This is a genomic window from Azotobacter chroococcum (genome assembly GCF_004339665.1).
In the GTDB taxonomy this organism is placed as follows: domain Bacteria; phylum Pseudomonadota; class Gammaproteobacteria; order Pseudomonadales; family Pseudomonadaceae; genus Azotobacter; species Azotobacter chroococcum.
In genome coordinates this window covers 170,581-226,943 of the sequence record NZ_SMMU01000004.1, presented here as the reverse complement: position 1 = coordinate 226,943, position 56,363 = coordinate 170,581, and the positions used below count along the sequence as shown (strand labels likewise).

The window sequence follows — 56,363 nt, the reverse complement described above, 5'->3', positions numbered from 1 at the left end:
TGCCCGACGGCGCTGCCGCCTTCCGCGCCGGCCAGCTCGACGCCTGGGCGATCTACGGCTACTCGGTGCCGCTGGCGCAGACCTCGGCCGGCGCCCGGGTGCTGAAGCGCGCCAACGGCTACCTGTCGGGCAACTACCTGTTCTTCGCCGCCCCCGAGGCCATCGCCGATGCGCCGCGCCACGCGGCGATCGCCGACTTCTTCGTGCGCCTGCAGAAGGCCTTCGCCTGGCGCCAGGCCAATCCCGAGCGCTACGCCGCGGTGCTCGCCGCGGAGATCGGCGTGCCGGTCGAGGCGGTGCTCGCCCTGCTGCGCAACGAGAGCCAAGTGCGCCGCCTGGTGCCGGTGGACGACGCGGCGATCCACAGCCAGCAGGACGTGGCCGACACCTTCTTCAAGGCCGGGGTGATCGAGCGGCCGGTGGACGTGCGGCCGCTGTGGGATGGAAGCTTCGCGGCCGCGCTAGCGGATTGAGCCGGCGCCCGGCCCCGCCGCGCGCCGGCGGCGGGGTCAGGCCAGGGGAATCGACAGGCAGCCGAGCAGGGTCCTGAGCACCGGCACCGGCTCGCCGTAGCGCTCGGCGATGGCGATCGGCGCGGCGAGCAGCGCCTCGGTTTCCAGGCGGCGTCCGGCCAGGCGGTCCTGCAGCATCGAGGTGCGCGTGCCGCCCACCTCCTCGGCACGCCGCACCCGCAACTCGGGGGTCATGCTCAGCGGATGGCCGTCGCGCTCGGCCAGCCGGAAGATCTCCGCCATGCCGGCGAGCAGCACCGCGCGGGTGCGCGGCGTGCGCGCCAGCTCGCCGACCGTCGCCCCGGTGATCGCGCTCAGCGGGTTGAGGGTGGCGTTGCTCATCAGCTTGGTCCACACCTCGCGGCGGATCTCCGCCGAACTCTCGGCGGGAATCCCGGCGGCCTGCCAGAGAGCCACCAGCGCCAGCAGCGGCGCATCCGGCTCGCCCTGCACCCGCGCGCAGATGTAGCGGTCGCTGCCGGTGCGCCGCACGCGGATGCGGCCGGGCGCGGTGCGCTCCACCGCATGCTGGACGACCAGCGCCACGCTGCGCGCCAGCAGCGGCGCGCCGGCGATCTCGCCGTCGCGGTGCGACCACCACCAGGGAATGCCGTTCTGCAGGAAGACGTATTCGGTGGCGGCGTCGCCGAGGGCCGTCAGACGCGGCAGCAGCTCGCCCAGATCGTGCGACTTCACCGCGACGATGACCTGGGCGAAAGGCCCCTGCAGCGCATCGAGCGGCGCATAGCGCACCGTCGGCGCCTGCCAGAACTCGTCGCCCTCGGCCGCGATCCCGTCGGCCTGGGCGCCGGCGCCCGGGCGCAGCGCCACCGTCACGGCGTGCCCGGCCAGGCTCAGAAGGCCGGCGAGGTACAGGCCCAGACTGCCGCCACCGATGACGGCGATGGGTTTTCCTATCGACATGCAATGCTCTCCTTGGAAGGGGCCGGCGGCGCGCGGGCGGCAGCCGCCGGTCGCGAAATTCAGAACGGCGCGAAGGCCTCGACCGGCAGGCGCAGGGGAATCCGCTCGCGCACCTGCGGCAGCAGCTCGCGGCCGAACTCGATGGCGTCGGCGAGCGGGTCGAAGCCACGCACCCGAAAGCTCTCGACGCCGAGGCGATGGTAGGCGGCGAAGGCTTCGGCGACCTGCTCCGGGGTGCCGACCAGGGTCGCGGAATCGCCGTCCAGGCCGCACCACAGGCAGTCGTCGAACACCTGGCCGCGCGAGGCGAAGGGCAGCAGCCGCCCGGCCCGCTCCCAGGCGGCGGCCTCGCTGGCGCCGAGCACCACGCGCAGCGACAGACCGAAGCGCACCGCCCCGGCGCGCCCCTCGCGGGCGGCGGCGGCGCGCACCATGCCGATGCGCACGGCGACGCTGGCGAGCGGCTCGCCGGCCATCGCATAGACGTCGGCATGCCGGCCGGCCAGCTTGGCCGCGGCCGGCGAGGCGCCGCCGCAATGGATCGGCAGGCGCGCCTGCAGCGGACGCAGTGCAGCCTGGTGGCCCTGCACCCGGTAGTGGCGGCCCTCGAAGTCGAAGGGCCGGGTGCTGTTCCAGGCCTGGCGCAGCAGGCCCAGGTATTCGTCGCCGCGCGCCGGCCAGTCGCTGCGCTCGAGGAAATCGCCGTCGCGCTGCGGCACCCCGTCCTCGACAAGCAGCAGCGCCGCGCGGCCGTCGCTGAAGTGGTCGAGGGTGGCGAACTGGCGCGCCGCTTCGGTCGGCGCCAGCAGGCCCGGCCGGTGCGCCACCAGCAGGCCGAGCCGGCGGGTCTGCTGGGCGACGTGGGCGGCCACCTGCAGGCCGTCCGCAGCGGCGTCGTGCCAGCCGATCAGCGCCGCATCGAAGCCGCCGTGCTCCAGGGCGCGGGCGCAGGCGCCCAGATAGGCCTTGTCCAGCGGTACGGCGCCGGGCGGCAGGGGTTCGCGGATCTCCCGCGCGGGAAGGACGCCGATGAGTTCGACGCGGCTGGCGCTGAGCATGCTGCGGCTCCGGATGGGCGGATGGAATGCTGGAGGGGGAGCCTACCGAGCCGGGCTTTTAATATCCAAAAACCATTTTTCATATGGTTATAAAGAGCTGACAGTTCTAAAAACCTGTTCGCCGTCTTTTGGCCAGGCCATCCGTTTCGCTCACCGCTCTTCCAGCGTCGCCGGCACGGCTCTCCAGCCCGGCCAAAGAGCGCTCCACGAGCCGGCGCGGTATTTCTACGCTGAGTGAAGGACGCCGCCCGCGAGGCCAGGCGGGCCTGCGGGCAGCGGCGTCGCGGCCGCCGGCATCATGTCCTTCAGCCCCCTCTACCGACAGGCAGGCGTCCAGATGAGCCCCATTTACGAGCCCCACCACACGCCCCCCATCCCCGTCGGCCGGTTCGCCCTGCGCATGCTTGCGCACGCCTGCGTGGCGCTGGTGGTGATCGCGATCTCGCTGCTTCTCGGCATGCTCGGCTACCGGCACTTCGAGCAGATGTCATGGATCGATGCGTTCGTGAACGCGGCGATGCTGCTCGGCGGGATGGGGCCGGTCAAGACTGTCGGCCTGAGCCCGCCGGGGAAGCTCTTCGCGGGAATTTACGCGCTGTATGCCGGGCTGGTGTTCATCGCGGTGATGAGCATCATGCTGGCGCCGGTGGTGCACCGGGTGCTTCACCGCTTTCACTGGGAAGGGGAAGAACCGAAGTGACGCGGCGCAGGCGCACCCTCAGTGCGGCGTACGGAAGAACGCCTTGGCCTCGCGGAAGCAGGCCTCCGCCAGCGGCGAGCGCGGGGCGGCGCGGCGGATGATCAGGCCCAGCGGGGCGAGGGTGCGGGCGTCCTCGATGGGGATCAGTTGCAGGTGTTCGGACTCCCGCTCGAAGCCGCCCTCGAGCGGGACGATGCCGCAGCACAGCCCGGCGCCGACGGCGCGCACCAGCAGGTAGACGGCATCGGTCTCCAGGCGCAGGTTGGGGGTCAGGCCGTGGCGGCGAAAGCCGTGGTCGATCGACTGGCGAAAGTGCATGCCGGTCGACAAGAGGCCCAGCGGCAGCTCGGCCAGTTCCGCCCAGCCCAGCACCGGCGCGGCGAAGCTGAAACGCCGCGGGTCGTGCAGCAGGCCCATGTGCACCTCGGTCAGCGGATAGGCGTCGAACAGCACCCGGTCGAGGCGTTCGAGGTAGGAAATCCCCAGGTCGAGCTGGTTGCGTCCGAGCCGTTCGAAGATCTGCTCGCTGCTCAGCACCGAGACCACGAAGCGCAGGCTCGGGTGCAGCTCGGCGAACAGGCCGACCAGGTTCATCGGGTCGAAGCCGGCCAGCGGCACCACCCCCAGGCGCAGGGTGCCGACCAGCTGGCCGCGGCAGGCGGCGGCCTCGGCGTGCAGGCCCTCCTCCGCCGCCAGCAGCGTGCGCGCCCAGGCCAGCACACGCAGGCCGGCCTCGGTGAAGCCCTCGAAGCGGTGGCTGCGGCGGATCAGTTCCAGTCCCAGCTCCGCCTCGAGGTCGCGGATGCGCATCGACAGGGTCGGCTGGGTCACGTGGCAGCGCGCGGCAGCCTGGCCGAAGTGCCGGGTCTGTTCGAGGGCAACGAGGAATTTCAGCTGCTTGATGTCCACGCGACGGCCTTTGCTGGGAAACTAGGCGCCAGCTTGCCGGCAATCGCCGCGCCAGGAAAGCATGACGGACCAGGCTTGCACGATTCCTGCAAGCGACACGCCAGTCGCGTGCCGGTTATCCCTTCCCGCCGCCTTGGGAAATAATGGATGACAGGCCCCTCCATCCGTCGAGCGCATCGCCATGCAACTGCCCTCCTTCCTCCGCCGCCCGCGCTGGCGCAGCCTGGCGCTGCTCGCCCTGCTGCTGGCGCCGCTGCTCTGGCCGCTGCAGCAGCTGGCCGAGCGCTATTACCTCGGCGAGCTGCTGCAGCAGAACCGCCAGACCCTCGACCTCTACGTCGCCAACCTGCTCGGCACCCTGCGCCGCTACGAGGTGCTGCCGCAGATCCTCGGCGACCTGCCGGCGCTGCACAACGTGCTGCGCGATCCCCAGCAGCCCGGGGCCGCGGACGAGGCCAACCGGCTGCTCAAGAAGATCCTCGAGCGCACCGGCGCCGATTCGCTGTACCTGATGGACGCCAGCGGCCGCACCCTGGCCACCTCCAACTGGGACCAGCCGGACAGCTTCATCGGCCGCAACTTCGCCTTCCGCCCCTATTTCAGCGAGGCCATGGCCGGCCGCCAGGGGCAGTTCTTCGGCCTCGGCACCACTTCCGGCAAGCGCGGCTACTACTTCGCCGCGGCGGTGCGCGACGGCGGCGAACCCCTCGGCGTGCTGGTGATCAAGGTCGACCTGGACCGTACCGAACAGCTCTGGGGCAATACCCCCGAACGCCTGCTGACCACCGACAAGCACGGCGTGGTGATCCTCACCTCGCACGCCGACTGGCGCTTCCGCGCCACCCGGCCGCTGGAGGCCGGCGAGCTGGCCGAGATCGCCGCCAACCTGCCCTACCCGACCCGCGCCCCGCAGCCGCTGCAACTGAACCCCGGGGACTGGCTGGTCCAGCAGCAGCACATCGAGGAGACCGGCTGGACGGTGCAGATCCTCGCCCCGCGCACGCTGCTCGAACGCCCGGTGCGCGCCGTGCTGGTCAGCGGCGGTGCCGGGCTGCTGGTGCTGATGCTGCTGCTCGGCCTGCTGCTGCAGCGCCGCCGCCACTATCTGGAGCGCATCGCCCTGGACAGCCGCACCCGCCAGGAGCTGGAACGCCGCGTGCAGGAGCGCACCCAGGATCTGGAAGACCTCAACCAGCGCCTCAAGCAGGAGGTGCTGGAGCGCGAGCAGGCCCAGCAGGAGCTGGTCCGCGCCCAGGACGACCTGGTCCAGGCCGGCAAGCTCTCGGCCCTCGGCACCATGAGCGCGAGCATCAGCCACGAACTCAGCCAGCCGCTGGCGGCGATCCGCAGCTATGCCGACAATGCCGGCGTGCTGCTCGACCATGAGCGCTATCCCGAAGCCCGCGACAACCTGCAGCAGATCAGCCAGCTGACCAAGCGCATGGCGCTGATCATCGCCCACCTCAAGGCCTTCGCCCGCCGCGACCGCCAGGCGCCGGAAAGCGTCGCCCTGCAGCCGGCGCTGGAGGACGCCCTGGCCCTGCTGGCCAACCGCCGGCGCAGCCTGGAGGTGGAGCTGGTCCGCGACCTGCCGGACGCCACCCTCTGGGTGCAGGCCGGCGAGACGCGCCTGCGCCAGGTGCTCGGCAACCTGCTGGCCAACGCCCTCGACTCGCTGGCCGACCGGGCGCCGCCGCGGCGCCTGTGGCTGAGTACCCAGAACCTCGATGACGGACGGATCAGCCTGAGCCTGCGCGACAATGGCCCGGGCTTTTCCGCCGAGGCCCTGGAGCGCGCCCGCGAACCCTTCTACACCACCAAGACCACCGCCCGCGGCCTGGGCCTGGGCCTCGCCATCTGCGACAGCCTGGTCAACGCCCTGGGTGGCGAGCTGCTGCTGGCCAACCAGCCGGGCGGCGGCGCGCTGGTCACCCTCAACCTGCAGCCGGCCACCAGCGCGGTCGGCGCCCAGACCGTGGAGGACTATCCATGACCGTCGATGCCACGACCCAGGTGCTGCTGATCGACGACGACCCGCACCTGCGCCAGGCGCTCAGCCAGACCCTCGACCTGGCCGGCCTCAAGGTCTGCGCCCTGGCCGACGCCCGCGGCCTCGCCGAGCGCCTCGACCGCGACTGGCCGGGCGTGGTGGTCAGCGACATCCGCATGCCCGGCATCGACGGCCTGGAGCTGCTCGGCCAGCTCAAGGCGCTCGACGCCGAGCTGCCGGTGCTCTTGATCACCGGCCACGGCGACGTGCCGCTGGCGGTGCAGGCGATGCGCGCCGGCGCCTACGACTTCCTGGAAAAGCCCTTCGCCAGCGAGGACCTGCTCGACAGCGTGCGCCGCGCCCTCGACCTGCGCCGCCTGGTGCTGGACAACCGCAGCCTGCGCCTGGCGCTGGCCGACCGCCAGGAACTGTCCGCCCGCCTGCTCGGCCAGTCGCCGGCCATCGCCCGCCTGCGCGAGCAGATCGGCGCGCTGGCGGCGACCAGCGCCGACGTGCTGATCCTCGGCGAGACCGGCAGCGGCAAGGAGGTGGTGGCGCGCGCCCTGCACGACCTGTCGAACCGCCGCGCCGGCCCCTTCGTGGCGATCAACGCCGGCGCCCTGGCCGAGTCGGTGGTGGAGAGCGAGCTGTTCGGCCATGAGGCCGGCGCCTTCACCGGCGCGCAGAAGCGCCGCATCGGCAAGTTCGAGTTCGCCAACGGCGGCACCCTGTTCCTCGACGAGATCGAGAGCATGAGCCTCGACGTGCAGGTCAAGCTGCTGCGCCTGTTGCAGGAGCGGACGGTCGAGCGGGTCGGCTCGAACCAGCTGATCCCGCTGGACATCCGCGTCGTCGCGGCGACCAAGGAGGACCTGCGCCAGGCCGCCGACCAGGGCCGCTTCCGCGCCGACCTCTACTACCGGCTGAACGTCGCGCCGCTGCGCATCCCGCCGCTGCGCGAGCGCGGCGAGGACATCCTGCTGCTGTTCCAGCACTACGCCGACGCCGCCGCCACCCGCCACGGCCTGCCGCCGCGCAGCCTGCAGCCGGAGCAGCGCGCCCAGCTGATGCTGCACCCCTGGCCGGGCAACGTGCGCGAGCTGCAGAACGCCGCCGAGCGCTTCGCCCTCGGCCTGGAACTCGGCCTCGGCCCGGCGCCGGGCGGCCAGATGCCGCCCGCGCTGCCCGGCGGCGGCTCGCTCACCGAGCAGGTGGAAGCCTTCGAGCGCGCGCTGATCGCCACCGAGCTGAGCCGCCCGCACGGCTCGCTGCGCAGCCTGGCTGAGGCCCTCGGCGTGCCGCGCAAGACCCTCCACGACAAGCTGCGCAAGCACGGCCTGAACTTCGCCGACGGCGGAAACCCGCCGGACGATGCCGCCTGAGCGGCGGCCCGCCGCCGCCGGCCGCGGCCGGCTTCGCCCTTGAAGCATGTCTCAACTGGCAGACAGGCGGCAGTCCGGGGGTTTGCCGGGCAGCGGGTCGCCCGCCACAATGCGTTGCCTTTTTCCTGAACCAGAGGTTCGCAACATGCGTAAAACGCTTTCCATCCTGACCCTGAGTCTGCTGTGCGCCCACGGCGCCCTGGCCGGCGAAGGAACCACCCAGACCGCCATCGGCGGCGGCGTCGGCGGCGCCCTGGGCAACGTGCTCGGTCAGAGCATCGGCGGCAGCACCGGGGCGGCGGTCGGTGCCGGCCTGGGTGGCGCGGCCGGTGGCGCCGTCGCCGCCAAGAGCGGCAAGAAGACCAAGGCGGCCCTGGGCGGCGGTCTCGGCGCCGCGGGCGGCTCGCTGCTCGGCAACAAGCTCGGCGGCAGCACCGGCGCCGCCATCGGCGCCGGCCTGGGCGGCGCGGCCGGCGGCGCCATCGCCAACGGCATCGGTGACAAGAAGCACAAGCACCACCACGACTGATCGTCCCCGCACGTCCGACAAGGCCCGCGGTGTGCGGGCCTTGTCGGTGGCGAAAATCCGCCGCGCACCAGCCCCGCAAATGGCGAATATCCGCCACTCGCTTCGAGCAAATCCCCCCTTCATCCCCCGCCGAAACGGCGCCGCGCGGCAGGCGATCGCCTGCGGCCAGGCTTCGGCACGACAGTTGCCGAGGCTCTGTCCTGGCGAGCGTACAGGCCGGCCAGTCGGCAAATGCCGCCTAGACTTGTCCGGAACGCATCGCCGAAGCCCCGCCCCAGGGGCCGCCAACAACAACAAACAAGAAAGGTAACGCCCATGCTCCGCTTCACTGCCAAGGCACTCGTCTGCGCCCTCTCCATCGGCCTCGCCGGCCTGACCCAGGCCGCCGATCCCGTGATCATCAAGTTCTCCCATGTGGTGGCGGAACACACCCCCAAGGGCCAGGGCGCCCTGCTGTTCAAGAAGCTCGCCGAGGAGCGCCTGCCCGGCAAGGTGCGGGTCGAGGTCTACCCGAACTCCTCGCTGTTCGGCGACGGCAAGGAAATGGAAGCGCTGCTGCTCGGCGACGTGCAGATCATCGCCCCCTCGCTGGCCAAGTTCGAGCACTATGCCAAGCCGATCCAGATCTTCGACCTGCCGTTCCTGTTCGACGACATGGCCGCGGTCGACCGCTTCCAGGCCAGCCCGGCCGGCCAGGGCCTGCTCGGCTCGATGGAGAGCAAGGGCATCACCGGCCTCGGCTACTGGCACAACGGCCTCAAGCAGCTGTCGGCGAACAAGCCGCTGTACGAGCCGAAGGACGCCCGCGGCCTGAAGTTCCGCGTGCAGGCCTCGCAGGTGCTCGAGGAGCAGTTCAAGGCGGTGCGCGCCAACCCGCGCAAGATGAGCTTCGCCGAGGTCTACCAGGGCCTGCAGACCGGCGTGGTCAACGGCGCCGAGAACCCCTACTCGAACATCTACAGCCAGAAGATGCACGAGGTGCAGAAGTACATCACCGAGTCCAACCACGGCCTGCTCGACTACATGGTGATCACCAACACCAAGTTCTGGAACGGCCTGCCTGACGACGTGCGCGGCGAGCTGCGCAAGATCATGGACGAGGTCAGCGCCGAGGTGAACAAGCAGGCGGACGCTCTCAACCAGGGCGACAAGGAGCGCATCCTCGCCGCCGGCACCACCGAGATCATCCAGCTGACCCCCGAGCAGCGCGCCAAGTGGCGCGAGGCCATGCAGCCGGTATGGAAGAAGTTCGAAGGCGAGATCGGCGCCGACCTGATCAAGGCCGCCCAGGCCGCCAACCAGCCCTGACCTGCCGCGGACAGCCCCGCCGGGCGGGCCGGCCGTAGCGCCGCGACCCGCCACGGGGCCTGCCTCTTCGCCCTACCGGAGACACCTGCCATGCATGCCCTGCGTCAGGTCTGGGACCACTTCGAGGAAGGATTCATCGCCTTCCTGCTGGCGGCCATGACCCTGGTGACGTTCGTCTACGTCATGCTCAACAACCTCTACGCCTTCTTCTATGCCCTGGGCGACCGCTTCGCGTTCGCCAGCGACTTCTTCTACGCCCTCGGCGACCCGATCCTCGAGTGGGCCCAGGCGATGACCTGGAGCAACGCCCTGACCAAGGCGCTGTTCGCCTGGCTGATCTTCTTCGGCCTGTCCTACGGCGTGCGCACCGCCGGCCACATCGGCGTCGACGCGCTGGTCAAGCTGGCCAGCAAGCCGGTGCAGCGCATCATCGGCCTGATCGGCTGCGTCGCCTGCCTGGCCTATGCCGGCCTGCTCGGCGTGGCCAGCTTCGAGTGGGTCAAGACCCTGTTCGACGCCGCCATCGGCGCCGAGGACCTCGGCCACTTCGGCGTCCAGCAGTGGCACATCGGCCTGATCGTGCCGCTCGGCTTCGCGCTGGTGTTCGTCCGCTTCGCCGAGATCTTCGTGCGCATCCTGCGCAATGAGCAGACCGGCCTGGGCCTGGCCGACGAAGCCGCCGAGGTGGCCAAGCTGACCGACCACGAGGAACTGCGCAAATGACCATCCTGTTCCTGTTCCTCGCCCTATTCGTGCTGATGTTCATCGGCGTGCCGATCGCCATCGCCCTGGGCCTGTCCGGCTCGCTGACCATCATGCTGTTCAGCCCGGACTCGGTACGCTCGCTGGCGATCAAGCTGTTCGAGACCTCCGAGCACTACACCCTGCTGGCGATTCCCTTCTTCCTGCTCGCCGGCGCCTTCATGACCACCGGCGGCGTGGCGCGCCGGCTGATCGACTTCGCCAACGCTTGCGTCGGGCACATCCGCGGCGGCCTGGCGATCGGCGCGGTGCTCGCCTGCATGCTGTTCGCCGCGCTGTCCGGCTCCTCGCCGGCCACGGTGGCGGCGGTCGGCTCGATCGCCATCGCCGGCATGGTCCGCTCGGGCTATCCGCAGGCGTTCGGCGCCGGGATCGTCTGCAACGCCGGCACCCTGGGCATCCTGATCCCGCCCTCGGTGGTGATGGTGGTCTACGCCGCCGCCACCGAAAGCTCGGTGGGCAAGCTGTTCATGGCCGGCGTGCTGCCGGGCATCCTGCTCGGCGTGGTGCTGATGGTGGCGATCTATATCGTCGCGGCGAAGAAGCACCTGCCGGCGCTGCCGCGGGCGACCTTCGCCGAATGGCTCTCAGCCGCGCGCAAGGCGATCTGGGGCCTGCTGCTGATGTTCATCATCCTCGGCGGCATCTACTCGGGGATGTTCACCCCCACCGAGGCGGCGGCGGTGGCGGCGGTCTACGCCGGCTTCGTCGCGCTGTTCGTCTACAAGGACATGCGCCTGCGCGAGGCGCCCAAGGTGCTGCTGGAGTCGGGCAAGCTGTCGATCATGCTGATGTTCATCATCGCCAACGCCATGCTCTTCGCCCATGTGCTGACCACCGAGCAGATCCCGCAGACCATCACCGCCTGGGTGATGGACATGGGCCTGTCGCCCTGGGCCTTCCTGCTGGTGGTGAATCTGGTGCTGCTGGTGGCCGGGGCCTTCATGGAACCCTCGGCGATCATCCTGATCCTCGCGCCGATCCTCTTTCCCATCGCCGTGCAGCTGGGCATCGACCCGATCCACCTGGGCATCGTCATGGTGGTGAACATGGAGATCGGCCTGATCACCCCGCCGGTGGGGCTGAACCTGTTCGTCACCTCGGCGGTGACCGGCATGAGCGTCGGCCAGGTGATCCACGCCGCGATGCCCTGGCTGCTGCTGCTGCTCGGCTTCCTGCTGGTCATCACCTACGTTCCGGCGATCTCCCTGGCCCTGCCCAACTGGCTGGGGATGAGCTGAAGCGCTGCACAACCGAACCCTTGCCTTTGCCCGGCCCTGCGCCGGGCTTTTTTTCGACCTCGCCGCGCCGGGCAGCAAAAGGTTCGTCGCCCCTGCCCGGCGAAGGCGGCCTAGATGCTCAGGGAGAGACAGCCGGGCTCCCGAATCGAGGGCCGGCGCTATGCATGAAAGATGTTCTCCAGCGCCCGGCGCATCACCGCGGCGTCGACATCGATGCCCGTCCAGTACTTGATGCCGATGACGCCCTGATTGACCAGCATGCCCAGCCCGTCGAGCACGCGGCAGCCGCGCGCCTCGGCGCTGCGGATCAGGTGGGTTCGCGGCGGGTTGTGGATGCCGTCCGCAACCACCATGCCGGGATGCAGCGAATCCAGATCGAGATCGAGACGCTGGTCGACGTTCGGATACAGGCCGATGGAGGTGGCGTTGATCACGATGTCGGTGTCGCGCGGCACCGCCACCGTGCCGCTCCACAGGCGCAGCTCGGCGCAGGTCGGGGTCTTGCCGTTGAGCAGATCGACCAGCGTCTGGCCGGTGTCGCGACTGCGGTTGACCACGGTGATGTGGCTGGCGCCGGCCAGGGCGAGTTCCACACTAACCGCGCGCGCCGCGCCTCCCGCGCCGAAAATCATGACGGATTTGCCACGCGGATCGACGACCTCGCGCATGGCCTGGACAAAGCCCTTGCCGTCGGTGTTTTCGCCGATGAAGGCCTCGCCACGCCTGACAATGGTATTGACCGCGCCGATGATTTCGGCCGACGGGCCGAGCCCGTCGAGATGCCCGATGACCGCGACCTTGTGCGGAATCGAGCAGTTGAAGCCGGCCCAGCCCATGGCCTTGGCGCCCCGCACGGCATCGCCGAGGAACTGCGGCGCCACCTCGCAGTTGATGTAGCGCCAGTCGAGTCCGTGATGGCGATAGGCGGCCTCGACCATCGCCACCGTCGGATTCTCGGCGGCCGGCATCGCGAACGATCCGGTCAGCGTGCTCAGGAAGTTTGGCTCCATGGTGTACTCCCACAACGGTCTATCGATTGATGGATTGATTCGGCCACGGCCGACTAATTCACGATGAATGAATTATTAATCCAAGGCAAGCCTTCGACGCGCACGCCAGGGCGTGCGAACAGCGCGGTAGGGGACTGGAATGGGCTACCGGGGGCGGGACGCTTCGGGCGTCAGCCGGCCCCGGCGGAGGCGAAGGCCTGCAGGTCGAGCAGGAAACGGGCCGACAGCGGCAGGCTCGCCGCGCCGAGCGAGCGGGCATGGGCACCGATCGTGCCCGCCTCGATCAGCGGCAGGCGGATGCCGCTGGCCGGGATTTCCGCCAGATGGGCCTGCACCCTCTCCACCAGCAAGGTCCGGATGCGGACGGGCATCCAGCCATCGACGAGGCAGGCCTCGAAGTCGTAGACCGCTGCCGCCGCCGCGGACGCGGCGGCGATCGCGCGCGCCGCCTCGTCGGCCCAGGCCTCGACCAGGGCCTGCGGGAAATGCCATTCCGAGGGTGTGTCCCACAGCCGGTCGGCCACCTCGTCCGCGGCGCCCAGCGTCCGCTCCAGCACCGACAGCGAGGCGATGTCGAGCAGCACGGCCTGTCCGCCCCGCCCGTCCGGCACCAGCATGGAGCCGATCGCCCCGGCATTGCCGGTTCGCCCGGGCACCAGACTGCCGTTCAGGACGATCCCGCCACCGATGAAATACCCGACATAGAAATACAGGAAGTCCCGCGGCGTGCGCCCGTGCCCGAAGAGCAGCTCCGCGCCGCAGGCGGCCGTGGCGTCGTTCTGCACGTAGACCGGAAAGCCGGTCGCCGCGCCGATCTCGGCGCCGATATTGCGCTCGCGCCAGCCGATCAGCGCTTCCTCCGGAACGCCCAGGGTGCGCCACCAGTCCCAGATCTGGAACGGCATGGCGATCCCCAGTCCGGCGATCCGGGCGCGCTCTTCGGCGCCGATCTGGCTGAGAATGTCGGCGACCGCGGAGTTCGCGAAACGCACCACCGCGTCGGGCGTCGGGTAGTGATGGCGTTCGGTCACCCGCGAGCGGATGCCGCCGAGGAAGTCCACCAGCACCAGGTCGAGGCTGCGATGGCCGACCTTCAGGCCGAGGCTGAACGCCCCCTCCCGCGCCAGCCCGAGCGGCACCGACGGCTGGCCGATCCGGCCGCGCAGCGGCTGGCCGCGACAGATCAGCCCATCGTCCTCCAGCGCGCGCATGATCACGGAAACCGTCTGCGCCGAGAGCCCGGTCAGCCGGGTGAGCTCGGCCTTGGTCATCTCGCCACGGCTGCGCAGCAGCGACAGCACCAGGCGTTCGTTGTGCGCCCGCACGCCGCGCAGATTCGAGCCGCGCAGGCCGCCCACGCCATCATGCCCCACCCCTTCGGGAACGATCGTCATGCCGTTCAATCTGCGCGCCTCCTCCAGCTTCGCGGAAAGTGCCGACTCGACCTCGATGCTTCCCGGCCAAGCGCCTGACTGCGCAAAACAGCAGCAATCCCGTGGTAGTTCAAAACGCCCCCTCCAGATTCATGCGCCCCATGGCGAGGTCGCGGCGCCCGCGAAGACGACCGCCTGATTGGCCGTTCCCCTGACGAAATGGGCGTATTTCACCAGATCGGGAAGCCTTTTTCAGGAAATCTTCAGAAACCCAGCCCATGGCCCACTGATCCAGAACTCTCGGCAAATATGAAAAAATCATTGACATGAATCGTTTCAGCAAGCATTTTTCCCAGCAATCCGATAGCCATCCACCGGATATTTCCTGTCCAGGGAAGGGGCGGACAACGGCACTTCAACACAATAATTCACAAGAATTGAATTTCTGGAGACGCAGACATGCCGACACGTCGAGAATTCGTACACCGGGACAAGCTCCTGCCCTTCATCCTGCTGGTCTGCTGCTTCGCCGCCTGGGGCGTGGTCGGGACCATGACCGACCCGCTCGTGCAGGTCTTCAGCACGGTCTTCAGCATGAGTACCCTGCAGGCCTCGCTGGTCCAGTTCGCCTACTACGGGGCGTATTTCCTGCTGGCCCTGCCGGCCGCCTTCATCAACCAACGCTACTCCTACAAGACCGGCGTGCTGGTCGGCCTGGGCCTGGCCATCTGCGGAGCGCTGCTCTTCTACCCCGCCAGCCTGGCGATGACCTACGGCCTGTTCCTGCTGGCGCTGTTCACCTTGGCCGGCGGGCTGGCGATCCTGGAAACCTCGGCGAACCCCTTCGTCATCTCGATGGGGCCCGAAGGCAACGCGACCCGCCGGCTGAACCTCGCGCAGGCCTTCAACCCGGTCGGGACCAACATCGGCGTCCTGCTCGCGGCCACCCTGATCCTGCCGAACCTGCACTCCGCCAGCTCCGCCGAGCGGGCGGCAATGAGCCAGGCGGACCTGCTCGCCATCCGCTCCAGCGAACTGCAGGCGGTCATGCTGCCCTACGTCGGCTTCGCCTTCGTCCTGCTGGCGATCTGGATCGGCATCGCCCTGACCCGCATGCCGGCCCAGGAGAAAGCGAAGGAAGCGGTAGAACCGCTCAACGGCGGGTTCGCCGCCACCTTCCGGCGGCTGATGCGCAACGCGCATTACCGCTGGGGCGTCGTGGCGCTGTTCTTCTACATCGCGGCGCAGACCTGCACCTGGACCTTCACCATCCAGTACGCGCAGCAGGCCACCGGCGCCAGCCACACCGAGGCCGGCTACTACCTGCAATACAGCATGATCGTCTTCCTCGTCGCGCGCTTCGTGGCGACCTGGGCGATGGGCTATGTCCGCCCCTCCATGCTGCTGGCGCTGCTCGGGGCCGCGGCCACGGGTCTGAGCTTCTATGCCGCCCTCAACCCCGACCTTTCCGGCGTCTGGGCGCTGGTGGCGGTTTCCGCCTGCCTCTCGCTGATGTTCCCGACCATCTACGGCATCGCGCTGATGGGACTGGGCGAGGATGCGAAGTTCGCCGCGGGCGGGCTGGTCATGACGCTGCTGGGCGGCGCGCTGATGCCGATGGTCCAGGGCGCGGCGATCGACGCCTTCGGTGCGGCGACCTCCTTCATGGTGACGGGAGCCTGCTTCCTGCCGGTCGTGGCCTACGGCCTGTTCCACCTGAGCACCTCGTCGGCCGGCCTGTTCGACTTCCGCTCCACCGCCCGCAAGGTGACCAAAACCGCCTGAATACGGCACCCGGAAACGAACAGCGGCGCCCTGGGCGCCGCTGTTCGTTTCGGAGCCGCGAACCGGCCGGCTGCGCCTCTGCCGACGCAACAGGTACAGGTTGCCGACGCGCCTGTAGTGCCGGAAGGCGCAATCGTCCCGGGCGCTAACGACGGCCGACTCAGGAAACGAAGATCTTGCCTGGATTCATCAACCCCTTGGGATCGAGAAGCTGCTTGATGGATTTCATCAGGCTCAGCTCCAGCGCATCCTTGTAGAGCGCTGCAGCATGATGCTTGGATTGTCCCAGTCCATGTTCGGCACTGATGCTGCCATTGAAGGCCGCCACCACTTCATAGACGGCGTGCATGATGGCTTCGGCGCAGGCCTTGAACGAGGCATCCTCGGCACCGACCGGCTTGCTGATGTTGTAATGCAGGTTGCCGTCGCCGACATGGCCGTAACAGACGATGCGGACACCGGGAAACCCCTCCTGCAGGGCCGCATCGGCCCGTTCGATGAAGGCGGGGATGCTGCTGACCGGAACGCTGATGTCGTGCTTGAGGCTCGGCCCCTCATGGTTCTGCGCCTCGGAAATGCCCTCGCGCAGATGCCACAGCGCGGCTACCCGGGCCTCGCTGGTGGCGATCGCCGCATCCAGCACCAGCCCCTGCTCGAAAGCCTCGCCGAGCGCGGTTTCCAGGATATCGCCCAGGGCGGCATCGGGCAGGGTGTCGCCGAGCTCGATCAAGACGTACCAGGGATGGGTCTGCGCGAAAGGGTCCGTACAGCCGGCGACGTGCCGCAGCACGAACTCGACGCTTTGCCGGGACATCATCTCGAAGCCGGTCAAGCGGTCGCCGCCCAGGTCGCGCATGATGCCGATCAGCGCCAGTGCGGCCTCCGTAGACGGCAGCGCGACCCAGGCGGTGGCCTGGCTGCGCAACGCCGGGAACAGCTTGAGCACGGCCGCGGTGATGACGCCGAGCGTGCCCTCGGAGCCGATGAACAGGTGCTTGAGGTCGTAACCGGTATTGTCCTTGCGCAGGCTGCGCAAGCCGTTCCAGACGGTGCCGTCCGGCAGGACCACTTCCAGCCCCAGAACCAGGTCGCGCATGTTGCCGTAGCGCAGGACCGCCGTGCCGCCGGCATTGGTCGCAAGATTCCCTCCTACCGTGCAGCTGCCTTCGGCGCCCAGCGACAGGGGGAACAGGCGCCCGGCCTCGGCAGCGGCCTCCTGCAGCCGCTGCAGGACGACGCCCGCCTCGACGGTGACGGTCGCGTTGGCCGGATCCACTTCACGGATGCGGGCCATGCGGGTCAGCGACAGCACCACCTGCCTGCCGGAATCGTCCGGCATGGAACCGCCGCACAGACCGGTATTGCCGCCTTGCGGGACCAGGGAAACCTCCGCCGCATGGCACAGCCGGACGACCGCAGCGACCTCCTCGGTCGTGGCGGGCCGCACGACCAGGGCAGCCTTGCCGCGAAAGGCATTGCGCCAGTCGGTCAGATAACTGCGCATCTGTTCGCCGTCTTCGAGCAGCCCCCCTGCGCCGACTATGTCTCTTATTTTTTCAATGAAATCAGGCGGTAGATTCTTGTCCATGTTGTTCTCTCGAGCGGATGGAAAAACGGGTGGTCACCGGCGAGCCGCCGGTCATTTCCTTCCTGGTGCATCCCTCGAGGCGGCAAGGCCTTCGCCCTCTTCCGCTCCCGCGGAGCACCATAAAAAAGGCGCACTCGTGGTGCGCCCTACTGCAAGAACCAGAAAATGTGCGAGGGTCGCGCCGCGCCGCTTGTGGCAGCGCCGCGCCTTATGGCGCCGCCGCCCAAAGCGGCGCCATAACCGGCAGGGAGAGGCGTCAGACCGGGGTCAGCAGCTCTCCCTTGTCGATGAACGCCTGCAGGTTGGCGATGACCAGCTCCTCCATCTGCAGGCGGGTTTCCTCGGTGCCGCTGCCGACGTGCGGCAGCAGCACCACGTTGGGCATGTCCAGCAGCGCCGCCGGCACCTGCGGCTCGCGCTCGAAGACGTCGAGGGCGGCGGCGCCGAGCCGGCCTTCGGCGAGCGCGGCGACCAGCGCCGCCTCGTCGACCACCGAGCCGCGCGCCACGTTGACCAAGAGGCCCTTCGGACCCAGCGCCGCGAGCACTTCGGCATTCACCAGATGATGGGTCGAAGGTCCCCCCGGGCAGGTCAGCACCAGGAAGTCGGCCCACTGCGCCAGCTCCACCAGGGAAGCCGCGTAGCCGTAGGGGCAGCCGGCCAGCGGCCGGCGGTTGTGGTAGCGCACCTGCATGTCGAAGCCGCTGGAGCGCCGCGCCAGCGCCTGGCCGATGCGGCCCAGGCCGACGATGCCCAGGCGCTTGCCGCTGACCCGGGTGGCCAGCGGGAAGTTGCCGACCCGCCAGTTGCCGGCGCGAACGAAGCGGTCGGCCTCGGCGATCCGCCGCGCGCCGTCGATCAGAAGACCCATGGCCAGGTCGGCGACGCACTCGTTGAGCACGTCCGGCGTGTTGCTGAGCGGGATGCCGCGCCGGCGCACCGGCTCCAGCGGGATCGCGTCGTAGCCGACGCCGAAGCTGCAGATGGCGCGCAGGTTGGGCAACGCCGCGAGCATCGCCGCCGTGCAGCCGAAGCGCGCCGAGGTGACCAGCACCTCGAACTCGGCGCCGCGCTCGGCGAGGAAGGCCGGGCCGTTGGTCTGCTTCCAGTACGGCTCGGCGCCGTATTCCTCGGCCATGCGCCGGTTGAAGCGCTCGCTCAGGGCGCCGACCTGCAGCACTTTCAGTCCCTTCATCGAAAATTCCTCAGCTGGGTTCGGGAGACGGGCCTCAGGTTACCGGCGCCGGATTGAACAGCACCAGATCGTTGTGCAGGCGATGGCGCTCGGCCCAGGTCCGCTGGCGGCCGCTGGCCACGTCGAGGTAGAGCTGGAAGATCTCCCAGCCCAGCTCCTCCAGCGACAGCCGTCCCGAGGTCACCTGCCCGGCGTCCACGTCGATCAGGTCCGGCCAGCGCTCGGCCAGCTCGGTGCGGGTGGCCACCTTGATCACCGGCACCATCGCCAGGCCGTAGGGGGTACCGCGGCCGGTGGTGAAGATGTGCAGGTTCATCCCGGCGGCCAGCTGCAGGGTGCCGCAGATGAAGTCGCTGGCCGGAGTGGCGCAGAACTGCAGGCCCCTGCCCCTGACCTTCTCGCCCGGCGCGACCACGCCGACGATGGGGCTGGAGCCGGACTTGGCGATCGAGCCCATGGCCTTCTCGACGATGTTGTTCAGCCCGCCCTTCTTGTTGCCGGGGGTGGTGTTGGCGCTGCGGTCGGCCATCCCCCGCTCCAGGTAGCGGTCGTACCAGTCCATCTCGCGGATCAGCGCATCGGCCACTTCCGGGGTCGCGGCGCGCGGGGTGAGCAGGTGGATGCCGTCGCGCACCTCGGTGTTCTCCGAGAACATCACGGTGGCGCCGGCGCGCACCAGGAGGTCCGCAGCGACGCCCAGCGCCGGGTTGGCGGTGATCCCGGAGAAGGCGTCGCTGCCGCCGCACTGCATGCCGACCACCAGCTCGGAGGCCGAACAGGTCTCGCGGCGCCGCGCGTCGAGCACCTTGAGACGCGCCTCGATCAGGCCGAGGATCTGCTCGACCATCCCGGCGAAGCCGTTGCCCGACTCCTGCAGGCGGTACAGCCACTGCTGCTCGCTCATCCCGCTGGTCAGCGCATCGCCCGGCATCAGCTGGACCGGCTGCAGCTTTTCGCAGCCCAGGCCGATGACCAGCGCCTGGCCGCCGAGGTTGGGGTTGCGGGCAAGGTTGAACAGGGTGCGGATCGGGATCACCGCGTCCGGCGCGTTGATCGCCACACCACAGCCGTAGCTGTGGGTCAGGGCGATCACGTCGTCGACGTTGGGGTATTTCGGCAGCAGCTCCTTGCGCGCCCGCTCGACGCAGTGCTCGAGCACCCCGGCCACGCACTGCACGGTGGTGCTGACGCCGAGCAGGTTGCGCGTGCCGACGCTGCCGTCGGGGTTGCGGAAGCCCTCGAAGGTGTAGCCCTCCAGAGGCTCGACCGGCGCGGCGGCCTGGGTCGCCCGCGGCAGGTTGTCGAGCGCCGGCGGCTCCGGCATGCGCAGGTGCGTCTCGGTCACCCAGCTGCCGCGGGGAATCGGCTGCAGGGCGTAGCCGATGACCTGGCCGTAGCGCACCACCTCGGCCCCTTCGGCGAGGTCCGCCAGCGCCACCTTGTGGCTCTGCGGGATGTGCTCGATGGCCGTGAGACCGTCGGTGAAGCGGCTGCCGGCTGCCACGCCCTGGTCGTTGACCACCACGCCGACGTTGTCGTCCGCATGCAGGCGGATGTAGCGCGGCGAATCCTGATGTTCGATCAACATGACACTACCCTCGTACGGATTTCAGGCGGACGCCGCGCTGCCCTGGGGACCGAGCGGACTGGCCGGGGCCTCTTCGTTGCGGGCGGAGCCGCCCTGGGTCGGACCGTCCTTGAGTTCGACGCGCTGGATGCGGCCGACGATCACCAGGTAGCTGAACACCGCCACCAGCGCGTTGGCGCCGACGTACACCAGCGCCCACTTGAACGAGCCGGTGGCGCTGATGATGTAGCCGATGACGATCGGCGTGGTGATCGAGGCGATGTTGCCGAAGGTGTTGAACAGGCCGCCCGACAGGCCGGCGATCTGCTTCGGCGAGGTGTCCGCCACCACCGCCCAGCCCAGCGCGCCGAGGCCTTTGCCGAAGAAGGCCAGGGTCATGAAGCCGACCACCATCCACTCCGCCTGGACATAGTTGCAGAACACCATGCTGGTGGAGAGCAGCAGGCCGGTGACGATCGGCAGCTTGCGCGCCAGGGTCAGCGAATGGCCGCGGCGCAGCAGCCAGTCGGAGAGCACCCCGCCGAGCAGACCGCCGATGAAGCCGAAAATGGCCGGCAGCGAGGCGATGAAACCGGCCTTCAGGATCGACATGCCACGCTCCTGCACCAGGTACACCGGGAACCAGGTGAGGAAGAAATAGGTGATGCCGGTGATGCAGTACTGGCCGAGGTAGACGCCGACCAGCATGCGGTTGGTCAGCAACTGGCGGATGTAGTCCCAGCGCATCCCCTGCCCGCCCGACTTGCGGGCATTGTCCATGTCGACCAGGCCGCCGTTCTGTTCGATGTGCTCCAGCTCGGCGCGGTTGATGCGCGGGTGTTCCTTGGGGTTGTAGATGGTCTTCAGCCAGATCCCGGAGAAGACGATGCCAAGCACGCCCATCATGACGAACACGTGCTCCCAGCCGAACTTGTGGACGATCCAGCCCATTAGCGGAGCGAACAGTGCGGTGGCGAAATACTGTGCGGAGTTGAACACCGCCGAGGCCGTGCCGCGCTCGGCGGTGGGGAACCAGGCGGCGACGATGCGCGCGTTGCCGGGGAACGACGGCGCCTCGGCGAAGCCGACCAGAAAGCGCAGCATGAACATGGTGGTCACCGCCCAGGCCACCGGCATGCCGCCGACGAAGCCCTGCAGCAGGGTGAACAGCGACCAGGTGAAGATGCTCACCGCATAGACGCGCTTGGAGCCGAAGCGGTCGAGCAGCCAGCCGCCGGGGATCTGCCCCAGAACGTAGGCCCAGCCGAAGGCGGAGAAGATGTAGCCGAGGGTCACGGCGTCGAAGCCGAGATCCTTCTGCATGCTGGATCCGGCGATGGAAATGGTGGCGCGGTCGGCATAGTTGATCGTCGTCACCAGGAACAGCATCAGCAGGATCAGGTAACGCACGCGGGTTTGCTTGATGGCTTGCATGGCGTTGGGTTCCACGAATTGTTTGTTGTTGTGTGGACGGCCGGGCGAAGCGGCACCCCCGGAGACGAAGCCGCTCCGGGGGCGCGCTGGGCTTACTGCGGGCCGAGCTTCCTGATCAGCGCGGCGAGGCGCTCGTACTCGTCGGGCAGCAGGTCGGTCAGCGGCGCGCGCACCGGGCCTGCGTCGTGGCCGACGATCTTCGCCCCGGCCTTGACCATGCTCACCGCGTAACCGGCGCGGCGGTTGCGGATCTCCAGCAGCGGCAGGAAGAAGTCGTCGATGATCTTGCCGACGGTGACGTGATCGTCGGCGGCGATCGCCTTGTAGAACTCCATCGCAGTGCGCGGGATGAAGTTGAACACCGCCGAGGAGTAGACCGGCACGCCGAGGGCCTTGTAGGCCGCGGCGAAGACTTCGGCGGTCGGCAGGCCGCCCAGATAGGTGAAGCGCTCGCCCAGGCGGCGGCGCACCGAGACCATCAGCTCGATGTCGCCCAGGCCGTCCTTGTAGCCGATCAGGTTCGGGCAGCGCTCGGCGAGCTGCTCCAGCAGGCTCGGGGTCAGCCGGCAGACGTTGCGGTTGTAGACCACCACGCCGATCTTCACCGACTTGCAGATCGCCTCGACGTGGGCGGCGACGCCCTCCTGGCTGGCTTCGGTCAGATAGTGCGGGAGGATCAGCAGGCCCTTGGCGCCCAGGCGCTCGGCCTCCTGAGCCATGTGGATGGCCTGGCGGGTCGGGCCGCCGACGCCGGCGAGGATCGGCACGCTGCCGGCGCAGGTGTCGACCGCGGTCTTGATGATCTGCGGGTACTCATGGATGTCCAGCGAGAAGAACTCGCCGGTGCCGCCGGCGGCGAACAGCGCACTGGCGCCGTAGGGGGCCAGCCACTCCAGGCGGCGGGCGTAGGACTCGGCGTTGAAGTTGCCGGCGGCGTCGAAATCGGTGACCGGGAAGGACAGCAGCCCGGAGGAGAGGATGGACTTGAGTTCTTGTGGAGTCATTGGTCGAGCACCCTGCGTGGTGAGGTGGAAGTCACCGGTCGGCGACCGGGCTTGGAAATAAGTTATCGTATGACTTCCGTAAAAACTAGCCCCTCTCCGTGCCTTTTCCAGCGTATCCAGCGCCTGGCAACGCCTCCCGAAAAACGGATAAATCACTATTTATTGATAAATTTATTTATAAATCATTAGCTTATTGAGTATCTGCGGCTATTTTCCGGAACAACCCAGCCTCTCGAACCCGACAAGCAGTCATCATATCTTTTCATAAGAGATGCCGTGAGCGCGCCGGCCATGTCTATCAGACCGGGGGCGGGCTCGCGCGGCACTGCAGGTCGTCGCCAAGGATTTCCGCCATGCGCAGCGGGAAAGCCGCTGCCGAAGCGGCCGGCGGCCAGGTGCGGAAATATGTCATCGCATGATGAGGAAGGCTTTCACTCGCCTCGCCGGTTTCCGTCCGGGCGCTCGGCGATGGAACCGGGGAAAGCCCGAACGACCGTTGAGCGCCGCCAAGCACCGCAAGAGCGGACAAGAAAAGGCCTTGCGGCTGACGGCCCCGCCATCGCGCTCAGCCGATCTGGCGCGGCCCAACGCGCAGGCGCCCAGACCGAGGGCCTCGCCGAAGCCATACAACAAGCGGAGGATGGCGAAGGACGCCGCCCGGCACGGGCCGCGATCCGGGCGCCGGAACGCGGATCAGACCGGCGTGGTGGAGCCGGCCTGCCGGGACTCGGCCTCTTCGTGGGCCTGGCGCAGGCGTTCGCGGCTGTTGGTCAGGTGCAGGCGCATGGCGGCGCGGGCCGCGTCGGCGTCCTGGCGGGCGATGGCCTCGTAGATCTCCTCGTGCTCGCGCCTCAGCCGCGCGTGGTACTGCTGCTGGTCGGCATGGGCGATGTGCGCCGAGTCCAGGCGGGTGCGCGGAATGATGCTGGTGCCGAAGTGGGTCATGATGTCGGTGAAATAGCGATTGCCGGTGGCCAGGGCGATCTGCAGGTGGAACTGAAAGTCGCTGGCGACCGCATCGCTGGCCTGGCTGGCACGGTTGAAGGTGTCCAGCGCCGCGCGCATGGCAGCCAACTGCTCGGCGCTGCGCCGGCGCGCGGCCAGGCCGGCGCATTCCACCTCGAGGCTGACGCGCAGCTCGAGGATGGCCATCACGTCGCGCAGGGTGACGATGGTCGCCGGGTCGATGCGAAAGCCGCTGGGGCTCGATGTGTCCAGCACGAAGGTGCCGATGCCGTGGCGGGTCTCGACCGTGCCGGAGGCCTGCAGGCGCGAGATGGCCTCGCGCACCACGGTGCGGCTGACCCCGTGGGCCTCCATGATTTCCGACTCGGTGGGCAACTTCTCGCCGCGCTTGATCTGTCCCTCGCGGATCTGCCGGGTCAGCTCGGCCACCAGGTCCTGGGCAAGGCTGCGGCTCTTGCGCCGCGGGCGCGGCAATGTGCTGTCGTTGCTCATCTCGATGCTCGGTATCGGTTGCGGTCCGGGAGCCCATCATACCCCTCGCCGTTGTACGACAACAGCGGCGATTGTCGGAGCGGACATTCCGCCCGTGATGCCCGTCAAGACTTGGGCAGCCGTGCCTTCGGGCGCAGGCCCCCACCGCCTAGACTGGGCCGCTCCGCCCGCCGCCGCCCCCGGGCCGCGGCGGCGATCGTCCACTACCGAGCAAGGATGCCTCGATGCCCCGCCGGATCGCCCTTTCCGTTGTCTGCCTGTTCGCCCTCCCCGCCCTCGCTGGGCCCTGCCCCGACTGGCCGGACTCCCGCGCCGGCACCGAGCTGGCGGCGCTTACCGAGCGCCTGCGCCAGTGGGACGATGCCTACCACCGTGACGGCCGCAGCCCGGTGGCGGACGAGCTCTACGACCAGGCCCGCGCCCGCCTTGCCCTCTGGCGCCAGTGCTTCCCCGCACAGGCCGGCGCATCGCCCGAACCGCTCGCCGGCAGCGCCGGTCCTCTGCCCCACCCGCTGCCGCACACCGGCCTCGCCAAGCTCGACGAGGCGGCCGTGCGGGACTGGATGGCCAGCCGCGAGGACCTCTGGATCCAGCCCAAGGTCGACGGCGTGGCGGTCAGCCTGGAATACCGGGACGGCCGCCTGCAGCGCGCCATCAGCCGTGGCGACGGCCGGCATGGCCAGGACTGGACCGCCCACGCGAAACGCCTGCCCGCCGTGCCGCAGGACATCGCGGAGCGGCGCCGGCTGATCCTGCAGGGCGAGCTCTACTGGCGGCAGACCGGCCACGTGCAGGCCGCGGCCGGCGGCCGGGGCGCGCGAAGCCGGGTCGCCGGCCTGCTGGCGCGCCAGACGCTGGACGACACGGAGGCCGCCGGGATCGGCCTGTTCGTCTGGGACTGGCCGAACGGCCCGGCGGAAATGACCGAGCGGCTGGAGAAGCTGGAGCGGCTCGGCTTCGCCGACGCGCGCCGCTACAGCCAGCCGGTGACGGACTTCGCCGCGGCGCGGCAGTGGCGCGAGCGCTGGTATCGCGCGCCGCTGCCCTTCGCCAGCGACGGCGTGGTGCTGCGCCAGGGCCGGCGTCCGCCGGGCGAGCGCTGGCAGGCCGAGCCGCCGCACTGGGCGGTGGCCTGGAAATACCCGTTCGCCCAGGCGCTGGCCGAGGTGCGGGCGGTGCGCTTTCGCATCGGCCGCAGCGGGCGCATCACCCCGGTCGTGGAGCTGCAGCCGGTGCGCCTGGACGACCGGCAGATCCGCCGGGTCGCCCTCGGCTCGCTGCGCCGCTGGCAGGAACTGGACATCCGTCCCGGCGACCAGCTGGCGATCCGCCTGGCCGGGCTGAGCATTCCGCAGGTCGACAGCGTGGTCTGGCGCGCCGCCGAACGCCCGGCGCTGGCGGCGCCCGATCCGGCCGCCCATCACGCGCTGAGCTGCTGGCGGCCGACGGCGGGCTGCGAGGAGCAGTTCCTCGCCCGTCTCGACTGGCTGGGCGGCCGGCACGGCCTGGCCCTCGGCGGAATCGGCCGCGGCACCTGGGAAGCCCTGCTGGAGAATCGCCAGCTCGACGACCTGCTCGGCTGGCTGGAGCTGGACGAGGCGCGACTGGCCGATCTGCCCGGCTTCGGCGAGCGCAGCGCCGGCCTGCTGGCCGAGCGTTTCCGCACGGCGCGGCAACGGCCCTTCCCCGTCTGGCTGAAGGCCCTCGGCCTGCCGCCGGCCGGCGGGGCGACGCTGCCGTCCGCCTGGGACGCGCTGGCCGGGCGCAGCCTGGAGCAGTGGCAGCGCGAGCCGGGCGTCGGTCCCGGCCGCGCCCGCCGGCTGCAGGCCTTCTTCGGCCATCCCGAGGTGCAGGCGCTGCGGCAGCGGCTGCAGGCGGCGGGTGTCGAGGGCTTCTAGATCGATGCGCTGGAAAACGCTGCGCGGTTTTCCAGCCTACGATGTCGGGCCGAGCCGCAGGGTGGATAACGGCACAGCCTTATCCACCGGGCACGTTTTCCCCAGGCACCCTCAGTAGGCGCGGAACTCCCGGTGACAGGCCTCGCAGGCATCCTCCACGCGCTGCACGTGCGGCGCCAGGGCCTTGGGCTCCAGCGGCCGGACCGCGGTCGCCGCGACCAGCGCCGCGGTGCTCTGCTCCAGGTCGCCGGCCAGCTGGCGGAAGCGCTCCTGGCGCTGCCAGACCTCGTCGCGGGCGCTGCTGTCCTCTTCCCTGACCTGCGGGAAGTGCTGCCAGGGCTGGTGCGACAGCTCGTCGAGACGCGCCGCACCGGCGGCGAAGCGCTGCTCGTCGAAGCCCAGCCGGCCGCGCAGCATGCCGCCGAGGTCCTCGCTGGTCTTGAGCATCTGCTTGAAGAGCGCCTGGCGCTTGCCGAGCGGCGAGTCGGGATCGACGCCATTGCAGGCGACCAGGGCCAGGGCGACCACGCCCAGCAGAATCGGCTTGAAAGTCATGACTCGTTCGGGGGTTGCTGGCAAAGGGCAGCGATTATCCCCCGCCGCGCCGACCATTGCCATGACCCGCGCCCCCTTGGGGTTTGCCGGCGCAGGCGGCTATAATCGGACGGACTTTTCGCGGCCGACTCCGCTTCGGCCGTTCCCGCCACCCTTCCGAGGGGCGCTGCAGCAGGCCGGCCATCGGCTTGTCAGGCTCGGAAGGGGCGTTTTCCGAACGCATCAACGGCGCCCATTCGCACATTACGAATGGAGACTCTGCATGAGCGCTGTCATGACGCCTGCCGCTTTCACCGACTACAAGGTCGCCGACATTGCCCTGGCCGACTGGGGCCGCAAGGAAATCATCATCGCCGAATCCGAAATGCCGGCGCTGATGGGCCTGCGTCGCAAGTATGCCGCCGAGCAGCCGCTGAAAGGCGCGAAGATCCTCGGCTGCATCCACATGACCATCCAGACCGCGGTGCTGATCGAGACCCTGATCGCCCTGGGGGCGGAAGTGCGCTGGTCGAGCTGCAACATTTTCTCCACCCAGGACCAGGCCGCCGCCGCCATCGCCGCCGCCGGCATCCCGGTGTTCGCCTGGAAGGGCGAAACGGAAGAAGAGTACGAGTGGTGCATCGAGCAGACCCTCCTCAAGGACGGCCAGCCGTGGGACGCCAACATGGTGCTCGACGACGGCGGCGACCTGACCGCCATCCTGCACCAGAAGTATCCGCAGATGCTGGAGAAGATCCACGGCATCACCGAGGAGACCACCACCGGCGTGCACCGCCTGCTCGACATGCTCAAGGCCGGCACCCTCAAGGTCCCGGCGATCAACGTCAACGACTCGGTGACCAAGAGCAAGAACGACAACAAGTACGGCTGCCGCCACAGCCTGAGCGACGCCATCAAGCGCGGCACCGACCACCTGCTGTCCGGCAAGCAGGCGCTGGTGATCGGCTACGGCGACGTGGGCAAGGGCTCGGCGCAGTCGCTGCGCCAGGAAGGCATGATCGTCAAGGTCTCGGAAATCGACCCGATCTGCGCCATGCAGGCCTGCATGGACGGCTTCGAGGTGGTTTCCCCGTACCTCAATGGCGAGAACGACGGCAGCGAGGCCAGCATCGACCGCGCGCTGCTGGGCAGGATCGACCTGATCGTCACCACCACCGGCAACGTCGCCGTGTGCGACGCCAACATGCTGAAAGCGCTGAAGAAGCGCGCCGTGGTGTGCAATATCGGCCACTTCGACAGCGAGATCGACACCGCCTTCATGCGCCGTAACTGGGCCTGGGAAGAGGTCAAGCCGCAGGTGCACAAGATCCACCGCACCGGCGCCGGCGCCGGCAGCTTCGATCCGCACAACGACGACTACCTGATCCTGCTCGCCGAGGGCCGCCTGGTGAACCTGGGCAACGCCACCGGCCACCCGAGCCGGATCATGGACGGCTCCTTCGCCAACCAGGTGCTGGCGCAGATCCACCTGTACGGCGAGCGCTTCGCCGACCTGCCGGCGGCCGGGAAGGCCGCGCGCCTCTCCGTAGAGGTGCTGCCGAAGAAGCTCGACGAGGAAGTGGCGCTGGAGATGGTCAAGGGCTTCGGCGGCGTGATCACCCGCCTGACCGGCCAGCAGGCCGAGTACATCGGCGTCAACGTGGAAGGCCCGTTCAAGCCGGACAGCTATCGCTACTGATAGCGAGCGCCATGCTGTAGGAGCGGATTCATCCGCGACACTCTTGCTGCCGCACGGCAGGTCGCGAATGAATTCGCTCCTACAAGGGAGGCGCCGCCACCATGTAGGGTGGAAAACCCGCGCAGCGGTTTTCCACCACCGGTAGCACACGGTGGAAAAGGCCTGCGGCCGTTTTCCACCCTACGCCCAAGGAATCCGCAAATGTCCCAGGAACGCCGCTACAGCTTCGAGTTCTTCCCGACCAAGACCGAGGCCGGGCACGAAAAACTGATGACCGTGGCCCGCCAGCTGGCCGGCTACGACCCCGATTTCTTCTCCTGCACCTACGGCGCCGGCGGCTCGACCCGCGACCGTACCCTCAACACCGTGCTGCAGCTGGACGGCGAGGTGAAGGTGCCGACCGCACCGCACCTGTCCTGCGTCGGCGACAGCAAGGCCGAACTGCGCAGCCTGCTGAACACCTACCAGGACGCCGGCATCCGCCGCATCGTCGCCCTGCGCGGCGACCTGCCCTCGGGCATGGGCATGGCCAGCGGCGAGCTGCGCCACGCCAGCGACCTGGTCGCGTTCATCCGCGCGGAAACCGGCGAGCACTTTCACATCGAGGTCGCCGCCTACCCGGAGATGCACCCCCAGGCGCGCAACTTCGAGGACGACCTCCGCCACTTCGCCGCCAAGATGCAGGCCGGGGCGAACAGTGCGATCACCCAGTACTTCTTCAACGCCGACAGCTACTTCCACTTCGTCGAGCGCGTGCGCAAGCTCGGTGTGGAACAGCCGATCGTCCCGGGCATCATGCCGATCACCAACTACAGCAAGCTGGCGCGCTTCTCCGACGCCTGCGGCGCCGAACTGCCGCGCTGGGTGCGCAAGCAGCTGGAGGCCTACGGCGACGACCTGGAGAGCATCCAGGCCTTCGGCGAGCAGGTGGTGACCGAGATGTGCGAGAAACTCCTCGCCGGCGGCGCGCCGGGCCTGCACTTCTACACCCTGAACCAGGCCGAACCCAGCCTGGCGATCTGGAACAACCTCGGACTGCCGCGCTGAAGCGCCTGCCCGTCGCCGCACCGCGCGGCGGCGGGCACACTTCCCGAGCGCGCGGCTCTGATATACTCCCAGCTTCCGCCAGGCTTGCGCCCGGCTGCTCGGCCCACGCAGGCCCAGCAAGACCGGTCGGGGTCACGCCCTCTCGCGTGATTCGCGCCCGGCACGTTCGTACCTTCGGGCCCCGCCCTAACCAGACAGGATTTCCCATGTCCTTTGCTTCCCTCGGGCTCTCCGAGGCATTGGTCCGCGCCGTCGAGGCCGCCGGCTATGCCCAGCCCACTCCCGTGCAACAGCGGGCCATCCCCGCCGTGTTGCAGGGCCGCGATCTGATGGTTGCCGCCCAGACCGGCACCGGCAAGACCGGCGGCTTCGCCCTTCCCGTACTCGAACGACTGTTCCCCGGTGGCCACCCGGACAAGGAACACCGCCACGGTCCGCGCCAGGCCCGCGTGCTGGTGCTGACCCCGACCCGCGAACTGGCCGCCCAGGTGCACGACAGCTTCAAGCTCTATGCCCGCGACCTGAAACTGGTCAGCGCCTGCATCTTCGGCGGGGTCGGCATGAACCCGCAGGTCCAGGCCCTGTCCCGCGGCGTCGACGTGCTGGTGGCCTGTCCCGGACGCCTGCTCGACCTGGTCGGCCAGGGTAGCGTCGACCTCTCCCACGTGGAGATCCTGGTGCTCGACGAAGCCGACCGCATGCTCGACATGGGCTTCATCCACGACGTGAAGAAGGTCCTCGCCCGGCTTCCAGCGAAGCGGCAGAACCTGCTGTTCTCGGCGACCTTCTCCCAGGACATCATCAACCTCACCAACAAGCTGCTGCACGATCCCGAACGCATCGAGGTGACGCCGCCGAATACCACGGTGGAACGCATCGAGCAGCGCGCCTTCCGTCTGCCGGCCAGCCACAAGCGCGCCCTGCTCGCCCACCTGGTCACCCAGGGCGCCTGGGAGCAGGTGCTGGTGTTCACCCGCACCAAGCACGGCGCCAACCGTCTCGCCGAATACCTCGACAAGCACGGCCTGCCGGCTGCAGCGATCCACGGCAACAAGAGCCAGAACGCCCGCACCAAGGCCCTGGCCGACTTCAAGAGCGGTGCCATCCGCCTGCTGGTGGCCACCGACATCGCCGCCCGCGGCCTGGACATCGACCAGCTGCCCCATGTGGTCAACTTCGAACTGCCCAACGTCGAGGAGGACTACGTCCACCGCATCGGCCGCACCGGCCGCGCCGGGCGCAGCGGCGAGGCGATCTCGCTGGTCGCGCCGGACGAGGAGAAGCTGCTCAAGTCGATCGAGCGCATGACTCGCCAGAGCATCCCGCAGGGCGACTGGGCGGGCTTCGACATCAGCGCCGTCGAGGCGGAGAAGCCCGAGGTCCGCGAGCCGCACCCGCCGCGCAACGCCGGCAGCGCCGGTCGCAAGGACAAGGGCAAGGACAAGGGGCAGGAAAAACCCCGGGAGAAAACCCAGGAGAAGGCCCGCGGCAAGGAGCGGCCCCAGCAGGCCAGGGCCGGCGGCCAGCCGAACCGGCCGGCGCAGAAGGCCAAGGAACAACCCGCCCGCCAGGCGACGGTCCCCAGCCTGCCGCCGAATCGCGATCCCGAGGAGTTCCTCGACGACGAGGTCGACAACTTCGGCAACCGCGCCGACTACGTCAGCCCCTACCAGAACAAGCAGCAGCGCGGCCGCCGTCCCGGCGCGCCCGGCCAGACGGCCGGCGCCAACCGCGGCCAGGCTCAGAACCAGGGCCAGGGCCCGCGCCCTCCGAAGCGCCAGGGCCAGGGCCAGGGCTCCGGCCAGGGCCAGCCGCGCCGCGCTCCGGTACCAGCCTACCGCAGCGAGCAGCCCCGCGAGGAAGCGCCGCGCAAGCCGGAGCGGCAGCCGCTGATCCTGCACAAGGAGTCGAAGAGCGACCGCTTCCCCACCGCGGAACAACTCGACCAGCTGACGGAACGCCGCCCGCGCAGCGAGAAGCCGGCACTGCTGACGCGCAACCGCGAGGAGTGAGGCGCCGCCCTCCTCCGTTCACAAAAGAGCCGGCCTCGCCAGACCGTGGAAAACACGCTGCAGCGGCTTGAACAAACGCCCCGACGTGCTCGGGGCATTTGCTTTTGGGTCCTTGGCAGATCCTGAAAACGGGCAACGGCCCGGTTTTCATCCACTCTGTTCGCGTCGGCTTTTTTCGGTCGGCAAGCCACTCACGGCTCAATCGATGACGATGTTCTTCTTGACCGAGCAGGTGACCAGGCGGCCGTCGTCCGGCATCTTCAGGGACAGGGCATAGGCGCCCGGCTTGAGGGAGGACAGGTCGGCCTGGAACAGGAAACCGGACTTCAGGAAGCCGTCCTGTTTGAACGCGGCGGCCACGTCGGGGCGGTCGATCCTGTGGGGAGCTTCGAGGGAATAGGAAAAACTGCCTGAATCCTTCAGGAATACCTGAAGTGTTGCTGGAACCCTGTTGGTGGTGCTGTCCACCGCCCAACCACCGAACTCCACGACTCCCGCCTTGACGCGCACCAGCGGGTCCGTCTTGCCGTTGATCGCATCCAGCGAGCATTTGTCCGAAAGGACGGTGACGACGCGGGACGCGGAATCGTCCGGACCGCATCCGGCAATGACCGCCAGAACGGCGGCCGACGTCAGCGCGATGATGGTTTGTCGATGCAAGGCTCGCTCCTCGAAGGCCGCGGGCATTCTGCTGCAAACGCGCCGAGGGTGCCAGACCGGCCTTGCATGGGGAGAGCGCCTGCGCAATGCCGCTCCTCGCGAGCGAGCGGCATTGCGGCTGCGTGCCGGCTTTTGCGGGCGGTCGCCTACTGGCGCACACCCTCCACCGAGAGGATCAGTTCCACCTCCTGGGAGGCCGGGCCGAGATCCTTCTGGATGTCGAAGTCCTTCAGCTTCAGCTTGGTGCGGCCCTCGAAGCCGGCGCGGTAGCCGCCCCAGGGGTCCTTGCCCTCGCCGATGAACCTGGCGGCGATCACCACCGGCTTGGTCACGCCATTGAGGCTCAGGTTGCCGAGAATGTCGAAGCTGCCATTGCCGTTGGGCTTGACCTGGGTGGATTCGAAGGTCGCGGTCGGATGCTTGGCGACGTTGAGGAAATCCGGGCTGCGCAGGTGCTTGTCGCGCTCGGCATGGTTGGAGTCGACGCTGGCAGTCTTCAGGTTCACCTGAATCTTGCTCGTCTCGGGCTGGGCGGCGTCGAAGCTGAAGTGGCCATCGAAGTCGCGGAAGGTGCCGTACAGCCAGCTGTAGCCCAGGTGGCTGATCTTGAAGTTGACGAAGGCGTGCTGGCCTTCCTTGTCGATCAGGTAGTTGGCGGCCATGGCCTGGCCGGCGCCGAGCAGGGCAGAACCGAGCGCCAGGGCGGCGAGTGTCTTCTTGAGCATGGGATTCTCCTTGGTTAGCGGATGTCGCGGCCGAGCATGCGGGCCAGGGTCGCGTCACGGTCGATGAAATGGTGTTTCAGGGCAGCCAGGGCATGCACGACGGCGAGTCCGACCAGACCCCAGGCGAGCAGCTCGTGCACCTCGCCGGCGAGGTCTTCCTGGTTGGGCAGGCCACTGAGCAGCGCCGGCACCTCGAACCAGCCGAACACCGGGATCGGCCGGCCGTCGGCAGTGGAGATCAGGTAGCCGGAGATCATCAGCGCGAACAGGCCGAGGTAGAGCAAGGCGTGGCCGGCCCGGCTGCCCAGCCGGGTCAGCGGGCCGTGGCTGGGCAGGGCCGCCGGCGGCGGGCTGACCAGGCGCCAGGCGAGGCGCAGCAGCATGACCAGGAACAGCAGGATGCCGACGCTCTTGTGGATGTCCGGGGCGCTGCGGTACCAGGGGCTGTAGTAGTCCAGACCGCCCATCCACAGGCCCAGGCCGAACAGGCCGAAGACCGTCAGCGCCACCGCCCAATGCAGCAGGATGCTGACCAGGCCGAAACGGAGGGGGGAGTTGCGCCATTGCATGTGCGACATTCCTTGGCTTGGGGATGTGCACAGCCTAGCGGCTCATCTATCGATTTAAAGCGGAATTTTTCGCTTTAAAAGATCGAATCGTTCGATAGTCGAACGATTGTACCGGCGCGGCCATGGCGACCGCGCCGGTAGGCCCGTCAGCGGAACAGCTGAGTCAGCCGGGAGAAGAAGCCCTCCTTGCGCTCGCCCTCGGCCGGTGGCTCCGCCACGGGCGCAACCTTGGTCTGGGCGGCCGCCGGCTGGTCCAGGCGGGTGATCTGCGGCGCCGGCACCGGCCGCCCGGCGCGCAGCTCGCGCAACTGCTCGGCGGCGCGCTTGCCGCTGCGCAGGGCACCTTCCAGGGTCCCCGGATAGAGCGCATCGGTGTGCTCGCCGGCGAAGGCCACGCGCTCCAGCGGCTGCTCCCAGAGCCGCCAGTAGCGGCTGATCTGCCCCGGCCCGTAGGCCAGGTAGGCGCCGCCGAGGGCGCTGTCGCCGCTGTAGCGGCGGATCTCGTAGCCGGTGTAGGCGCCGCGGGCCTTGGGATAGTGCTCGTGCAGGCGGATCAGCAGCTGGTCGGCCACCTGGCGGTCGCCGAAGGCCTGCAGCAGGCGGGCGTTGTCGCCGGACAGGTTGACCAGCACGTTGGCGCCGCCCTTGGTCGCCGGCTCGATCCACAGCATGCCGAGGCCCTGGTTGCTGTAGATGTTGCCGCTCATGCGCGCCTTGCTCTCCCACACCGGCGTCTTGAACTTCAGCAGCAGCTGGTCGCGCCAGCCGTAGCTGGTGCCCTTCAGCGCACCGCGGTGGCGCTCCGGCAGCGCCGGGGTGAACTGGATCTGCCCCAGGGCCCGCAGCGGCACCGCCAGCACCAGGTAGTCGGCGCTGTAGCTGGCGCTCCCGGCCTTGATCGTCACCCCCGCGCGATCCTGGCTGATCGCCGATACCCGCACGCCGGTCTTGACCGTCTTCAGCTCCTTGGCCAGGGCCTGCGCCAGCACCGGGCTGCCACCGGGCAGGCGGGCGCTGCGCAGCTCGTCCGCGTCGACGCCGCGGTAGACTCGGCTCTGCTGGGCGAGGTAGAGCAGCGACAGGCGCGACGGCTCGTCGTAGTGCGAGCGGATGCGCTGGTTGACCAGTTGGCGGGCGGTGGTCGGCAGCTTCAGCTCGTCCAGCCAGCGCGCCGCATTGCCCTGGTCGAGGGCGAACAGCTTGCGGTCGGAGGCCGGATTGAGCGGGTCCTTGATGGAAGCCGCCAGTTCGTCGAGGGCCTGCTCGTAGCGCTTCAGGCCGTCGGCGACGGCCGGCTGCTTCTGCGCCAGCTCGGCGGCGCTGAAATAGCTGCCGTCGATCAGGTAGCCGGAGCCGCGCACCGCCTCGGGCGCCGGCTGGGTCTTCAGTTTGAAGTGCGTCAGGTAGGCATTGAGCAGCGGCTGGACCCTGGCGCTGCCGATCCACTCGCCGCCGGCCAGGCCGGAACGCCCGCCGGCGCTGCCGCGGGCCTCCAGCAGGGTGACCTGCCAGCCGTCGCGCTGCAGCTCCCAGGCCGCGGCCAGGCCGGCCAGGCCGCCGCCGACGACCAGCGCCGTCGGCTGTTTCTCCTTGCCCAGCGCCACCACGCTGAACAGCCCCATCCCGACCAATGCGGACACCCGCAGCCAGCTCCGGAACATCTTTTCGCCCCCGAATCAATGAGTTGTCGCACAGCCCGTGCACGCGGCGCGGAGCATACGCCAGCGCCCTGCCGGCAGCCAGCCATCGGCGACGCCAGGCAACAAAGCGCGGCGCAGCTCTGCTAGGCTCTCGCCGATCGTTTCCCGGAGAGCCCCATGAGCCTCAACGCCGACTGGATGCAGCGCGACCTCGCCGTGCTCTGGCATCCCTGCACCCAGATGAAGGACCACGAACGCCTGCCGCTGATCCCGATCCGCCGAGGCGAGGGCGTCTGGCTGGAGGACTTCGACGGCAAGCGCTACCTGGATGCGGTCAGCTCCTGGTGGGTCAACGTGTTCGGCCACGCCAATCCGCGGATCAACGCGCGGATCAAGGCACAGCTGGAAAGCCTGGAGCACGTGATGCTCGCCGGCTTCAGCCATCAGCCGGTGATCGAGCTGTCCGAGCGCCTGGTGGCCGTCACCCCGGCCGGGCTGGATCGCGTGTTCTACGCCGACAACGGCTCCTCGGGCATCGAGGTGGCGCTGAAGATGAGCTTCCACTACTGGCGCAACTGCGGCCGGGCGGAGAAGAAGCGCTTCGTCACCCTGACCAACAGCTACCACGGCGAGACGGTGGCGGCGATGTCGGTGGGCGACGTGGCGCTGTTCACCGACACCTACAAGCCGCTGTTGCTGGACACCCTCAAGGTGCCGAGCCCGGACTGCTACCTGCGCCCGGACGGGGTGAGCTGGGAGGAGCATTCGCGGACGATGTTCGCCCACATGGAGCAGACTCTCGCCGAGCATCACGGCGAGGTCGCCGCGGTGATCGTCGAGCCGCTGATCCAGGGCGCCGGCGGCATGCGCATGTACCACCCAGTGTACCTCAAGCTCCTGCGCGAGGCCTGCGACCGCTACGGCGTGCACCTGATCCACGACGAGATCGCCGTCGGCTTCGGCCGCACCGGCAGCATGTTCGCCTGCGAGCAGGCCGGCATCGCCCCGGATTTTCTGGTGCTGTCCAAGGCGCTCACCGGCGGCTACCTGCCGATGGCCGCGGTGCTCACCACCGATACCGTCTACCAGGCGTTCTACGCCGACTACGCCACCCTGCGCGCCTTCCTGCACTCGCACACCTACACCGGCAACCCGCTGGCCTGCGCCGCCGCCCTGGCGACCCTGGACATCTTCGAAGAGGACCAGGTCATCGAGCGCAACAAGCCGCTGGCCGCGCGCATGGCCCAGGCCACCGCGCATCTCGCCGATCACCCGCACGTCGCCGAGGTGCGCCAGACCGGCATGGCCTTGGCCATCGAGATGGTCGCCGACAAGGCGGGCAAGACCCCCTACCCCTGGCAGGAGCGCCGCGGCCTGGCCGTCTACCAGCATGCGCTGACGCGCGGCGCCCTGCTGCGCCCGCTGGGCAGCGTGGTGTACTTCCTGCCGCCCTACGTCATCACGCCGGACGAGATCGACTTTCTCGCCGAAGTGGCGACCGAGGGCATCGACCTCGCCACCCGCAGCGCGGTCAGCGTGGCCGTGCCAAGCGGCGCACCTGCCGAGTTCCGCGATCCCGGGTAGGGTACAACCCGCCGGGAATGGCAAAGGCCCGATCCGAAACGGCAGGTTGCAGCCGTACGGCCAGCGGTTAAGCTTGCGCTTTTTCCGCCTCTCGAAGCCTGCCCATGCGCCTGTCCCGTTTCTTCATCGACGCTCCCCTGTCCCTCGGCCGCCTTGAGCTGCCGGAAGCCCAGGCCCACTACATCGGCCGTGTGCTCAGGCTCGCCGCCGGCGATGCCGTGCAGCTGTTCGACGGCAGCGGCCGGGAATTCGTCGGCGAGCTGGTCGAGGTGGGCAAGAAGAGCGTGCAGGTCGAGCTGCGCGAACAGTTCGCCGGCCTGGCCGAATCGCCGCTGCGCATCCACCTCGGCCAGGGCCTGTCGCGCGGCGAGCGGATGGACTGGGCGATCCAGAAGGCCACCGAGCTGGGCGTGGCGCACATCACCCCGATCGTCAGCGAGCGCTGCGAGGTGCGTCTGAAGGACGAGCGCGCCGACAAGCGCCTGACTCACTGGCAGCAGATCGCCATCAGCGCCTGCGAGCAGTGCGGCCGCTCGGTGCTGCCGTCGATCCATCCGCCCATGCTGCTCGGCGACTGGCTGGCACGCACCGAGGCCGAGCTGAAACTGGTCCTGCATCCCTTCGCCGAACCCTTGACCCGCCATGCCCGGCCGGTCTCGCTGGCCTTTCTGATCGGCCCCGAGGGCGGCCTGTCCGAGGCGGAGGTGGCGGCGGCGCAACGCGCCAGCTACCAGGCCGCCCGCCTCGGCCCGCGGGTGCTGCGCACCGAGACCGCGCCGGTGGCGGCGCTGAGCGTGGCCCAGCAGTTGTGGGGAGACTTCTGAGCGCTTCCGTGCCAGAGCCTGTTCACGATCTAGCGAGCTAAGGCCAGGCAAGGCGAGATCGGGTGAGGAAGCGGAGTTTACGAGTGGTAAATGAGCATTCCGAACCCGATTTCAACGCAGCATGGCCGACGCGCAGCAGATCATGAACAGGCTCTCAGATCAGTCCGGCGTCGGCCAGCTTTTGCTCCAGCGCCTGCAGGTCGGGAATCCGCGCCACACCGTCCTCCAGCTGCACCGCCGCCCGCTCCAGCGGCGCCAGCGCAGCGTCCGCGCGCGGCAGCCGGGCGTCGACCTTCAGTGCGCGCGGAATGCCTTGCAACAGCAGGGCCAGGAACTTCACCCGGGGTCGCCCGCCGAGGGCATTGAACACCGCCACCCGCGGCGTCGCGCCAAGCGGTGCCGGCCCGCCGCTGGCGGCCTCGAAGGACAGCAGCGGCAGGCGCAGGTCGCGCCAGCCGATCTGCCCGAGCAGCCAGGGCGGCAGGTCGGGCGCGGTCTGCACGCCGCGGTAGGGAATGATCTCGGCCACTGCCACGTTGGGCAGCAGCAGGGTACGGTCGGCCAGCGGCAGCAGCAGGGCGGTAAGGCTGTCGACGCCGGTCGGATTGGCTACGGCTTGATTCATGGACGCTCCTGCAAGATCGATGCGTGGCTGCGGGCAGTTTTCCTCATTCGGCGCACTCCTCGGCCAGTCGCTGCACCAGAGCTTCGGCGAGCTCCCGCGGCGTACCGCTGAACTGGCTGTAGCCACCTTCGCGCAGGCTGTCCGGCATGCTCGAACAGGCGCAGCTGCTGGCCCGCTGTGTCCAGACCTCCCCGCCCTGCCGGCGCAGGTAGGCGGCGGCCGCGGTGCCATCGCTGCCCATGCCGCTGAAGGCGATCACCCCGCAGCGCGGGCCGAACTGCCGGGCCAGGTTGAGCATCATCTGGTCGATCGACGGGCTGTAGGGTTCTGGCCAGGGACGCGCGGCGATCGACAGCGCGCCATCCTCGGCGAACCCCAGCTCGTGGCGGATCGGCGCCACCACCACCTCGCCGCAGCTCAGCCGCTCGCCGTGGCGGACGGGGATGACCTGCCACTGGCTGTGGCGGCCGACCGCCCTGGGCAGGGCCGACTCGAAGGAGGGGTCGATGTGCTGGGCGTAGACGAAGGCGACCGGCAGGCCGCCGGGCAGCGCATCGAGGAACGCCTTGACCGCTTCCGGGCCGCCCAGCGAGGCCGCCAGCAGCCAGACCTGACAGGGCGGCTGTCCGGCCGCCAGCGGACTCTCGCGCAGCGTCGCCGGCAGCGGCAGCCGGCTCGGCCGCTGCCCCTCGTCGAGCAGCGCCGCGAGGGTCGGCCCGACCGCCTCGGCCGGGTCGCGCACCAGTCGCTTGAGCTTGCCGATCAGCCGCCGCTCCCAGCGCGGATAGTGTTCCGAATGGCGCTCCGGCGCCTGTCCCTGGCCGAACAGCACCGGCACCCGACTGCTCTCGAGCAGTTCGTCGAGCAGCGGCGCGTCTTCCAGCTGGGTCAGATCGACCAGCCAGAGATCCGCCGCACAGGACGCCAGGCTCTCTTCGTCAAGGCGTGTCGGGTCGCTGTTGAGCACCACCTCGTAGCCGTTGCCGGCCAGCGCCTGCTGCAGCACATGGCGCTGCAGCGAGGTGTCGGCAATCACCGCGATGCGCGCGCTCATCGTGCTTCAGGCTCCCCGGCCAGCCGGCGGATGGTTTCCAGCAGGAGCGCCTCCTGATAGGGCTTGCCGAGGTATTCGTCGACGCCCAGGCCGAGCGCCCGGTCGCGATGCTTCTCCCCGGTACGCGAGGTGATCATGATGATCGGCAGGTCCTTGAGACGCTCATCGTGGCGTACCCGGGTCGCCACCTCGAAGCCGTCCATGCGCGGCATCTCGATATCCAGCAGCATGACGTCCGGGCGCCGCTCCTGCAGCTGGGCGAGGGCATCGACCCCGTCCTTGGCGGTCATGCAGTCCATGCCATGGCGCTCCAGCAGGCGGCCGGTGACCTTGCGCACGGTGACCGAATCGTCCACCACCATCACCAGCAGCGGCCGCTCCTTCTCGGCCTCGGCAGACGCCTCGGACAGGATCGGCACACTCGGCTGCAGGCTGGCCAGACGCTCGCGCAGGGTCGCCAGCAGGTCGAGAATCACCACCACCCGGCCGTCGCCGAGGATGGTCGCGCCGGAGATCCCCGGCACCACGGCGAACTGCGGACCGAGGCTCTTCACCACGATCTCGCGGGAACCGGCCAGGCCGTCCACCTGCACCGCCACCGCCTGCTCGCTGGAGCGCAGCAGGATCACCGGCAGCGGCATGTGCTGGCCGGCCAGCCTGGGCTGCTGGCCGTTGTCCAGCAGCTCGCCGAGATAGCGCAGCTCATAGCGCTTGCCGGCGTACTCGAGGCCCGCCTGGTCCTTCTGGCCGCCGGCACGCCGCGCATAGAGCGCCTCCAGCTCGCGGGGCGCTACCCGCACGATGCCCTCGATGGTGTTCAGCGGCACCGCATAGAGGTCCTCGCCGGCGAGCACCATCAGCGCGCGGTTGATCGACACGGTGAACGGCAGGCGGATCAGGAAGCGGGTTCCGGCGCCCGGGGTCGACTCGATGCTCATCGAGCCGCCGAGCTGCTTGACCTCCGAGTGCACCACGTCCATGCCGACGCCACGTCCGGAAATCTGCGTGACCCGGTCCGCCGTGGAGAAGCCCGCCTCGAGGATGAACTGCAGCACCTCGTGGTCGGACAGTTGCGCGTCGGGCTTCATCAGGCCGCGCTCGACGGCCTTGCGGCGCACCGCATCGAGGCGGATGCCGCCGCCGTCGTCGGCCAGGGTGAGCAGGATGTCGCCGCCCTCGCGCAGCAGCTCCAGGCGGATGGTGCCCTGCTCCGGCTTGCCGGCGGCGCGACGCACCTCGGCCGGCTCGATGCCGTGGTCGATGGCGTTGCGCAGCATGTGCTCCAGCGGCGCGACGATGCGCTCCAGCACGCTGCGGTCCATTTCCCCCTCGGCGTTGCCGACGCTGAACTCCACCGGCTTGCCCAGCTCGCCGGCGACCTGCCGGACCACCCGGCGCAGGCGCGGCAGCAGGCGCTCGAAGGGCACCATGCGGGTGCGCATCAGGCCTTCCTGCAGTTCGGTGTTGACCCGCGCCTGCTGCAGCAGCAGGGTCTCGGCATCGCGGCTGCGCGCCGCCAGGGTTTCCTTGAGATCGAGCAGGTCGGAGGCCGATTCGAACAGCGCGCGCGACAGTTGCTGCAGCTGCGAGTGGCGGTCCATCTCCAGCGGATCGAAGTCCTCGTAGCCGGCCCGCTCGGCCTCGGCCTGGTAGCGGCTGAGGATCTGCGCCTGGGTCTCGGTGTCGAGCCGGCGCAGCTGGTCGCGCACCCGCTCGATGGTCGACTCCATCTCGGCCAGGGTGAAACCGATGTCGCTCACCTGCTGCTCGACCCGACCGCGGAAGATCGAGGTTTCCCCGGCCAGGTTGACCAGGCTCTCGAGCAGCTCCGCCGGAACCCGGACCATCTCCTGCGGAGCGCGCTGGGCGGCGGCTTCCCGCGCAGCCTCGGCGGCCCGCTGCACGAACGGCAGGGCCTTGCTCGCGGTGGCGCCGGTGGCAACCTCGCTGGCGGCGAGCAGCGGGCCGCCCGGCAAGGTCAACGGCGCCGCAGCGGCCGGCACGGGTTTCGCGGGCGGTGCCGCGACGGCCTCGGGCTGCGCTTCGGCAATCTCCGGCATGAGCGGCTGCGGCGCGGCAGCGGACGCCGGTTCGGCCTGGACCGCGGTAGCGGCGGCTTCCGGCTCCCGGATGCCGGCGCACCAGTCGCGAATCGCCGCGATCAGCGCCTCGCCGTCCTGCAGCGGACGCCGCTCGCGCAGCGCCTCGAGCATCACGGCGAGGCGGTCATGGCAGGCCTGCAGCAGTCCGGCGAGGGCCGGACCGGCTTCCAGCCGGCCATTGCCGAGCCCTTCGTAGAGGAACTCCAGTTCGTGGGCGAGATCGCCGATCTCGCCAATCCCGGCCATCCGCGCGCCGCCCTTGAGGGTATGCAGGTCGCGCTGCAGGGCTTCCAGGGCGATGCGGTCGGCGGCCTCGGCCAGCCAGCGCTGCAGGGCTGCGCCGGCGCTCTCGAGGATGTCGAAGCCCTCTTCGAGGAAGATCTCCACCAGCTCGGGATCGCACTCCGGCGCGAGGAGGGCCTGGACCGGTCCCGGCTCCGCAACGCCCCCGAGCGGCGCGTCCTGCCCCGTGGAGAAGTCGAGCAGCGGCCTGTCGAACGGCGGCACGTCCGCCGCAAGGTCGAAGGATTCGGCGAACGACAGCGCCTCGCCGAACGCCTCGAGGGCGACCGGCTCCAGCACCCCGGCGCGCACGCCACGGGCCTCGGGAGTGAGCGCCGCAGCTTGCCGGCGCCAGCCCTGCAGGGCCTGCACCAGATCCTGCGGATCGCCCAGCGGCAGCCTGGCCTGCAGTTGCTCGACGAGCTGCGCCAGCCGGTCGTGACTGCGCTCGAGCAGTGCGCCGAGGCCGGCCAGATCCGGACGGGCCTGTTCCAGCAGGTCCTCGTAGAGGTCTTCCAGCTCATGGGCGAGATCGGCGATCGGCGCGATGCCGGCCATCCGCGCACCGCCCTTGAGGGTATGCAGGTCGCGCAGCAGGGCGGTCAGCGCCAGACTGTCCTCCGGCTGGCGCAGCCAGCGCTGCAGCGTCCGGGCGGAGCTTTCCAGCAGATCGAGCGCCTCCTCGAGGAACAGCGCGGCGAGCTCGTCGTCCACCTCGCCGTCGCCCGGCAGGATCCCGGGCGTCACCGCAGCCGCTGCGAGCACTGCCGGGGCCGGCTCCGCGACCTCCGGCGGCAGCGCGGACGGCTGCGCGGCAAGCGGCTCGGGCTGCCCAGGCGCAGGCTCGGCGATGGACGGCTCAGCCGGCTCCAGCGCGGGCGGTTCCGGCGCGGCGAGCTCCAGCGGCTGAAGCGCCGGGATGACGGCCCCGCTCTCCGGCACGGCAACCGCCAGCTCGGGCGTCTCGACCGGCAGGACCTCGAGCGGCTCCGCGATAGCCGGCTCGGGCTGCGCGGGCGTCGGTTCGGCGAGTTCCGCGGCAGCTTCGGATGCATCCAACTCGGCAAGATCCAGCTCGTACAGCGCCGGGATGGAAGCTTCGCTCTCCGGCATGGCAGCCGCCAGCTCGGGCGTCTCGACCGGCAGGACCTCAAGCAGCTCCGCGATAGCCGGCTCGGGCTGCGCGGGCGTCGGTTCGGCGAGTTCCGGCTCGGACTTGGGCAGGTCGGCCGCGGAGCGCTCCGCGTCGCCCTCCTCCAGCGCCAGCGGCTGCGACGCTGCCGTCTCGTCGAGCAGGGCCTGCAGGGCGGCCACCCGCTCGGGCTGCGGGGTCACTTCCAGGGCGGCGGCGACCTGATCGAGCATGCCGATCAAGGCCTCGTGGGCGGCCTCGGCCTCATCGAAGAAGCGCTCGCCGAGGCTCAGGTGGCCGGCCTGCACGGCACCGTACAGGGCCAGCAGGGCCTGGCAGAGCGCGTCGATCTGGACCAATTCGGCCTGCCGTGCGCCGGCGCCGAGGGCCTCCAGCTCGCCGAGCAGCGCGGCGAGTTCCGGCGGCTGGGCCGGCTGGGCCCGCCAGTGGCGCAGCAGATCCTCGGCATCCAGCAGGGTGTCCATGTCCTCGGCGAGGAAGCGGCCGATCTGCCGGGGATCGCGCACGTTGCCGCTGTCGTCCTGCCAACCCTCCTTGGCCGCCTCGAGGCGTTCCTGGTGCAGCCGCCTGACTTCGGCGAGAAACGCCACGCTGCCGTCGATGGGCGCCAGCGGCCGGCTGTCGAGCTGCTCCAGACCTCGCCGCAGCAGCTGTGCGGCGCGCTGCAGCAGTTCGACCTCGGCCAGATCGATGAGAATCAGATTGGTCTTGTATTCCTTGACCAGCCGCTCCAGCGGCATGGCGATCTCCGCGATCGGCAGGAGGCCGGCCATGTGCGCGCTGCCCTTGAGGGTGTGCAGGGCGCGCTGCAGGTCGTCGGTGACGCCTTGCGGCAGCTCCCGGGCGCAGGCGGCGAGGAAGCGGTCGAGGGTCTGCAGGTGAATGGCCGCCTCGTTGCGGAAGATTTCCAGCAGCTGCGCGTCGAGCTCGTCGCCAGCCTCATCGGCCGATGGCGGCAGCACGGCAGGCTCGGCCCCGGCGGGCACGGCCGGCTCCTCGCCGAGGGCCAGGGCATGGGCGGAGGCCGCCAGGAGATCGACATCGTCGCGCTGGCGCTGCGCCTTGGCGGCGAACTCCTCGACCAGCGCCGGCATCAGCGCCAGCACCTCGGCCACCACCTGCCGCACCGCAGCGCCCGGCTGGATGCTGCGGTCGAGCACGCGGTTGAGCAGGTTCTCGATGGACCAGGCCAGCTCGCCGATGATCAGCGCCCGCACCATGCGCCCGCTGCCCTTGAGGGTGTGGAAGGCGCGGCGGACCTCGACCAGCGCCTCCTTGTCGGCAGTGTCGGCGCACCATCGCGGGAAATATTCGCCGAGGGTTTCCAGCACCTCGCCGGCTTCCTCGATGAACACTTCCAGCAGGTCCTCGTCCACCAGCGCCTCGTCGGCCGGCGGCGGCAGCAGGCTCGGCGGCACCTCGGCGGCCGGCGGATTGATCGCCTGCACGGGGGCGGCTAGGACCTCGGCCAGACTCGCTTGCGCCTCGGTCTCTTCGGCCGGCGCCGGGACCTGCGCGTCTCCGGCCGGCGGCAGGAAACCGGCTGCAGGCGGGGCGGCCGGCACAGGCGTTTCCGGCGCCACGCCGGCAGGCTCGACCAGCGGCGGGGCCGGGAGATCGGCCGGGACGGCGACGCGGGCGGGTGCCGCGGTGTCGCGGTCGAGGATCGAGGGCTTTTCCGCCAGCGGATAGCCGAGGCTGGCCAAGCTTTCCTCGGCCACGTCGAGCAGCCGCTCGCTGGCGCTGCCGTGGTCCTCGCTCAGGCGCTCGAGGTAGTACTCGATGCCGGTGATGGCATCGGCCAGGGTATCCAGGCTCTGCCAGTCGGGCACCACCCGGCCGACCAGCAACTGCTCCTGGATATAGCGGTTGCAGCCGTCGATCAGTGCACTCGCGCGGGCCAGGGGAATCATCGACAGTCCGCCGCGGACCTGGGTCAGCAGCAGCGGCACGCGCTGCAGATGTTCGTGGTTCCACTGCGAGGCGATGAACTCGATGATCGCGTCCTTGGCCTGCTCCAGGCCGGTGCGCGCCTCCTTGATCACCATCTGGTGGATCTGCGCCACGTCGGTGGTCGGCAGCAGGCTCTCCTCGCGGCTGCGCTCCTCGGCCGTGCCGACCATCCCGGCGAGGGTCGCCTCGACGTACAGCAGCGCCCCGGCGACATCCATCAGCACGGCGTCGTCCGGTGTCCACTGGCCACGGGCCAGGCCGCGGATCGCCTCGAGCTGGTCGACGACGATCTTGCGCGGCTGGCCGAAACCGAGCACCCCGAGGGTATCGCCGACCTGCTTGAGCGGCGGCAGCAGCGACTCCAGCTCGGCGAGCTGGCGGCGATCGCTGCGCACGAAGAGATCGAGGCTGTCCTTGACCCGCACCAGCTCCTCGCAGAGAGCAGCGACCACCGAGCGCATCGCGTCGCGGTCCGGGCCGGCCAGGCGCGCGCGCTCCTCATCGACCACGCCGCTGTCGGGCAGCAGCTCGTCAAGCCGGTAGCGCGCTTTCAGCGCCTGCAGACGAGCACCGCCGACCGGGGCCTTGGCGGCGTAGAACAACAGGCCTCTGAGCAGCTCCTCCGGCGCCGGCTGGTTGATGCCGTCGACGCCCTGCTCCACCAGCCGTTTCAGCTCCTTCTCGACCTGGCGCAGCAGATCGCGCAACGCGCCGCCAAGGCTCACGCTGCCGTCGCCCAGGCCCTCGACCAGCGCGGCGGCGATTTCCCACAGGGGACCGAGCGGCGCGTTGCGGCACAGGCTTTCCAGACGGGCGAAGACCTTCGCCAGGTAGCCCAGATTGGTGGCCACATCCTGGTCACGGATGACCCCGACCAGCGCCAGCTGCAGCATCTGCCGCAGCTTGCGCAGCAGGACCGCGGTTTCCGGGGTGCGCAGCGCGGCCAAGGCCGTCTCCGACAGCGGCGCCGGGCCGCCGAGATCCGGCGCGAACAGGCTGTTTTCCGAGAGCAGGCCTTCGCCGCGGGCGACGCGCAGGTCGTTGAGCAGCGGCAGCACCACCAGCGGCAGGTCGCGGCGCGCCGCCTGGATCCGCTCGAGGTAGACCGGCAGTTGCAGGATCGCCTGCATCAGCACTTCCAGCGCCTCGCCGCGGTTGCCCGTGCGGTCGTCCAGCATGGCCTGGGCGAGCTGCTCCATCTCCTCGGCGAGCAGTGCCGCGCCATAGAACTCGACCATCTGCAGGGTACCCTGCACCTGGTGGATATAGGCCAGGCAGAAGCGTATCCGCGACAGATCCTGCGGGCTCTCGACAAAGGCTTCCAGGGCATGCCGGGCCTGTTTCAGGGTCTCCGCGATCTCGCCCTTGACCCATTCCAGGGCGACATAATCGTGCCGATCACCCATAGCGACTCCAGTCAACGTGAACTACCCCCTGCGGGTGAAGGCCAGTGCCCGAGGGTCGGCCACCGGCACCAGGTCCGGATGCTGCCAACCGCCCACCTCGCCCACTCCCACCACCAGGAGACCGCCCGGTGCCAGCCGCTCGGCCAGCCGGTTGAGGATCTCGCGGCGGCGCCAGCGACGAAAGTAGATCAGCAGGTTCTGGCAGAAAATGACGTCCATGCCGGACATCGGCGCCTTGGCCAGGTCCAGCACGTTGAGCCGGGTGCCGCACACGCGCGACGCCAGCCCCGGCAGGATCCTGTAGCGCCCGTCCGGCTGGGCGATGAAATAACGCTCGCGCAGCGCCGCCTCCAGGCGCGCCAGCTTGGCCGCCGGATAAAGCCCGCGGCCCAGCTTCTCCAGGGCGCTGCGGCTGATGTCGGTGGCCGTGACGCCGAAGCGCTCGGCCGGCGCCGCGATCTCGCTGCCCAGGACCTCCATGGCGGTGATGGCCAGCGAGTAGGGCTCCTCACCCGTGGAGCAGCCGACGCTCCAGAAGGCCCAGGGGCGCTGTACCCCCTCCTCGGCCAGACGAGCGCGCAGATAGCGCTCGAGCAGTGCGAACGAGGGGGCGTGGCGGAAGAAGCAGGTTTCCTGGACGGTCAGGCGGTCCAGCAGCTGCAGCCACTCCAGCGCGCCGCGCGGCCCGTCGACGACCCGCCGGTAGTAGCTGGCGTAATCGCTCAGGCCCAGCTCGCCCATGCGGGCGCTCAGGCCGATCTGCAGGAAGCGCCGGCGCTGCTCGTCGAGCACCAGGCCGCAGCGTTGCTCGAGCAGGCGCTGCCAGTCATGGAACTCGGCCGCGGACAACTCCGCCGAGGGTTTCATCGCCCAGGCGTTTCCTGGCTGTATAGCCCGAATCTCGTTCATGCGCACCCGGCGGCCCACGTGGGGCCACCGCCTCTTTGTCGGTCCGGAGCCGGTTGGCGGCTCAGAGCGTGTCTGCGGTTTCCGGTAGGGTGAAACCGGATACCGACTTGCGCATCTCGCTGGCCAGCTTGGCCAGGTTGCCGATGCTCATGGCGGTGGCGCTGGTACCGGCGGAGGTCTGCGAGGTGATCTCCTGGATCACGAACATGGTGTTGGAGATGTGGCCGGCCGAGGAGGCCTGCTGGCGCGCCGCGTTGGAAATGTTCTGGATCAGTGCGGCGAGGGTCTTGGACACCTTCTCGATCTCTTCCAGGGCGACCCCGGCGTCCTGCGCCAGGCGGGCACCGCGGACCACCTCGGTGGTGGTCTGCTCCATGGAGATCACCGCCTCGTTGGTATCGGTCTGGATGGTCTTCACCAGCGCCTCGATCTGCTTGGTCGCCGCCGAGGAGCGTTCGGCGAGGCGCTGCACCTCGTCGGCCACCACCGCGAAGCCGCGGCCCGCATCGCCGGCCATGGCCGCCTGGATCGCGGCGTTCAGGGCGAGGATGTTGGTCTGGTCGGCGATGTCGTTGATCAGGCTGACGATGTCGCCGATCTCCTGGGACGACTCGCCGAGGCGCTTGATCCGCTTGGAGGTATCCTGGATCTGCTCGCGGATGTTGTCCATGCCGGTGATGGTGTTGTGCACCACCTCGTTGCCCTTGTTGGCGATGGCCACGGAGCGCTCCGCCACCGCCGAGGACTCCGCGGCGTTCGCCGATACCTGGTCGATGGAGACCGCCATCTCGTTGACCGCCGCCGAGGCACCGGCGATTTCCTGGGCCTGATGCTCGGAGGCCTCGGCCAGGTGCATCGCGGTCGCCTGGGTTTCCTGGGCGGAGCCCGCCACCTGCTGGGCCGTCTGGTTGATGGTCGCCACCAGATCGCGCAGCTGGTCGATGGAGTAGTTGATGGAGTCGGCGATGGCGCCGGTGAAGTCCTCGGTCACGGTCGCCGCCACGGTCAGGTCGCCGTCGGCGAGGTCGGCGATCTCGTCGAGCAGCCGCAGGATCGCGGCCTGGTTGCGCTCGTTCTTCTCCGCGGTCTCCATCAGGCGCTGGCGGGTACCCTGCACCATGACCAGAGCGATCATGACGATGGCCGCCACCATCAGGATGACCAGCACATAGCCGGCCACGGAGGTCAGCTCGCGCTCGTCGGCCAGGCCTTCCAGGCTGAGGGCCAGGGTCTTGGACTTGTCCAGCAGGGTCTGTGCAACGGCGAAGACGGCATCGAGCGACTCATGCACCTGAAGCAGCTCCGGCGAGGCTTCGAGAATCTCGTCCACCGAGCCGGTGACGAACTGGAACAGCTCGGTGATCCCGGCCAGACGCTCGAGCACCTTGGGATCGCTGACCTTGCCGATGCCCCGGGCCGGATTGCCGTGGCGCATACCGTTGAGCACGAGACCGAACTCGCCGGTATCGTTGCTGAAGCGGTTGGCGGCCTCGATCGCGCCCTTGCCACCCTCGAGCACCATCTTCACCGCGGCGAGAATCCGCTCGGCCAGCAGCGCCTGGCGCTGGGCCAGCGCCACCTGGGAGGCCGGAGCGCCGCTGGCCACCAGGCTCTCGACCACCTTCTCGAATTCGTCCTGCAGCTGCGGCACGGTCTCGGTCAGGGTCGCCGCCACCGTATGCATGGACAGGATGGCCTTCTGGCTGGCGAGAATGGCGGCACTGTTGGTTTTCAGGGTATCCCAGTCGGCCTGTACCGCATCCATCGTCTCCTGCACCGAGAAGGGCGCCGGCGGCAGACCGGCTTCCTCGTCGCCATTCTTCAGGACGCTCCAGCGCTGCTCGAAGTCCATGCTGGACTCCTTGAGCAGGGCGAAGGCCGGCCCGTTGCCTGCAGCCGCCTCACCGGCATTGGTGGCGATGCGCTGGGACAGGACGCGCAATTCGCCGGCGTGGGCGATGTATTGTTGGTCGTTGACCGCCTGGGTGTTGAGGTAGGTGAAGATGGCGAACAGCAGAATGATGGAAACGATCAGGATCACGAAGAACCCGGCCAGCCATGCACTGCTGCGCAGGGTCGCCCATAAAGAGTCCGTGTTGTGTTTTTGCATGCTCCCCCCTGTCTTACCCTGCAGAACGACGGTCCCCTGTACCGCCGATGAGCCGGCCAGCGGCCGACCCGACATTAAGTGGCGCCCGCCAGGAGCGCCATTGAAGGCAAGGTTGCGCACCCTGCCGCCCGGGATCCCGTCCAGACGGGTCCCGGTTTGTTCGGAAACGGACGGGGCGTTCGGCTCAGTGCCGGGACGCCACATCGAGAAAGCCGGCATCCCGTGCCAGCGCGTGCGGACTGAACACCAGCCAGGGCTGCGCGCACTGGAACACGCCGAGAATGAATGGCTGGATCGCCGCCTCCAGGGGCGGCAGCCGCTCGGCAAAGGTTTCCACCGGAAAGTGCTGCAGGCCGAAGACCTCGTCGACGATCAGTCCGGCGAACACCTCCTGGCAATCCACCACCAGTACCCGCCGCTGCTTGCGCTGGGCTGCCGCCTCGCGGCCGAAGAACTCGCACAGGTCCATGATCGGCAGCAGGCGCCCGCGCACGTTGGCCACCCCCCGGACCCAGCTCTTCACCCCGGGCAGCGGGGTGTAGCGCGGCTCGTGCAGCACCTCGCTCACCTCGCCCATGGAGGCGATGAACAGCCGCTCGCCCATGCGGAAACCGATGCCGCTCCAGGTCTGGGTCGTCTCCTGCTGGGCAGGCAGCACGGCAGCCAGCAAACGGCAACGCCGATCGATCTCGAGCAGGAGTTGGAAGGGCGTTTCTGCAGGCGACATCCGGACTGTGCCTTTATGCGTATGCGCAGTGGCGGGAGCGGTGGGCAGGCATCAGCCGACCAGCACAGCGTTCAGGGTTTTCAGCAGGGTGTTCTCCTCCACCGGCTTGGTCAGGTAGTCGCGGGCGCCCTGACGCTTGCCCCAGACCCGGTCGGTTTCCTGGTCCTTGGTGGTGACGATGATCACCGGGATATGGCTGGTTTCGTCATCCTTGGTCAGCTGGCGGGTCGCCTGGAAGCCGTTCAGCCCCGGCATGACGATATCCATCAGCACGGCGTCCGGCTTCTCCTGACGGGCCAGGGCCACGCCGTCGGCACCGTTTTCCGCCTTGAGCACGCTGTGCCCGTGCTTCTCGAGCATGGCGGCCAGCTTGTACATCTCGGTCGGCGAATCATCGACAATCAGAATTCGAGCCATGGATTTCCCCATACGGAATAAGGCGGCGCGGCCCTATGGCCGGCGCTCAGGATGCTTGCTCTACCGGGACGAAATCGGGCACATGGGCCCTGATCGCGCCCAGCAGCTCTTCTTTGCTGAAGGGCTTGGTCAGATATTGGTCGGAGCCGACAATGCGTCCCTTGGCCTTGTCGAACAGACCGTCCTTGGAGGACAGCATGATCACCGGCGTGGACTTGAATGCGCTGTTGTTCTTGATCAAGGCACAGGTCTGATAGCCGTCCAGTCGCGGCATCATGATATCGACGAAGATGATCCGCGGATGGCCATCGGCGATCTTGGCCAGGGCATCGAAGCCGTCCACGGCGGTGATGACCTCGCACCCCACCTTCTTCAGCAGAGTTTCCGCAGTGCGACGAATCGTCTTGGAATCGTCGATCACCATGACCTTCAAACCGTCGGAATGCTGTTCCATATTCGCCTTACCGGGCTCCGCCGAGCCGTTGACCACAGGTTGCTCCCAGGCCATCTGGGACTTGCCGGCGAAGGACCACCCCATCGCCGGGACGTTTTAGCACACTCGCTCCGCATCCAAACGTGCACTCGCTCAAGGTTTTCTTGACCGAGCGCCGGGCCGACGCCACTCTGGGCCCCTCTTTTTTGCATCCCGGCCGGCATTCCGGCCGCCTTTCCCCGGAGGACACCCCATGAGCATTCGCCTCGGGATCGTCATGGACCCCATCGCGCAGATCTCCTTCAAGAAGGACAGCTCGCTGGCCATGCTGCAGAGCGCACAGGCGCGCGGCTGGTCGCTGCACTACATGGAGCCGCAGGATCTCTACCAGCGCGGCAGCGAGGCCCGCGCGCGGATGCGTCCCCTCAAGGTGTTCGACGACCCGGCGCACTGGTTCGAACTGGAGGAGGAGAACGATGCGCCGCTCGCCGACCTGGACGTGCTGCTGATGCGCAAGGACCCGCCCTTCAACAGCGAATACGTGTATGCCACCTACCTGCTCGAACTCGCCGAAAAGGCCGGCTGCCTGGTGGTCAACCGCCCGCAGAGCCTGCGCGACTGCAACGAGAAGTTCTTCGCCACCCAGTTCCCGCAGTTCACGCCGCCGACCCTGGTGAGCCGCCGCGCCGACATTCTGCGCGAGTTCGCCGCCGAGCACGGTGATGTCATTCTCAAACCACTGGACGAGATGGGCGGGGCCTCGGTGTTCCGCCACCGCCAGGGCGACCCCAACCTGTCGGTGATGCTGGAAGTACTGACCGAGCACGGCACCCGGCAGATCATGGCGCAGCGCTATCTGCCGGCGATCAAGGACGGCGACAAGCGCATCCTGATGGTCGACGGCGAACCCGTCCCCTATTGCCTGGCGCGCATTCCGGCCCCCGGCGAGACGCGCGGCAACCTCGCCGCCGGCGGCCGCGGGGTGGCCCAGCCGCTGACCGAGCGCGACCGCGAGATCGCCGCCCAGGTGGGCCCGGAGCTGCGCCGGCGCGGCCTGCTGTTCGTCGGCCTCGACGTGATCGGCGAGCACCTGACGGAAATCAACGTCACCAGCCCGACCTGCATCCGCGAGATCGACAACGCCTACGACACGCGCATCGGCGAACGTCTGATGGACGTGATCGCGCAAAGGCTGGCGGCCAGGAGCTGAACCGCCGACCGCCGGGGCGACGAAGCTGCCGCCTGGTTCATAGACTTTTCGCCGCCCTCTCGGCAGACTGCGCGGCAATCCGTAGCCAGCCGAAGAGCCATGACCGCAGCCTCTCCTCCGCCCGTACCCGCCCGCCCCGGCGTCCGTCCCGCGGATCGCCTGGGCCTGACCCTGGTCCTTGCCGCGCTGCTGCACCTGGCCCTGATCCTCGGTCTCGGCTTCGGGCTGCCGAAACCCGCCGAGGTCAGCAAGACCCTGGAAATCACCCTGTCCACCTTCAAGAGCGAGGAAAAGCCCAAGGAGGCCGACTTCCTCGCCCAGGACAACCAGCAGGGCAGCGGCACCCTGGAACACCAGGCGAAACCCAAGACCACCGAGACCGCGCCCTTCCAGGACACCGAGATCAACCAGGTCACCCCGCCGCCCGCCGCACCGCCGGCAGCCCCCAGGCAGGAACCGAAGGCCGCGGTGGCGACGCACAAGCCGCAGCCGGAAAAGACGCCGGTCAAGCGCGAGCCGGCCAAGCCGGCCCCGCCCGCGCCGACGACGCCGACCTTCGACAGCGCCCAGCTGTCCAACGAGATCGCCAGCCTGGAGGCCGAGCTGGCCAATGAAGTCCAACGCTATGCCAAGCGCCCGCGGATCCACCGCCTCAACGCGGCCTCGACCATGCGCGACAAGGGCGCCTGGTACAAGGACGAATGGCGCCGCAAGGTCGAAAGGATCGGCAACCTCAACTACCCCGAGGATGCCCGTCGCCAGCACCTCTACGGCAGCCTGCGCCTGCTGGTGTCGATCAACCGCGACGGCACCCTCCACGAAGTGCTGGTCCTGGAATCCTCCGGCGAGCCCATTCTGGACCAGGCGGCGCAGCGCATCGTCCGGCTGGCCGCCCCCTACGCCCCGTTCACCGGCGACCTGGCCGACATCGACCGCCTGGAAATCATCCGCACCTGGCGTTTCGAGCGCGGCGACCGGCTGTCGAGCAACTGACGCCGGCCCGACCGTGCAGACTCGCCGCGCCACCCTGTGCCACTCTTGAAGCCTGCGCCCCGAAGCTTGAAACTAGGCCGATGAAGATGAACACAGCCCCCCAGTATCTGAAGAATCATTTCCTGATCGCCATGCCGCACATGGCCGATCCCAATTTCGCACAGGCCCTCGTCTACCTGGTCGACCACAACGAGCAGGGCGCCATGGGCCTGGTGGTCAACCGCCCGAGCGAGCTCGACCTGGGCCAGGTGCTCGCCCAGCTGAGCCCGGACAGCCCGACGCTCGAAGCGCGCCGCGGCCTGCCGATCTACACCGGCGGCCCGGTACAGACCGACCGCGGTTTCGTCCTGCATGCGCCCGGCTACCGCTTCCAGGCCACCCTGGAACTGGACGGGCTGGCGCTGTCCACTTCCCAGGACACGCTGCTGGCGATCGCCGACGGCAGCGGCCCGGCGCGCTGCCTGATCGCCCTCGGCTACGCCGGCTGGGACGCCGGCCAGCTGGAGGCCGAGCTGCTGCAGAACACCTGGCTGACCTGTCCGGCCGATCCCGCGATCCTCTTCGACACCCCGGCCGAACAGCGCCTGCCCGCCGCCGCCGCCCACCTGGGCATCAACCTCGCCCTGCTGACCTCCCAGGCCGGCCACGCATGAGCGGGCCGCGCCTGCTGCTCGGCTTCGACTACGGCACCCGGCAGATCGGCGTCGCCGTCGGCCAGGCGATCACCGGCCAGGCCCGCGAACTCTGCGTGCTCAAGGCGCAGAACGGCGTGCCCGACTGGAACCAGATCGAGAAATTGATCCGCGAGTGGCAGCCGGACGCCATCATCGTCGGCCTGCCGCTGAACATGGACGGCACGCCGAGCGAGATGAGCGCGCGCGCCGAACGCTTCGCCCGCCGCCTGCACGGCCGCTTCGACCTGCCGGTGCATACCCACGACGAGCGTCTGACCACCTTCGAAGCCAAGGGCCACCGCCTGGCCCAGGGCCAGCGCGACGGCTATCGCCAGCGCCCGGTGGATGCCCTGGCTGCCGCCCTGTTACTGGAAGGCTGGCTGGCGAAACGCCCGGCCGGCTGAAACCGCGGCGCCGCGACCTGCGGCGCACCCAAGGAGACCATCCCATGACCCTGCCCGATCCCGCCGTGCTGCTGCCCAGGATGGCCACCGAGCTGACACGCCACCTGCAGACCCACCGCATCGACACGCCGCGCTTCATCGGCATCCATACCGGCGGCGTCTGGATTGCCCAGGCGCTGCTGGCGGCCCTCGGCCGCGAGGAGCCGCTGGGCGTGCTCGACGTGTCCTTCTACCGCGACGACTTCACCCAGAGCGGCCTGCACCCGCAGGTACGCCCCTCCGCGCTGCCCTTCGAGATCGAGGGCCAGCACCTGGTGCTGGTCGACGACGTGCTGATGACCGGCCGCACCGTGCGCGCCGCCCTCAACGAACTGTTCGACTACGGCCGCCCGGCCAGCGTGACCCTGGTCTGCCTGCTCGACCTCGACGCCCGCGAGCTGCCGATCCGTCCGGACGTGGTCGGCCAGACCCTGTCGCTCGCCCCCGACGAACGGGTAAAATTGCTCGGCCCCGCACCGCTCGCCCTCGAGCGCCAGGCCCTTGCCTCCGCCTAACCCAAGAGTCCCTTCGCGATGACGCCGAACGACGCCAAGCGCCCGCTGCAGCTCAACGACCAGGGCCAGCTGCGCCACTTCCTCTCGCTCGACGGCCTGTCCCGCGAGCTGCTGACCGAAATCCTCGACACCGCCGACTCCTTCCTCGAGGTCGGCACCCGCGCCGTGAAGAAGGTCCCGCTGCTGCGCGGCAAGACCGTCTGCAACGTGTTCTTCGAGAACTCCACGCGCACCCGCACCACCTTCGAGATGGCCGCCCAGCGACTGTCCGCCGACGTGATCACGCTCAACGTGTCGACCTCCTCGACCAGCAAGGGCGAGACCCTGTTCGACACCCTGCGCAACCTCGAGGCGATGGCCGCCGACATGTTCGTCATCCGCCATGCCGACTCCGGCGCCGCGCACTTCATCGCCGAGCACGTCTGCCCCGACGTGGCGGTGATCAACGGCGGCGACGGCCGGCATGCCCACCCGACCCAGGGCATGCTCGACATGCTGACCATCCGCCGCCACAAGGGCGGCTTCGAGAACCTCTCGGTGGCCATCGTCGGCGACATCCTGCACTCGCGGGTGGCGCGCTCCGACATGCTCGCCCTGCGCACCCTCGGCTGCCCGGACATCCGCGTGATCGGCCCGAAGACCCTGCTGCCGACGGGCCTCGACCAGTACGGCGTGCGCGTCTTCCACGACCTGGCCGAAGGCCTCCGGGACGTCGACGTGGTGATCATGCTGCGCCTGCAGCGCGAGCGCATGCAGGGCGGCTTGCTGCCCAGCCAGGGCGAGTTCTACCGGCTCTACGGGCTGAACACCACGCGCCTGGCGCTGGCCAGGCCGGACGCCATCGTCATGCACCCGGGACCGATCAACCGTGGCGTGGAGATCGAGTCGGCGGTGGCCGACGGCGCCCAGTCGGTGATCCTCAACCAGGTCACCTACGGCATCGCCGTGCGCATGGCGGTGCTGTCCATGGCCATGAGTGGGCAGACCGCGCAGCGCCAGCTCACTTCCGAATCCACCTCCGAGGAGCAGATCTGATGCGTACCCGTATCCTCGGCGCCCGTGTCATCGACCCGGCCAGCGGTCTGGACCAGGTCGCCGACCTCTACCTGGCCGACGGCAGGATCGCCGCCATCGGCCAGGCGCCGGCCGCCTTCGAAGCCGAGCAGACCCTCGATGCCCACGGCCTGATCGCCGCGCCCGGCCTGGTCGACCTGTCGGCCGCCCTGCGCGAGCCCGGCTACAGCCGCAAGGGCAGCATCGCCAGCGAAACCCGCGCCGCCGCCGCCGGCGGCGTCACCAGCCTGTGCTGCCCGCCGCTGACCAAGCCGGTGCTGGACACCCCGGCGGTAGTCGAGCTGATCCTCGACCGCGCCCGCGAAGCCGGCCACGCCAAGGTCTTCCCGGTCGGCGCGCTGACCCGGGAACTGGCCGGCGAGCAGCTGGCCGAACTGGTCGCCCTGCGCGACACCGGCTGCGTCGCCTTCGGCAACGGCCTGGCCAGCTTCGCCAGCCACCGCAACCTGCGCCGCGCCCTGGAATACGCCACCACCTTCGACCTGACCGTGGTGTTCCACTCCCAGGACGCCGCCCTCGCCGAGGGCGGCCTCGCCCACGAAGGGCCGATGGCCAGCTTCCTGGGACTGGCGGGCATTCCGGAAACGGCGGAAACCGTGGCCCTGGCCCGCGACCTGCTGCTGGTCGAGCAGGCCGGCGTGCGCGCCCACTTCAGCCAGCTCTCCAGCGCTCGCGGCGCGCAGATGATCGCCGAAGCCCAGGCCCGCGGCCTGCCGGTGAGCGCCGACGTGGCGCTGTACCAGCTGATCCTCACCGACGAAGCGCTGGCCGACTTCTCCAGCCTCTACCACGTGCAGCCGCCGCTGCGTTCGCGCGCCGACCGCGACGGCCTGCGCGAGGCGGTCAGGAACGGCACCATCCAGGCCATCGCCAGCCACCACCAGCCCCACGAGCCGGATGCCAAGCTGGCCCCGTTCGGCGCCACCGAGCCCGGAATCAGCAGCGTCGAACTGCTGCTGCCGCTGGCCCTGAGCCTGGTCCAGGAAGGCGTGCTCGACCTGCCGACCCTGCTCGCCCGCCTCACCCACGGCCCGGCCCAGGCCCTGCGCCTGCCAGCCGGGAGCCTCGCGGCCGGCGCCCCGGCCGACCTGGTGCTGTTCGACCCGGAGGCCGCCACCCTGGCCGGCGAGCACTGGCTGTCCAAGGGCCGCAACTGCCCGTTCATCGGCCACGTCCTGCCCGGCGCGGTGCGCTACACCCTGCTCGACGGGCGGATCAGCTACCAGGCCTGAGGCTGCCTGCGCAGCGCCCGCACGACGACGAGGCCCGCCAACCGGCGGGCCTCGTCTTTGTGGGGATCAATAGCTCCGTTGGGCGTTGCGCAGGGATACCTGCTCGTTCAGCGTCCAGAAGTCGTAGAGC

Annotated in this window: 47 protein-coding genes, 1 pseudogene and 1 riboswitch (2 of these 49 only partly in view); of the genes and pseudogenes, 23 read left to right on the top strand and 25 right to left on the bottom strand. The window is 69.2% G+C overall.

Going from position 1 to position 56,363, the window contains the following annotated elements:
• Positions 1-473, top strand: the end of a protein-coding gene (locus EV691_RS06295) for an ABC transporter substrate-binding protein (protein WP_131300886.1). It extends 517 nt beyond the left edge of the window; 473 of the gene's 990 nt are visible here — the last part of the coding sequence; the start codon falls outside the window, past its left edge; its stop codon occupies positions 471-473.
• Positions 474-509: 36 nt separating this feature from the next.
• Here the strand turns inward: EV691_RS06295 and EV691_RS06290 are convergent, their stop codons facing one another.
• On the bottom strand, positions 510-1,436 hold the full coding sequence (locus EV691_RS06290; RefSeq protein WP_131300884.1) for a ketopantoate reductase family protein: 927 nt from the start codon (positions 1,434-1,436) through the stop codon (positions 510-512).
• A gap of 59 nt (positions 1,437-1,495) precedes the next feature.
• Entirely contained in the window at positions 1,496-2,494 is a 999-nt protein-coding gene (locus EV691_RS06285; protein ID WP_131300882.1) for an LLM class flavin-dependent oxidoreductase, read from the bottom strand.
• Positions 2,495-2,831: 337 nt separating this feature from the next.
• On the opposite strand from EV691_RS06285, the gene EV691_RS23275 reads away from it, so the two are divergent.
• Positions 2,832-3,194 (top strand): hypothetical protein, encoded by a 363-nt coding sequence (locus EV691_RS23275; RefSeq protein WP_207390264.1) that lies wholly within the window; start codon positions 2,832-2,834, stop codon positions 3,192-3,194.
• Between the two features lie 18 nt (positions 3,195-3,212).
• Here the strand turns inward: EV691_RS23275 and EV691_RS06275 are convergent, their stop codons facing one another.
• On the bottom strand, positions 3,213-4,103 hold the full coding sequence (locus tag EV691_RS06275) for a LysR family transcriptional regulator (RefSeq protein ID WP_131300880.1): 891 nt from the start codon (positions 4,101-4,103) through the stop codon (positions 3,213-3,215).
• Between the two features lie 181 nt (positions 4,104-4,284).
• On the opposite strand from EV691_RS06275, the gene EV691_RS06270 reads away from it, so the two are divergent.
• The 6 genes from EV691_RS06270 to dctM all read left to right on the top strand — a co-directional run bounded on the left by EV691_RS06270 (position 4,285) and on the right by dctM (position 11,315).
• On the top strand, positions 4,285-6,096 hold the full coding sequence (locus EV691_RS06270; RefSeq protein ID WP_131300879.1) for a sensor histidine kinase: 1,812 nt from the start codon (positions 4,285-4,287) through the stop codon (positions 6,094-6,096).
• The gene (locus EV691_RS06265; protein WP_089169533.1) at positions 6,093-7,475 is read left to right on the top strand and encodes a sigma-54-dependent transcriptional regulator; all 1,383 of its coding nucleotides are present in this window, start codon (positions 6,093-6,095) and stop codon (positions 7,473-7,475) included. The genes EV691_RS06270 and EV691_RS06265 overlap by 4 nt, the downstream gene beginning before the upstream one ends.
• 145 nt (positions 7,476-7,620) lie before the next feature.
• A complete protein-coding gene (locus tag EV691_RS06260; RefSeq protein WP_089169534.1) occupies positions 7,621-8,004 on the top strand; it encodes a bacteriocin in 384 nt (127 codons plus the stop codon).
• A gap of 315 nt (positions 8,005-8,319) precedes the next feature.
• The gene (dctP, locus tag EV691_RS06255) at positions 8,320-9,312 is read left to right on the top strand and encodes a C4-dicarboxylate TRAP substrate-binding protein DctP (RefSeq protein ID WP_089169535.1); all 993 of its coding nucleotides are present in this window, start codon (positions 8,320-8,322) and stop codon (positions 9,310-9,312) included.
• 90 nt (positions 9,313-9,402) lie between these two features.
• On the top strand, positions 9,403-10,035 hold the full coding sequence (locus EV691_RS06250; protein ID WP_131256378.1) for a TRAP transporter small permease: 633 nt from the start codon (positions 9,403-9,405) through the stop codon (positions 10,033-10,035).
• Complete coding sequence (gene dctM / locus EV691_RS06245) at positions 10,032-11,315, top strand: C4-dicarboxylate TRAP transporter large permease protein DctM (RefSeq protein ID WP_131300877.1); 1,284 nt, start codon at positions 10,032-10,034, stop codon at positions 11,313-11,315. The genes EV691_RS06250 and dctM overlap by 4 nt, the downstream gene beginning before the upstream one ends.
• Before the next feature lie 158 nt (positions 11,316-11,473).
• On the opposite strand, the gene aroE is transcribed toward dctM, so the two are convergent.
• Positions 11,474-12,325, bottom strand: a complete 852-nt coding sequence (gene aroE / locus EV691_RS06240) for a shikimate dehydrogenase (RefSeq protein ID WP_131300875.1) — start codon at positions 12,323-12,325, stop codon at positions 11,474-11,476.
• Between the two features lie 170 nt (positions 12,326-12,495).
• Entirely contained in the window at positions 12,496-13,719 is a 1,224-nt protein-coding gene (locus EV691_RS06235) for an ROK family transcriptional regulator (RefSeq protein ID WP_131300873.1), read from the bottom strand.
• Here EV691_RS06235 and EV691_RS06230 point away from each other — a divergent pair.
• Complete coding sequence (locus EV691_RS06230; RefSeq protein ID WP_131300871.1) at positions 13,718-13,897, top strand: hypothetical protein; 180 nt, start codon at positions 13,718-13,720, stop codon at positions 13,895-13,897. The two genes, EV691_RS06235 and EV691_RS06230, sit on opposite strands and share 2 nt — an antisense overlap.
• A 260-nt stretch (positions 13,898-14,157) precedes the next feature.
• A complete protein-coding gene (gene fucP, locus EV691_RS06225; protein ID WP_131300869.1) occupies positions 14,158-15,483 on the top strand; it encodes an L-fucose:H+ symporter permease in 1,326 nt (441 codons plus the stop codon).
• Positions 15,484-15,643: 160 nt separating this feature from the next.
• On the opposite strand, the gene EV691_RS06220 is transcribed toward fucP, so the two are convergent.
• The 6 genes from EV691_RS06220 to EV691_RS06195 all read right to left on the bottom strand — a co-directional run bounded on the left by EV691_RS06220 (position 15,644) and on the right by EV691_RS06195 (position 23,729).
• Positions 15,644-16,987, bottom strand: coding sequence for an FAD-binding oxidoreductase (locus EV691_RS06220; protein WP_377802448.1), 1,344 nt, complete (start codon positions 16,985-16,987; stop codon positions 15,644-15,646).
• 340 nt (positions 16,988-17,327) lie between these two features.
• Positions 17,328-18,266, bottom strand: coding sequence for a 2-hydroxyacid dehydrogenase (locus tag EV691_RS06215; RefSeq protein WP_131300866.1), 939 nt, complete (start codon positions 18,264-18,266; stop codon positions 17,328-17,330).
• Between the two features lie 34 nt (positions 18,267-18,300).
• Entirely contained in the window at positions 18,301-19,854 is a 1,554-nt protein-coding gene (gene garD / locus EV691_RS06210) for a galactarate dehydratase (RefSeq protein WP_131300864.1), read from the bottom strand.
• A 21-nt stretch (positions 19,855-19,875) separates the two neighbouring features.
• Complete coding sequence (locus EV691_RS06205; protein ID WP_131300862.1) at positions 19,876-21,267, bottom strand: MFS transporter; 1,392 nt, start codon at positions 21,265-21,267, stop codon at positions 19,876-19,878.
• Between the two features lie 92 nt (positions 21,268-21,359).
• Positions 21,360-22,271, bottom strand: a complete 912-nt coding sequence (kdgD, locus tag EV691_RS06200; RefSeq protein WP_131300860.1) for a 5-dehydro-4-deoxyglucarate dehydratase — start codon at positions 22,269-22,271, stop codon at positions 21,360-21,362.
• 693 nt (positions 22,272-22,964) lie between these two features.
• Entirely contained in the window at positions 22,965-23,729 is a 765-nt protein-coding gene (locus EV691_RS06195; RefSeq protein WP_131300858.1) for a FadR/GntR family transcriptional regulator, read from the bottom strand.
• Positions 23,730-23,953: 224 nt separating this feature from the next.
• Here EV691_RS06195 and ligB point away from each other — a divergent pair, with 224 nt between their 5' ends.
• On the top strand, positions 23,954-25,627 hold the full coding sequence (gene ligB / locus EV691_RS06190) for an NAD-dependent DNA ligase LigB (RefSeq protein ID WP_131300856.1): 1,674 nt from the start codon (positions 23,954-23,956) through the stop codon (positions 25,625-25,627).
• A gap of 111 nt (positions 25,628-25,738) precedes the next feature.
• Here ligB and EV691_RS06185 read toward each other — a convergent pair whose 3' ends face one another.
• Positions 25,739-26,182 (bottom strand): c-type cytochrome, encoded by a 444-nt coding sequence (locus EV691_RS06185; RefSeq protein ID WP_207390263.1) that lies wholly within the window; start codon positions 26,180-26,182, stop codon positions 25,739-25,741.
• Between the two features lie 152 nt (positions 26,183-26,334).
• Positions 26,335-26,423, top strand: a riboswitch (S-adenosyl-L-homocysteine riboswitch).
• 21 nt (positions 26,424-26,444) lie between these two features.
• Between EV691_RS06185 and ahcY the strand changes: the two genes are divergently transcribed.
• The 3 genes from ahcY (at position 26,445) to rhlE2 (ending at position 30,919) form a co-directional block, all read left to right on the top strand.
• A complete protein-coding gene (gene ahcY, locus EV691_RS06180; RefSeq protein WP_131300854.1) occupies positions 26,445-27,860 on the top strand; it encodes an adenosylhomocysteinase in 1,416 nt (471 codons plus the stop codon).
• Between the two features lie 201 nt (positions 27,861-28,061).
• Positions 28,062-28,907 (top strand): methylenetetrahydrofolate reductase [NAD(P)H], encoded by an 846-nt coding sequence (metF, locus tag EV691_RS06170; protein WP_131300851.1) that lies wholly within the window; start codon positions 28,062-28,064, stop codon positions 28,905-28,907.
• Positions 28,908-29,113: 206 nt separating this feature from the next.
• Positions 29,114-30,919: an RNA helicase RhlE2 gene (gene rhlE2, locus EV691_RS06165; RefSeq protein ID WP_131300849.1), complete on the top strand. Its 1,806-nt coding sequence runs from the start codon at positions 29,114-29,116 to the stop codon at positions 30,917-30,919.
• Positions 30,920-31,117: 198 nt separating this feature from the next.
• Here rhlE2 and EV691_RS06160 read toward each other — a convergent pair whose 3' ends face one another.
• The 4 genes and pseudogenes from EV691_RS06160 to EV691_RS06145 all read right to left on the bottom strand — a co-directional run.
• Positions 31,118-31,579 carry a hypothetical protein gene (locus EV691_RS06160; RefSeq protein ID WP_131300847.1) on the bottom strand — a complete coding sequence of 154 codons (462 nt, stop codon included), beginning with the start codon at positions 31,577-31,579 and terminating at the stop codon, positions 31,118-31,120.
• Positions 31,580-31,725: 146 nt separating this feature from the next.
• Entirely contained in the window at positions 31,726-32,304 is a 579-nt protein-coding gene (locus EV691_RS06155) for a YceI family protein (RefSeq protein ID WP_131300845.1), read from the bottom strand.
• Between the two features lie 14 nt (positions 32,305-32,318).
• The gene (locus EV691_RS06150; RefSeq protein ID WP_131300844.1) at positions 32,319-32,873 is read right to left on the bottom strand and encodes a cytochrome b; all 555 of its coding nucleotides are present in this window, start codon (positions 32,871-32,873) and stop codon (positions 32,319-32,321) included.
• A gap of 164 nt (positions 32,874-33,037) precedes the next feature.
• A pseudogene (locus tag EV691_RS06145) lies at positions 33,038-34,534 on the bottom strand (flavin monoamine oxidase family protein); the annotation flags it as partial.
• Positions 34,535-34,690: 156 nt separating this feature from the next.
• On the opposite strand from EV691_RS06145, the gene EV691_RS06140 reads away from it, so the two are divergent.
• The gene (locus EV691_RS06140) at positions 34,691-36,097 is read left to right on the top strand and encodes an adenosylmethionine--8-amino-7-oxononanoate transaminase (protein WP_131300842.1); all 1,407 of its coding nucleotides are present in this window, start codon (positions 34,691-34,693) and stop codon (positions 36,095-36,097) included.
• 104 nt (positions 36,098-36,201) lie between these two features.
• Complete coding sequence (locus EV691_RS06135; protein ID WP_131300840.1) at positions 36,202-36,921, top strand: 16S rRNA (uracil(1498)-N(3))-methyltransferase; 720 nt, start codon at positions 36,202-36,204, stop codon at positions 36,919-36,921.
• Positions 36,922-37,075: 154 nt separating this feature from the next.
• Here the strand turns inward: EV691_RS06135 and EV691_RS06130 are convergent, their stop codons facing one another.
• From EV691_RS06130 to pilG, 8 genes are all read right to left on the bottom strand, one after another.
• On the bottom strand, positions 37,076-37,546 hold the full coding sequence (locus EV691_RS06130; protein WP_131300838.1) for a chemotaxis protein CheW: 471 nt from the start codon (positions 37,544-37,546) through the stop codon (positions 37,076-37,078).
• 43 nt (positions 37,547-37,589) lie between these two features.
• Complete coding sequence (locus EV691_RS06125; RefSeq protein ID WP_131300836.1) at positions 37,590-38,600, bottom strand: chemotaxis protein CheB; 1,011 nt, start codon at positions 38,598-38,600, stop codon at positions 37,590-37,592.
• Positions 38,597-45,496 (bottom strand): Hpt domain-containing protein, encoded by a 6,900-nt coding sequence (locus tag EV691_RS06120; protein ID WP_131300834.1) that lies wholly within the window; start codon positions 45,494-45,496, stop codon positions 38,597-38,599. Before EV691_RS06120 ends, EV691_RS06125 begins: the two co-directional genes overlap by 4 nt.
• Positions 45,497-45,517: 21 nt before the next feature.
• A complete protein-coding gene (locus EV691_RS06115) occupies positions 45,518-46,387 on the bottom strand; it encodes a CheR family methyltransferase (protein ID WP_377802449.1) in 870 nt (289 codons plus the stop codon).
• Positions 46,388-46,466: 79 nt separating this feature from the next.
• Positions 46,467-48,515 carry a methyl-accepting chemotaxis protein gene (locus EV691_RS06110; RefSeq protein WP_131300832.1) on the bottom strand — a complete coding sequence of 683 codons (2,049 nt, stop codon included), beginning with the start codon at positions 48,513-48,515 and terminating at the stop codon, positions 46,467-46,469.
• 184 nt (positions 48,516-48,699) lie between these two features.
• Positions 48,700-49,242, bottom strand: coding sequence for a chemotaxis protein CheW (locus EV691_RS06105; protein ID WP_131300830.1), 543 nt, complete (start codon positions 49,240-49,242; stop codon positions 48,700-48,702).
• 51 nt (positions 49,243-49,293) lie between these two features.
• On the bottom strand, positions 49,294-49,659 hold the full coding sequence (pilH, locus tag EV691_RS06100) for a twitching motility response regulator PilH (protein WP_039806737.1): 366 nt from the start codon (positions 49,657-49,659) through the stop codon (positions 49,294-49,296).
• Positions 49,660-49,705: 46 nt separating this feature from the next.
• Positions 49,706-50,113 (bottom strand): twitching motility response regulator PilG, encoded by a 408-nt coding sequence (gene pilG / locus EV691_RS06095; RefSeq protein WP_039808301.1) that lies wholly within the window; start codon positions 50,111-50,113, stop codon positions 49,706-49,708.
• Positions 50,114-50,345: 232 nt separating this feature from the next.
• Between pilG and gshB the strand changes: the two genes are divergently transcribed.
• From gshB to EV691_RS06060, 7 genes are all read left to right on the top strand, one after another.
• Positions 50,346-51,302 (top strand): glutathione synthase, encoded by a 957-nt coding sequence (gshB, locus tag EV691_RS06090; RefSeq protein ID WP_131300828.1) that lies wholly within the window; start codon positions 50,346-50,348, stop codon positions 51,300-51,302.
• Positions 51,303-51,401: 99 nt separating this feature from the next.
• Positions 51,402-52,295 carry an energy transducer TonB gene (locus EV691_RS06085; RefSeq protein WP_131300826.1) on the top strand — a complete coding sequence of 298 codons (894 nt, stop codon included), beginning with the start codon at positions 51,402-51,404 and terminating at the stop codon, positions 52,293-52,295.
• An 86-nt stretch (positions 52,296-52,381) separates the two neighbouring features.
• Positions 52,382-52,948, top strand: coding sequence for a YqgE/AlgH family protein (locus EV691_RS06080; protein WP_377802447.1), 567 nt, complete (start codon positions 52,382-52,384; stop codon positions 52,946-52,948).
• Positions 52,945-53,373: a Holliday junction resolvase RuvX gene (ruvX, locus tag EV691_RS06075; protein WP_131300820.1), complete on the top strand. Its 429-nt coding sequence runs from the start codon at positions 52,945-52,947 to the stop codon at positions 53,371-53,373. Before EV691_RS06080 ends, ruvX begins: the two co-directional genes overlap by 4 nt.
• A gap of 44 nt (positions 53,374-53,417) precedes the next feature.
• On the top strand, positions 53,418-53,927 hold the full coding sequence (gene pyrR, locus EV691_RS06070) for a bifunctional pyr operon transcriptional regulator/uracil phosphoribosyltransferase PyrR (protein WP_131300818.1): 510 nt from the start codon (positions 53,418-53,420) through the stop codon (positions 53,925-53,927).
• 18 nt (positions 53,928-53,945) lie between these two features.
• Positions 53,946-54,962, top strand: coding sequence for an aspartate carbamoyltransferase catalytic subunit (locus EV691_RS06065; protein ID WP_131300816.1), 1,017 nt, complete (start codon positions 53,946-53,948; stop codon positions 54,960-54,962).
• Entirely contained in the window at positions 54,962-56,233 is a 1,272-nt protein-coding gene (locus tag EV691_RS06060) for a dihydroorotase (protein ID WP_131300814.1), read from the top strand. Before EV691_RS06065 ends, EV691_RS06060 begins: the two co-directional genes overlap by 1 nt.
• A gap of 66 nt (positions 56,234-56,299) precedes the next feature.
• Here the strand turns inward: EV691_RS06060 and EV691_RS06055 are convergent, their stop codons facing one another.
• Positions 56,300-56,363, bottom strand: partial view of an NINE protein gene (locus EV691_RS06055; protein ID WP_131300812.1) — the end only. 338 nt of this gene lie beyond the right edge of the window; the window shows 64 of its 402 coding nt (coding positions 339-402); its start codon lies off the right edge, out of view; the stop codon is at positions 56,300-56,302.

What these genes read in the sequence shown, in the direction of transcription:
- EV691_RS06290 (WP_131300884.1), bottom strand. Translation starts at nt 1,436, where the DNA reads ATGTCGATAGGAAAACCCATCGCCGTCATCGGTGGCGGCAGTCTGGGC.
- EV691_RS06285 (WP_131300882.1), bottom strand. Translation starts at nt 2,494, where the DNA reads ATGCTCAGCGCCAGCCGCGTCGAACTCATCGGCGTCCTTCCCGCGCGG.
- EV691_RS23275 (WP_207390264.1), top strand. Translation starts at nt 2,832, where the DNA reads ATGAGCCCCATTTACGAGCCCCACCACACGCCCCCCATCCCCGTCGGC.
- EV691_RS06270 (WP_131300879.1), top strand. Translation starts at nt 4,285, where the DNA reads ATGCAACTGCCCTCCTTCCTCCGCCGCCCGCGCTGGCGCAGCCTGGCG.
- EV691_RS06265 (WP_089169533.1), top strand. Translation starts at nt 6,093, where the DNA reads ATGACCGTCGATGCCACGACCCAGGTGCTGCTGATCGACGACGACCCG.
- EV691_RS06260 (WP_089169534.1), top strand. Translation starts at nt 7,621, where the DNA reads ATGCGTAAAACGCTTTCCATCCTGACCCTGAGTCTGCTGTGCGCCCAC.
- dctP (WP_089169535.1), top strand. Translation starts at nt 8,320, where the DNA reads ATGCTCCGCTTCACTGCCAAGGCACTCGTCTGCGCCCTCTCCATCGGC.
- EV691_RS06250 (WP_131256378.1), top strand. Translation starts at nt 9,403, where the DNA reads ATGCATGCCCTGCGTCAGGTCTGGGACCACTTCGAGGAAGGATTCATC.
- dctM (WP_131300877.1), top strand. Translation starts at nt 10,032, where the DNA reads ATGACCATCCTGTTCCTGTTCCTCGCCCTATTCGTGCTGATGTTCATC.
- aroE (WP_131300875.1), bottom strand. Translation starts at nt 12,325, where the DNA reads ATGGAGCCAAACTTCCTGAGCACGCTGACCGGATCGTTCGCGATGCCG.
- EV691_RS06230 (WP_131300871.1), top strand. Translation starts at nt 13,718, where the DNA reads ATGCCGTTCAATCTGCGCGCCTCCTCCAGCTTCGCGGAAAGTGCCGAC.
- EV691_RS06235 (WP_131300873.1), bottom strand. Translation starts at nt 13,719, where the DNA reads ATGACGATCGTTCCCGAAGGGGTGGGGCATGATGGCGTGGGCGGCCTG.
- fucP (WP_131300869.1), top strand. Translation starts at nt 14,158, where the DNA reads ATGCCGACACGTCGAGAATTCGTACACCGGGACAAGCTCCTGCCCTTC.
- EV691_RS06220 (WP_377802448.1), bottom strand. Translation starts at nt 16,987, where the DNA reads ATGCGCAGTTATCTGACCGACTGGCGCAATGCCTTTCGCGGCAAGGCT.
- EV691_RS06215 (WP_131300866.1), bottom strand. Translation starts at nt 18,266, where the DNA reads ATGAAGGGACTGAAAGTGCTGCAGGTCGGCGCCCTGAGCGAGCGCTTC.
- garD (WP_131300864.1), bottom strand. Translation starts at nt 19,854, where the DNA reads ATGTTGATCGAACATCAGGATTCGCCGCGCTACATCCGCCTGCATGCG.
- EV691_RS06205 (WP_131300862.1), bottom strand. Translation starts at nt 21,267, where the DNA reads ATGCAAGCCATCAAGCAAACCCGCGTGCGTTACCTGATCCTGCTGATG.
- kdgD (WP_131300860.1), bottom strand. Translation starts at nt 22,271, where the DNA reads ATGACTCCACAAGAACTCAAGTCCATCCTCTCCTCCGGGCTGCTGTCC.
- EV691_RS06195 (WP_131300858.1), bottom strand. Translation starts at nt 23,729, where the DNA reads ATGAGCAACGACAGCACATTGCCGCGCCCGCGGCGCAAGAGCCGCAGC.
- ligB (WP_131300856.1), top strand. Translation starts at nt 23,954, where the DNA reads ATGCCCCGCCGGATCGCCCTTTCCGTTGTCTGCCTGTTCGCCCTCCCC.
- EV691_RS06185 (WP_207390263.1), bottom strand. Translation starts at nt 26,182, where the DNA reads ATGACTTTCAAGCCGATTCTGCTGGGCGTGGTCGCCCTGGCCCTGGTC.
- ahcY (WP_131300854.1), top strand. Translation starts at nt 26,445, where the DNA reads ATGAGCGCTGTCATGACGCCTGCCGCTTTCACCGACTACAAGGTCGCC.
- metF (WP_131300851.1), top strand. Translation starts at nt 28,062, where the DNA reads ATGTCCCAGGAACGCCGCTACAGCTTCGAGTTCTTCCCGACCAAGACC.
- rhlE2 (WP_131300849.1), top strand. Translation starts at nt 29,114, where the DNA reads ATGTCCTTTGCTTCCCTCGGGCTCTCCGAGGCATTGGTCCGCGCCGTC.
- EV691_RS06155 (WP_131300845.1), bottom strand. Translation starts at nt 32,304, where the DNA reads ATGCTCAAGAAGACACTCGCCGCCCTGGCGCTCGGTTCTGCCCTGCTC.
- EV691_RS06150 (WP_131300844.1), bottom strand. Translation starts at nt 32,873, where the DNA reads ATGCAATGGCGCAACTCCCCCCTCCGTTTCGGCCTGGTCAGCATCCTG.
- EV691_RS06140 (WP_131300842.1), top strand. Translation starts at nt 34,691, where the DNA reads ATGAGCCTCAACGCCGACTGGATGCAGCGCGACCTCGCCGTGCTCTGG.
- EV691_RS06135 (WP_131300840.1), top strand. Translation starts at nt 36,202, where the DNA reads ATGCGCCTGTCCCGTTTCTTCATCGACGCTCCCCTGTCCCTCGGCCGC.
- EV691_RS06130 (WP_131300838.1), bottom strand. Translation starts at nt 37,546, where the DNA reads ATGAATCAAGCCGTAGCCAATCCGACCGGCGTCGACAGCCTTACCGCC.
- EV691_RS06125 (WP_131300836.1), bottom strand. Translation starts at nt 38,600, where the DNA reads ATGAGCGCGCGCATCGCGGTGATTGCCGACACCTCGCTGCAGCGCCAT.
- EV691_RS06120 (WP_131300834.1), bottom strand. Translation starts at nt 45,496, where the DNA reads ATGGGTGATCGGCACGATTATGTCGCCCTGGAATGGGTCAAGGGCGAG.
- EV691_RS06110 (WP_131300832.1), bottom strand. Translation starts at nt 48,515, where the DNA reads ATGCAAAAACACAACACGGACTCTTTATGGGCGACCCTGCGCAGCAGT.
- EV691_RS06105 (WP_131300830.1), bottom strand. Translation starts at nt 49,242, where the DNA reads ATGTCGCCTGCAGAAACGCCCTTCCAACTCCTGCTCGAGATCGATCGG.
- pilH (WP_039806737.1), bottom strand. Translation starts at nt 49,659, where the DNA reads ATGGCTCGAATTCTGATTGTCGATGATTCGCCGACCGAGATGTACAAG.
- pilG (WP_039808301.1), bottom strand. Translation starts at nt 50,113, where the DNA reads ATGGAACAGCATTCCGACGGTTTGAAGGTCATGGTGATCGACGATTCC.
- gshB (WP_131300828.1), top strand. Translation starts at nt 50,346, where the DNA reads ATGAGCATTCGCCTCGGGATCGTCATGGACCCCATCGCGCAGATCTCC.
- EV691_RS06085 (WP_131300826.1), top strand. Translation starts at nt 51,402, where the DNA reads ATGACCGCAGCCTCTCCTCCGCCCGTACCCGCCCGCCCCGGCGTCCGT.
- EV691_RS06080 (WP_377802447.1), top strand. Translation starts at nt 52,382, where the DNA reads ATGAACACAGCCCCCCAGTATCTGAAGAATCATTTCCTGATCGCCATG.
- ruvX (WP_131300820.1), top strand. Translation starts at nt 52,945, where the DNA reads ATGAGCGGGCCGCGCCTGCTGCTCGGCTTCGACTACGGCACCCGGCAG.
- pyrR (WP_131300818.1), top strand. Translation starts at nt 53,418, where the DNA reads ATGACCCTGCCCGATCCCGCCGTGCTGCTGCCCAGGATGGCCACCGAG.
- EV691_RS06065 (WP_131300816.1), top strand. Translation starts at nt 53,946, where the DNA reads ATGACGCCGAACGACGCCAAGCGCCCGCTGCAGCTCAACGACCAGGGC.
- EV691_RS06060 (WP_131300814.1), top strand. Translation starts at nt 54,962, where the DNA reads ATGCGTACCCGTATCCTCGGCGCCCGTGTCATCGACCCGGCCAGCGGT.